The sequence below is a fragment of the Salinicola endophyticus genome, assembly GCF_040536835.1.
In the GTDB taxonomy this organism is placed as follows: Bacteria; Pseudomonadota; Gammaproteobacteria; order Pseudomonadales; family Halomonadaceae; genus Salinicola; species Salinicola endophyticus_A.
The window spans coordinates 1,703,466-1,761,136 of record NZ_CP159578.1 but is presented as its reverse complement, the minus strand read 5'-3'; the positions used below and the strand labels follow the sequence as shown (position 1 = coordinate 1,761,136).

The following is a 57,671-nucleotide window of genomic DNA, read 5'->3' as shown; positions in this document are numbered from 1 at the left end:
GCAGCCGCCCTGATGCTGGGCTGGCGCCTGCTGATCAAGGGCCGCACATCGCGCCAGGCCGCACACGGCGTTGGAAAATCGACCGCCGGGGCTTAACACCCCGGCAGAGGCTGTGCTAATAGTGACTTCAAGTCGTCATGACAGTGGCTCCAGGCCATGCAGGTGACTCTGGTCATGACAGTGGTCGTATGCCGTGACAGTAGCTATAGATGATAGATAGGTGATAGACAGACAAGGGGTAGCGAGCAGATCTTAGACAGTGGCGTGACGCGGTAACCAGCCACACGAGGCAACAGCGAGTGATATAACCACAGCGGCTGCAGGTGGTTCCGAGGCCCAAGCCGACCGATTGCCGACCAGGAGGGTAGCCATGGGAAGCCAACTTTCCCCCCGCTCCGCGCAGATCATCGATCTCGAGACCATGAGGCACCGGCTAAGGGCAAGAAAGCGGCTGGTCAGACTGTCGCCCGAGCTCGACGGGCTGGAAATGCTCTACTACCTCGCTTCCGAGCCCGATACTCTCTACGCCATGCCCCTGCTGGCCTGGGGGCTGCGTGAAGATGGCGAGGTAGTGGGACTGGTGCCGTGGATGGAGAGTCTCAGCGCCTGCCACGAACTCGATGACCCGGAGTATGGTCATTTCGTCGGCTACCGCGACCCCGAGACGCAGGAGATCTTCCACATCGCCCCGGAGCACAAGATCGCCGAACTCGAGCATGCCGCGGCCTATTTCGACTATGAAGAGACGCCGGACATCTCCTTGACCCAGCAACTGCCGGAGACCCAGGGCACCCACGCCCTGTGCATGGACAGCGATGGACGCCCCTGGCAGTTGAAGCAGATCGTCGCCTGGCATCTCTACAGCGACGGCACCGTCGATGCCATGCTGGTCGACGACGCCCGCGTCGAGTCGTTACCGGTGCTGCCGGGGGATGACTGCCTCTATCCCGGACGTAGCCGGCACGAGACGCTCTACTTTTTTCAGCGCTATATCGCCAATCGTATCCGCAACGAAGATCCGGACACGCTGGAAGCACTGGCACTGATGGTGATGCCGGGCAGTTGAGCCCGGCAGTCCACGCTCAGCCGCCGAGCCGCAGCCGATAGCGGTAGCGCCCATCCTCTTCGCTCTGCTCGATCAGTTCGTGGCCCAGAAAGCTGCAGAACTTGGGAATGTCGCGTGTCGTCGCGGGGTCGGTGGCGATCACCCGCAGAATCTGCCCCGGCTGCATATCGCGCACCTTGTTGTGCATCAGCATGATCGGTTCCGGGCAGTAGAGCCCTTGGGTGTCGAGCGTCTCTTCCTGCACTGTGTCCTGACTCTGCATGTCGCCCTCCTCCGGCGTCGTCATCCGTCGATCCGCACGTGCACGGTGACTTCTTCACGATCATGATACAGGTGGCGACAGGCGATGGTCGCGCTGACACCGTGGGTATGCAGCGTCTCTTCGAGCCGTGCCAGGCAGCGCCGCACTTCGTCCCAGCGCTTCTTCATCGGCAGCTTGAGATTGAAGATCGCTTCCCGACACCAGCGCCGCATCAGCCAGCGCTCGACCATGTCGATCACCCGCATCGGCTTGTCGACGATATCGCAGACCAGCCAGTCCAGACGATAAGGCGGCTCCCAGACGAAGCCATCCTCGCGCAGATGCTCGACCTGGCCGGTGGCCATCAGGGCCTTGTCCATGGGGCCGTTATCGATGGCATAGACGAACAGCCCCTTGCGCACCAGCTGGTAGGTCCAGCCTCCGGGCGCCGCGCCGAGATCGACCGCCTGCATCGCGGAAGAGAGCCGGGTCTCCCAACTCTCCCTCGGGATGAAGGTATGCCAGGCCTCCTCCAGCTTGAGCGTGGAGCGACTAGGGGCATCGGCGGGGTGGCGCAGACGCAGCACACCGCCGGGGTGTTCACTGCGATTGCCGGGAAAGCTGATTCCCACCTGGACGCGATCACCGGCCAGCCAGAACAGATGCAGCCTCCTACCACCGGCCTTGCGGCGCAGCCCGCCGCCGCGCTTCAGCGCGCTCTCCAACGGGCGGCTGAGTGACTTCGCCAAGCGCCCCAGCGCCTTGCCATCATTGGTATCCGGGGTCTCGTGCCAGACCGCCTCGAAGCTCCAGCCGCTCTCCTCGACCAGGCGGGCAATGGGCGAGATCCGATCTTCCCGATCCAGGGTCAGCGGCATGAAGGCCACCAGCGACTGACGCGCGAAGACCAGGGATGCCAGCGGCAGCTGGCGATGCACGGCGTTGGCCGGGCCAGACTCGGTCTGCCAGCAGACGAAGCCGCTATCGGGTTCAGCCAGGGCGATATGCCCCAGCTCACCGGCCGCCGCGGTGCGCTCGGTAATCTCCGCAGCCAGGTCGGATTCGAAACCGGCCCGACAGTAAAGCAGCCATGCGTTGGGGACTTGGCTCACACTCGCCTCTTCTTTCGGATACTCATCAATCGTGGGCGACACGATACCACGTGTCGTCAGGGAGCAGGTGCTGTCCAGGAAAGTCCGGCCTCGATACCGCCGTATCGAGGCCCAAAACGCACGAACCCCAGCCTGAGCCGAGGGTTCGTTCGATGCCTGCCGGTTTTCCGTGTGCGTTGCTGGGGTTACCGATCAATGAGTCAGGGAAAGCCCCAAAACGAGTGAACCCCAGCCTCTCTCGAGACTGGGGTTCGGTATCGATGCCTGACAGGCTCTCGTACACGCTCAGGGGGGCGCTCCGCGACTTGACTCGTCTCATCCTGAGACTCGCCCTTCGGGCCCGCTGAAGCGGTTCCCGTTCGTTCCCGACGAACGGGTCCAGGGAGAGACCCCAAAACGAATGAACCCCCGGCATGAGCCGGGGGTTCGGTATAGGTGCCTGACGATGACCTACTCTCACATGGGGAGACCCCACACTACCATCGGCGCTAAGCGGTTTCACTTCTGAGTTCGGCATGGAATCAGGTGGTTCCCACTCGCTATGGTCGTCAGGCAAAACTGACGTCGACATGAACCTGTGACACGCTTTCACGCACCGGCTTCACATCGACCAATCTGGATCATGCTGATGATACGTCTCTTGCCTATCCGGCCATTGTCGCGATGTGATCGCCCGACCCAGACCCCTTGGGGTTATATGGTCAAGCCTCACGGGGCATTAGTACACGTTAGCTCAACGCCTTGCAGCGCTTCCACACCGTGCCTATCAACCAGCTCGTCTTGCTGGACCCTTTAGGAGACTCGAAGTCTCAGGGAGATCTCATCTTGAAGGGGGCTTCCCGCTTAGATGCCTTCAGCGGTTATCCCGTCCGCACATAGCTACCCGGCAGTGCCACTGGCGTGACAACCGGAACACCAGAGGTGCGTCCACTCCGGTCCTCTCGTACTAGGAGCAGCGCTTCTCAAATCTCCAACGCCCACGGCAGATAGGGACCGAACTGTCTCACGACGTTCTAAACCCAGCTCGCGTACCACTTTAAATGGCGAACAGCCATACCCTTGGGACCGACTTCAGCCCCAGGATGTGATGAGCCGACATCGAGGTGCCAAACACCGCCGTCGATGTGAACTCTTGGGCGGTATCAGCCTGTTATCCCCGGAGTACCTTTTATCCGTTGAGCGATGGCCCTTCCATACAGAACCACCGGATCACTAGAACCTACTTTCGTACCTGCTCGACGTGTCTGTCTCGCAGTTAAGCACCCTTATGCTCTTGCACTCAATGCACGATTTCCAACCGTGCTGAGGGTACCTTCGTGCTCCTCCGTTACTCTTTCGGAGGAGACCGCCCCAGTCAAACTACCCACCACACACTGTCCTTACACCGGATCACGGTGCGAAGTTAGAACGCCAATGATGCCAGGCTGGTATTTCAAGGTTGGCTCCACCGCAACTGGCGTCACGGTTTCCAAGCCTCCCAGCTATCCTACACAAGCAACATCAGCGTCCAGTGTGAAGCTATAGTAAAGGTTCACGGGGTCTTTCCGTCTAGCCGCGGGTACACAGCATCTTCACTGCGATTTCAATTTCACTGAGTCTCGGGTGGAGACAGCGTGGCCATCATTACGCCATTCGTGCAGGTCGGAACTTACCCGACAAGGAATTTCGCTACCTTAGGACCGTTATAGTTACGGCCGCCGTTTACCGGGGCTTCGATCAGGAGCTTCGCTTGCGCTAACACCATCAATTAACCTTCCGGCACCGGGCAGGCGTCACACCCTATACGTCCGCTTACGCGTTAGCAGAGTGCTGTGTTTTTAATAAACAGTTGCAGCCACCTGGTATCTTCGACCGGTTCGCGCTAGGAGAGCGAGTCTCTTCACGCTACGCCGGCGCACCTTCTCCCGAAGTTACGGTGCCATTTTGCCTAGTTCCTTCACCCGAGTTCTCTCAAGCGCCTTGGGATTCTCACCCTGACCACCTGTGTCGGTTTGGGGTACGGTCGCATGTGATCTGAAGCTTAGAGGCTTTTCCTGGAAGCGTGGCATCGATGACTTCCGGACCGTAGTCCGTTCGTCTCGTCTCTCGGCCTTGAGAGCCCGGATTTGCCTAAGCTCTCAGCCTACTGACTTTCACCAGGACAACCAACGCCTGGCTCACCTAGCCTTCTTCGTCCCCCCATCGCAATCACATCCGGTACGGGAATATTGACCCGTTTCCCATCGACTACGCTTTTCAGCCTCGCCTTAGGGGCCGACTCACTCTGCTCCGATTGACGTAGAACAGAAACCCTTGGTCTTCCGGCGGGGGAGGTTTTCACTCCCCTTGTCGTTACTCATGTCAGCATTCGCACTCGTGATACCTCCAGCATGCTTCTCAACACACCTTCGCAGGCTTACACGACGCTCCTCTACCGCTCATCCTGAGGATGAACCCGTAGCTTCGGCATCTGGTTTGAGCCCCGTTACATCTTCCGCGCAGGCCGACTCGACTAGTGAGCTATTACGCTTTCTTTAAAGGATGGCTGCTTCTAAGCCAACCTCCTAGCTGTCTATGCCTTCCCACATCGTTTCCCACTTAACCAGAATTTGGGGGCCTTAGCTGACGGTCTGGGTTGTTTCCCTTTTCACGACGGACGTTAGCACCCGCCGTGTGTCTCCCACGCTCTACTCACCGGTATTCGGAGTTTGCCTCGGGTTGGTAACCCGGGATGGGCCCCTAGCCGAAACAGTGCTCTACCCCCGGCGGTAATACGTGAGGCGCTACCTAAATAGCTTTCGAGGAGAACCAGCTATCTCCGAGCTTGATTAGCCTTTCACTCCGATCCACAGCTCATCCGAATCTTTTTCAACAGATCCCGGTTCGGGCCTCCAGTCAGTGTTACCTGACCTTCACCCTGGCCATGGATAGATCGCCCGGTTTCGGGTCTATATCCAGCGACTGGTCGCCCAGTTAAGACTCGATTTCTCTACGCCTCCCCTATACGGTTAAGCTCGCCACTGAATATAAGTCGCTGACCCATTATACAAAAGGTACGCGGTCACAGAACGTGTCTGCTCCCACTGCTTGTACGCACACGGTTTCAGGATCTATTTCACTCCCCTCTCCGGGGTTCTTTTCGCCTTTCCCTCACGGTACTGGTTCACTATCGGTCAGCCAGGAGTATTTAGCCTTGGAGGATGGTCCCCCCATGTTCAGTCAAGGTTTCACGTGCCCCGACCTACTCGATTTCACAGGATCAGGTTTTCGACTACGGGGCTATCACCCGCTATGGCCGGACTTTCCAGACCGTTCGTCTAACCAGTCACCTGCTTAAGGGCTACTCCCCGTTCGCTCGCCGCTACTGGGGGAATCTCGGTTGATTTCTTTTCCTCGGGGTACTTAGATGTTTCAGTTCCCCCGGTTCGCTTCCCAACACCTATGGATTCAGTGTGGGATACCCAGCTTATGCTGGGTGGGTTTCCCCATTCGGACATGCCCGGGTCACAGGTTGTTTGCCACCTCACCGAGCCTTTTCGCAGGCTACAACGTCCTTCATCGCCTCTGGCTGCCAAGGCATCCACCGTGTGCGCTTAATCGCTTGACCATATAACCCGAAGGAGTCTGGTCGCGCGATCACAACGACAATTGCCGGATACGCTTGAGACGTATCACTTTTCGTTCCTCTCTTGCGAGAAGAACTGTCAGCATGATCCACATTGTTAAAGAGCGTTTAGAGCAGAAGCTCTAAGCGATCGACTCGGTCGCAGTGTTAGCGACGAAGCGGATGGCTTAGAACTTGGTGACTGTGTGGCGTGTGCCAACGGGGAAAGATTTGGTGGAGCCAAGCGGGATCGAACCGCTGACCTCCTGCGTGCAAGGCAGGCGCTCTCCCAGCTGAGCTATGGCCCCATAACAAGTACAGATTTAGGGATGACCCTTGAACCTGTTTAAATTCGATTCAGGCGAGGCGAAGAAGCGCGACGTGTAGCCTGCTACACGAGTGTTTCTTCAACGATGCATCAATCGAATTTGGTGGGTCTGGGCCGATTCGAAAAACCCCGCGACCTCACCCTCTCTTTCGACACCCCGGGGGTGCGCTCTAACCAACTGAGCTCGAGATGGTGGGTCTGGGCCGATTTGAACGGCCGACCTCACCCTTATCAGGGGTGCGCTCTAACCAACTGAGCTACAGACCCGTTGGTCACTGGGCGGCTTTCGAGAGCCTTTCCACAGTCTTTGCTCTTGGTCGATCAGGTAATTGATTGTGAGCGCTTATCTCGCGATCCGCTAATCGTTTAAGGAGGTGATCCAGCCGCAGGTTCCCCTACGGCTACCTTGTTACGACTTCACCCCAGTCATGAACCACACCGTGGTGATCGCTCCCCCGAAGGTTAAGCTAACCACTTCTGGTGCAGTCCACTCCCATGGTGTGACGGGCGGTGTGTACAAGGCCCGGGAACGTATTCACCGTGACATTCTGATTCACGATTACTAGCGATTCCGACTTCACGGAGTCGAGTTGCAGACTCCGATCCGGACTGAGGCCGGCTTTCTGGGATTCGCTCCACCTCGCGGTCTCGCAACCCTTTGTACCGGCCATTGTAGCACGTGTGTAGCCCTACCCGTAAGGGCCATGATGACTTGACGTCGTCCCCACCTTCCTCCGGTTTGTCACCGGCAGTCTCCCTAGAGTTCCCGACCGAATCGCTGGCAAATAGGGACAAGGGTTGCGCTCGTTACGGGACTTAACCCAACATTTCACAACACGAGCTGACGACAGCCATGCAGCACCTGTCTCAGAGTTCCCGAAGGCACCAAGGCATCTCTGCCAAGTTCTCTGGATGTCAAGGGTAGGTAAGGTTCTTCGCGTTGCATCGAATTAAACCACATGCTCCACCGCTTGTGCGGGCCCCCGTCAATTCATTTGAGTTTTAACCTTGCGGCCGTACTCCCCAGGCGGTCGACTTATCGCGTTAACTGCGCCACTAAGTCCTTAAAGGTCCCAACGGCTAGTCGACATCGTTTACGGCGTGGACTACCAGGGTATCTAATCCTGTTTGCTACCCACGCTTTCGCACCTCAGTGTCAGTGTCAGGCCAGAAGGCCGCCTTCGCCACTGGTATTCCTCCCGATCTCTACGCATTTCACCGCTACACCGGGAATTCTACCTTCCTCTCCTGCACTCTAGTCTGGCCGTTCCGGATGCCGTTCCCAGGTTGAGCCCGGGGCTTTCACAACCGGCGTGCCAAACCACCTACGCGCGCTTTACGCCCAGTAATTCCGATTAACGCTCGCACCCTCCGTATTACCGCGGCTGCTGGCACGGAGTTAGCCGGTGCTTCTTCTGCGAGTGATGTCCTTCTTGACGGGTATTAGCCGTCAAGCCTTCTTCCTCGCTGAAAGTGCTTTACAACCCGAGGGCCTTCTTCACACACGCGGCATGGCTGGATCAGGCTTGCGCCCATTGTCCAATATTCCCCACTGCTGCCTCCCGTAGGAGTCTGGGCCGTGTCTCAGTCCCAGTGTGGCTGATCATCCTCTCAGACCAGCTACGGATCGTCGCCTTGGTGAGCCATTACCTCACCAACCAGCTAATCCGACATAGGCTCATCCGATAGCGCAAGGTCCGAAGAGCCCCTGCTTTCTCCCGTAGGACGTATGCGGTATTAGCCTGGGTTTCCCCAGGTTATCCCCCACTACCGGGCAGATTCCTATGCATTACTCACCCGTCCGCCGCTCGCCACCAGGGAGCAAGCTCCCCGTGCTGCCGCTCGACTTGCATGTGTTAGGCCTGCCGCCAGCGTTCAATCTGAGCCATGATCAAACTCTTCAGTTAAAAGTCTGATAGTCCTTACCTCTTCTCTGCCCGAAGACAGAAGAAGCGAAGCGGACCAAACTTGGTTCAAGGTCAAACGAATCTTAGACGAGTCGCTTGCCTTGATATGCTGTGACTGGCGTCACGCAAGACAAGCGCCCACATCAATTACCTGATCGATTGTTAAAGAGCGTCCTTACTTGAAGTCTCGTCTCACGCAGAGTGTCGAGCCTTCTGCCGTGACCCGAAAGTGACTCAAGTGCTTGTCAGCGCTTGCTTTCTGGGTCGCCGTAAGGAGAGGCGTATTTTAAGGATCTTGGCGAAGATGTCAACGTCTTTCTTGTCGACCCTTGCCCGGTTCACGTTGCCGCCTGAGAACCGATCCTGGAAAAGCGAGGCGCGTATTCTGCTACCTCCGCGGCTAAGTGTCAATCGATTTTTTTCAATCTTTTCAACAGCTTAGCTAGCTTTTCCACCAACCCCGAGAACCTGTCTCGGCGTCAGCGGTGTGTACTTTACGGCGCGTGGCGTCGCGTGACAACCCCTGACGCCAAAAAATGTCGCCGGCTTCATCAAGCTGTCATCGACTCTGAGGAAACCGAGGCGCCGTTACGCCCCGGCAGATCGCGGCTTCAGATGACCCAGAGATCCATGAAGGCGGCAACCGAGGTCGATTCGAGCGCCGTCTGATCCTTGCACAGGCTGAAGATGGCATCGCAGCGTGCGGCCGGGAAGCGCGTGGCTAGGTTGCGCTGGAACTTCTTCTCGAGCAGCGGGATCCCAGCCTCGCGGCGGCGACGATGACCGATCGGATATTCGACCGCCACTTGCTCGGTGTGCGAACCATCCTTGAAGAAGACCTGGATCGCGTTGGCGATGGAGCGCTTGTCAGCCTCCAGGTACTCACGGGTGTAGCGCGGCTCTTCCTGGATCGTCATCTTCTCGCGCAGCTCGTCGATGATCGGATGCGCCCGGTGAAAATCGTCCTCGTAGTGCTCGGCGATCAGGTCACCGAACGCCAGCGGCACCGCAATCATGTACTGCAGGCAGTGATCGCGGTCGGCCGGGTTGGCCAGCTCACCCTCCTTGGAGATGATACGGATCGCCGACTCGTGGGTGGTGACGACAATACGCTCGATCTCGTCGAGACGATCACGCACTTGCGGGTGCAGCGTCACCGCGGCCTCGGCGGCGGTCTGGGCGTGGAACTCCGCGGGGAAGCTGATCTTGAATAGCACGTTCTCCATGACGTAGCTGCCGTACGCCTGGCTGACCCGGAAGCGGCGCTCCGCTTCGGGCTTGAGCGCCTGATCCTTGTTGGTCTTGCTGAAGAGGACATCATAGAAGCCCCACTGCGGCGCCGAGAGCACACCGGGGATGCCCATTTCACCACGCATCGCGATGTCGGCCAGACGTACGGCTCGCGAGGTGGCATCCCCCGCCGCCCAGCTCTTGCGTGAACCGGCATTGGGCGCATGGCGATAGGTACGCAAGCTCTGGCCATCGACGAAGGCGTGCGACAGGGCCGCCAGCAGCTGCTCGCGATCGGCACCCATCAGCTTGGCCACCACTGCGGTAGAGGCCACTTTCACCAGGACCACATGGTCGAGCCCGACACGATTGAACGAGTTCTCCAGCGCCAGCACGCCCTGAATCTCGTGCGCCATGATCATGGCTTCCAGCACGTCACGCATGGTCAGCGGCGTCTCCCCTCGTGCCAGGCGCACCTGCGAGAGCGAGTCCGTCACCGCCAGAATGCCCCCCAGATTGTCCGAGGGATGGCCCCACTCCGCTGCCAGCCAGGTGTCGTTGTAATCGAGCCAGCGGATGATGCAGCCAATATCCCAGGCCGCCTTGACCGGGTCGAGCGTCAGCCGAGTCCCGGGCACCCGCGCACCGTTGGGCACTATCGTGCCTTCGACCAGCGGCCCCAGATGTTTGGTGCATTCGGGGAAGCGCAACGCCAGCAGGCCACAACCCAGGGTATCCATCAGGCAATTGCGCGCGGTATCCAGCGCTTCACGGCTCTCTACCCGATAGTCGAGCACATAGTCCGCGATGGCCTGCAGTTCGGGATCGTAATCCGGGCGCTGGTTGAGATCGACATTGGCACTCATGCAGTGGCGTCCTCGTCTAGGAGAGAGGGGGCGACGTCGACGCGCCGCCTCGAAGATCAGTTGGCAGGCAGCGTCTCAGCGCTGCTCGAGGGGGACCCAGGCGCGCTTCTCGGGGCCGACATAATCGGCACTCGGGCGGATGATGCGGTTATTGGCACGCTGCTCGAAGACGTGCGCGCACCACCCGGTCAGCCGCGAGCAGACGAAGATCGGGGTGAACAGCTTGGTCGGGATACCCATGAAGTGGTAAGCGCTGGCGTGGTAGAAATCGGCGTTGGGGAAGAGCTTCTTCTCCCGCCACATCACCGCGTCGACCCGCTCGGACACCGCGTAGAGGTGGGTATCGCCGACATCCTCGGCGAGCTGGCGCGCCCAGGCCTGAATGATCGGGCTGCGCGGATCGGATTCACGGTAGATGGCATGGCCGAAGCCCATGATCTTGTCCTTACGCTCGAGCATGCCGAGGATCTGCCGTTCGGCTTCGTCGGGCGACGACCAGCGGCTGATCATCTCCATCGCGGCCTCGTTGGCGCCCCCATGGAGCGGACCACGCAACGAACCGATCGCGCCGGTGACGCAGCTGTGCAGATCGGAGAGCGTAGAGGCACAGACCCGCGCGGTGAAGGTCGAAGCGTTGAACTCGTGCTCGGCATAGAGAATCAGCGAGACGTTCATCACCCGCGCGTGCAGCTCGGAGGCAGGCTTGCCATGCAGCAGGTGGAGGAAGTGCCCGCCCACGGAGGTATCGTCGGTCTCAGTCTCGATCCGCTCACCGAAGTGCGAATAGCGATACCAGTAGTTGAGCATCGAGGGCATCACCGCCAGTAAACGGTCGGCGTGCGCTTGCTGCTCTTCCAGTCGCTGCTCGGTCTCGAGGTTGCCCAGCATCGAGGTGCCGGTACGCAGCACGTCCATCGGATGGGCATCGGAAGGTATCTGCTCCAGCACCTTCTTCAGCGCCTCGGGAAGCCCACGCGACCGCTGCAGGCGCGAGATGTAGTCGTCCAGTTCCTGGCGTGTCGGCAGTTCGCCCTTGAGCAGCAGATAGGCGACCTCCTCGAAGCGCGCCTTCTCCGCCAGCTCCTGGATGTCATAGCCGCGATAGGTCAGGCCCGAACCACTCTTGCCCACCGTGCAGATTTCCGTATTGCCGGCGCTCTGCCCGCGCAGTCCAGTACTCTTGATCGTTTCCGCCATGAAAGTCTCCCGCCGCTCGGCCGCGGCCTTCGTCTTGCGTGCGTTGGGGAACGCTGTCTCCATAGCCGCGCGGACACGGCGCGCCCATCGAGCTATTCGGCATTCCCTTTGTCGAACAGGGCATCGAGCTTGCGCTCATAAGTGTGGTAATCGAGGAAGCCGTAAAGTTCCTCGCGGGTCTGCATCATGTCGACCACGTCACGCTGATGCCCCTTGGCGTGGATATCCTGATAGACCTTGAGCGCCGCGGCATTCATGGCGCGGAACGCCGACAGCGGATAGAGCACCAGGCGACACCCCACCTCGCCCAGCTCCTGCTGGGTGAACAGTGGGGTGGCACCGAATTCGGTGATATTGGCCAGGATCGGCGCATCGACGCCCTCACAGAAAGCACGGTAGTCATCCAGCGTATGCACCGCTTCGGCGAAGATCGCATCCGCCCCTGCCTCGACGCAGGCATTGGCACGCTCGATCGCAGCCGCCAGCCCCTCCTTCTGAAAGGCGTCGGTGCGCGCGATGAGATAGAAAGCCGCATCCTGACGCGCATCTACCGCCGACTTGATACGATCGACCATCTCACTCTGGGAGACGATCTCCTTGTTGGGGCGATGCCCGCAGCGCTTCTGCGCCACCTGATCCTCGAGATGCACCGCGGCTACGCCGGCCCGCTCCATCTCCTTGATGGTCCGGGCAATGTTGAAAGCCCCACCCCAGCCGGTATCGATATCCACCAGCAGCGGCAGGTCGCTGGCGCCGGTGATGCGCCGGGCGTCCTCGGCGACGTCATTGAGCGTCGTCATGCCCAGATCGGGCAGTCCGAACGAGGCATTGGCGACGCCACCACCGGACAGATAGATGGCCTGATGTCCCACGGCCTGGGCCATCATGGCACTGTAAGCGTTGATCGTTCCCACCACCGCGAGCGGGCGGTGGGCATCGAGGGCGGCGCGAAAACGGGCGCCGGGCGTCGACTGTGACATCTCGCTCTCCTTCGTCATTGGCTTCTCTACCGATCCGTTTACCCGCTGCTCGTCGCACCCGGACTGCGAATCACCACACCCGAACCGCTACCCAAGGTTGCTATCAACGGTCGGACTGCTCATCGGACGTTGCCCCGGCCTCAGCGGGAGTCACCTTCTCCTCGCCCAGCGTCAGCGCATAGCTCGCCGCCACGTTCTCGCGGGAGGCGCTGACATGGCGCCGCATCAGCAGCTCGGAGAGTTCGGCATCCCCCGCCTCGATCGCATCGACGATACGGTGATGCTCGACGAAGGCGCGCTGTGGACGCTTGCCACTGGCGCTGAACTGGGTGCGATAGAGCCGCACCAGGTAGTAGAGGTCGTCACACAGAATCGTCATCAGCATACGGTTATGGCTGCCTTGCACGATCCGGTAATGAAAATCGAGGTCCCCTTCACGCTGATAGTAGGCCTCACCGCTGGCCAGGTCGCCCTGCCGCTCGTGGACCGCCAGCACCTCGCGCAACCCCGCGATCTCTTCGGCTGTCATATGCTGGGCAGCAAGCCTCGCCGCCATGCTCTCGAGCGCTTCGCGCACGTCGAACAGCTCCAGCAGCTCATCCATCGACAGCTTGACCACCCGCGCCCCGACATGCGGCACGCGCTCGATCAGGCGATAGGTTTCGAGGCGACGCATCGCCTCACGCAGGGGGCCGCGTGAAATGCCATAGCGCGACGACAGCTCGGGCTCGGTGATACGTGTTCCCGGGGGAAGCTCCCCGCGCACGATCGCCCGCTGCAGCTGATGAAACACCCTCTCGGCCAGCGTCCTGACTTCAGGCAGGTCGGTATCGCCCTGAGGTGTTGATGGAAGATCGTCAGTCATCTTGATTGTTAACAATTACCTGGAATAAGGGTCATGGTAGGAAGAATTTCTGGCAAGGGCAATCAAAAACGCCCCATAGAAACACCACTTTAGTCGCAAGGCGATGTGTCGCTCAAGAACCATTGTCTACAATCATTTGCACAATCGCCCTCTCCTCGCGGCTTCCCCGCCACTGCCAACGCTGCCGCCATAGCACGTCCTCCTACGACACTGTCGGCAGCGCTCTCACGACCATGTCCAGGGTCGCCAGGGGACAACGCAGCGGGCGCTTCGGGTCTCGCTCATCCGCGCCGCGCCCGATACACTCGCGCCAAACCATCCTTTTATCCGGGCCCGCGTCGCTCTCGCGAAGCACGCGAGTCCCCGTGCACCGAGTACCCCAGGCATGCCAGAGGCGCGACTTCAACTCGCTATCACCGAGCTCCCCTACGCCAGCGATCCTGCCCACCACTTCACCGCGCTGCGCCAGCGGCCGGGCGCCGTGCTGCTCGATAGTGGCCGCCCGGCCGCGCCGGGGGGACGTTTCGACATACTCACCAGCGACCCGCTCTATACCCTGAGCGTGGACGAAGCCGGCGTGCACTGCGATAACGGCGTGCCACCTCTTCCCTCGGCGCCGTTCGCAGCACAGCGCGAGCTGCTTGCCCATGCCCTGAAGCATGACCTGCCCCAGATACCGGCAGCCCTCGCCGGCACCCTCGACGAGCTACCATTCATCGGCGGGCTGCTCGGCTACTGGAGCTACACCTTGGCGCGCGACCATCGACCAGAGGGCAATCCACCCGAGTCGCGCCCTGGCCCCGATCTGCCTTACGCCCGCCTGGGCCTCTACGACTGGGCCTTGATCCAGGACCATCAGGTCCAGCAGACCTGGCTGGTGGCCAGCCCGGAGCGTCGCCGCCAGGTCGAGCGCTGGCTGGCCATGCCACCGCCACAGGAGGAGGACATCGTACTGACGCAGCCCTTCGTCAGTGATATCGATCGCGCCGGTTACGGCGAGCGCTTCCGCCGCGTGATCGACTATCTCCATGCTGGCGACTGCTATCAGGTCAATCTCGCCCAGCGCTTTACCGCCCGCTTCCGCGGCGATACCTGGCACGCCTACCGCCGCCTGCGCCAGGCAACGCCCACGCCCTACGGCGGCTATCTACGCTGGGATGACAAGGCGATCGCCTCGCTCTCCCCGGAGCGCTTCGTCAGGGTCGCTGACGGACAGGTGGAGACGCGCCCGATCAAGGGGACGCGGGCACGCGGGGAGACGACTCAGGCCGATGCGGCGCTGGCCCAGGCACTGCAGGAGAGCCCCAAGGATCGCGCCGAGAATGTGATGATCGTCGACCTGCTACGCAACGATCTGGGACGAGTATGCCGCTTCGGCAGCGTGCACGTGCCACGACTGTGCGCCCTGGAAAGCTACGCCAACGTCCATCATCTGGTCAGCGTGGTCCGCGGCGAGCTGAGCCCGGAAGCCAGCGCGCTGGATCTGCTCGCAGCCGCCTTCCCCGGCGGCTCGATCACCGGCGCCCCCAAGCGGCGGGCCATGCAGATCATCGACGAGCTGGAATCCAGCCAGCGCAGCGTCTACTGCGGCAGCCTCGGCTATGTCGACCGCCGCGGACATCTGGATACCTCGATCGCCATCCGCACCCTGGTGGCGGATGGCGACACCCTGCACTTGTGGGGCGGCGGCGGCGTGGTGGCCGACTCAGACGAAGAGGAGGAGTACCGCGAGACACTGGCCAAGATCGGACGCCTGATGACAGCCCTGGGCTCTGCAAACGACGGGGACGCAGCGACCTCGTCGACTGCGGCCGAGGGTTCAGCGTTCAATAACCAAAACATCTAGATGAACATGCACATGTGGCAAAAACGTTATATATCGTTCTAACCAAACGGTATTGGTCAACGCAAAACCCACGTTGCTAGAGTGCCAGCATCCGTTTCACCTCTTTCATTATCCCGTGTGCGACCGGTCAAGCGACCGGCCCGCCGGCCCAGGAGCTTGCCATGGCATTGGATCTCGACGCCCTCAACCGCGATATCGGCCACGACCCGCTGGCGATCACCGAATTCGCGCTGGGGCTGGATCAGACCGCGATCTGCACCACCAACTTTCGCCCCTTCGAGGCGGTCATCCTGCATCTGGTCACCCGGGTGCGTCCCGATATCCCGGTGGTATGGATGGACAGCGGCTACAACACTCCAGCGACTTATCGCTTCGCCGAAGAGCTGACCCGCCTGCTCGATCTCAACCTGAGCATCTATCATCCGCGCCGCTCCCGCGCCCACCGCGAGTCGCTCGAAGGGCCGATGCCGACCATCGACGATCCCGGCCATGCCGCCTTCACCGAAGAGGTCAAGCTCGAACCCTTCCGCCGCGCGCTGGCAGAAGCCGCGCCCGACGTCTGGTTCACCGCCCTGCGCGCCGAAGACACCCCGGAGCGTTCGCGCATGCAGCCGCTGTCGCGTAACGCCGATGGCCTGCTCAAGGTAGCCCCGGTGCTGCACTGGAACGCCAAGCAGATGTACCAATATCTGCAGGCACACGACCTGCCCAACAACTTCGATTACTTCGACCCGACCAAGGTGGAAGACAAGCGTGAGTGCGGGCTGCACCTGCAGCATTGAGTGCCGGCGCCGTCCGTCGCCCCCCCTACCCCGAACGACAAAGCCCGCCGAATGGCGGGCTTGTGCTATATACGCTCTCAGTCGTGGGTACGCTGTCAGTCTTGGCCCTTTGGGCGCCTAGAGCACTGGCAGCTCCACATCCCTGAACAGTTCCCCCTCATGTCGCGGCCCCGCCGCCAGCGCCGCCTCGACGGTGTCCCGGTCGAGATGCGGTGCCAAACGCTTGACGAAGTCGTACATATAACTGCGCATGAAGGTGCCGCGGCGAATGCCGATCTTGGTGGTCGAACTCTCGAACAGATGCGAAGCATCCACCGCGACCAGATCGGCATCGGCCACCGGATCGACCGCCATATGGGCGACGATACCGACCCCCAGCCCCAGCCGCACATAGGTCTTGATCACATCCGAGTCGGCGGCCGTGAGCACCACGTTGGGCGTCAGCCCCCGCGACTTGAAGGCATCGTCGAGCTGGGAGCGCCCGGTAAAGCCGAACACATAGGTGACCAGCGGGTGCTCTGCTACACGCTCCAGGGTCAGCTCGCCACTCGCCAGCGGATGCCCCTTGGGCATCAGCACGCAGCGGTTCCAGCGATAGCAGGGCAGCAGTACCAGATCGTTGAACAGCTCGAGGGACTCGGTGCAGATCGCGAAGTCCGCCGTCCCCTCGCTGACCATCTGCGCGATCTGCTTGGGCGTGCCCTGCTGCATGTGCAGCGCCACGTCAGGATACTGCTGGCGAAATTCACCGATCACCCCGGGCAGCACGTAGCGCGCCTGGGTGTGGGTCGTGGCGATGGCCAGACTGCCGCGGCGTTCGTCGCTGTGCTCCTGGGCCACGTGCTTGATATCGTCGACCGTGCGCAGCACCTTGCCGGCGAGCTCGACGATCGCCTCCCCCGCTGGCGTCACCCGGGTCAGGTGCTTACCGCTGCGCGCAAAGATCTCGACACCGAGCTCATCCTCCAGCAGCCGGATCTGTTTGGAGATCCCGGGTTGCGAGGTGAACAGGCTCTGCGCCGTAGCCGACACATTGAGCTGGTGGCGCGTCACTTCCCAGATGTAGCGCAGTTGCTGGAGCTTCATGAGCGACCTCGTGACGATGCGTAACGCACAATGGCATAAGAAAATGACTTGCGATTACTTTACGCTATAAGTGACGAGCGGTGAAGCGTCGATCTCACCGGTTTTTCGGGCATGAGAAACTGCTGTTTTAATAACCTGGCGCTATCGTTGTCATAACCACGGCGATTTGCCAGCACCCTGGCCAAGGGCTAACATCGCACCCATACGCTCTCTTCGCGAGCGCAAATGTCTACAGGAGTTACCGCATGTCCAACAACGTCGATGTCACCACCGCGAATTTCGAGCAGGAAGTACTCAAGTCCGACAAGCCGGTGCTGCTGAAGTTCTGGGCGCCGTGGTGCGGTCCGTGCAAGATGATGGCTCCGGTCGTCGATGAGGTGGCCGATGAGAAGGCCGACGACATCAAGGTCGTCAGCGTCAATGTCGACGACGCCCCGGAGATCGCCTCCGAACACGGCGTGCGCGGCGTGCCCACCGTCATGCTGTTCAAGTCCGGCGCCAAGGTCGCTTCGCTGGTCGGTGCGCAGTCCAAGTCACAGCTGACCCAGTTCATCGAGCAGAACGGCTGATCCCCAGTCAGTGGCGCTCGACAAGAGCAGCAGCGCTCGATAAAAAGCCGCCCTTTCGGGGCGGCTTTTTTGTTGCCCGCATCTTGAGTCTGGCCTCACGAGTCGAGCTCGTCCTCGAGCTCATCCAGCGCCCGCTGGGTCTTGCGCAGCCGCCGCTGGCGACGCTCCGAGGGTCCCAGCATCTTGGCGATCCAGCGTGTCTCGGGATGACTGTCCAGGGCGATCTTCAGCGTCATCGTCAGCGGCACCGAGAGCAGCATGCCCACCGGCCCTAGAATCCAACCCCACACCACCAGCGAGAGAAAGGCCACCAGCGTCGATAGCCCCATGGTTCGCCCCATGACCCGCGGTTCGACCAGGTTGCCGATCACGAAGTTGATCGCCAGATAGGCACCCGAGAGCGTGAGCGCCTTGACCATGCCACCGTCCGGCATCGACAGGGTCAGCAGTACCGGCGGCACCGCCGCGATCACCGAGCCGATGTTGGGGATGTAGTTGAGAATGAAGGCCAGCGCGCCCCACAGCAGGGCAAACTCGACCCCCACCAGCCAAGCTGCCAGTGTCACCAGGGCACCAGTGATCAGGCTGACCACCGTCTTGACCGCCATATAGCGCTTGAGGTTGTAACTGAACTCGGTGAAGCGCTCCAGGCTGGGCCCCGGATTGGCCAGGGCACGCGCTACCTTCTGGCGGAAATCGAGGGTCTCGAACAGCATGAAGTTGACCATCAACAGGATCACCAGACTCTGCGACAGCACCACCCCCAGCCCGCTCAGGAAGGCCGAGATCCAGCCCTGATCCTGGGAGTCGTCGATCATGCTGGAGAGCTCTCGCGGCGAGACCGACATCCCCTGGTGCGCCAGCCACTCGAGCAGACTCAGATAGTGCCCCTGCAGCTCCTGCTGCATCTGGGGCCAGCGCTCCATGAACATGGCGACACTATTGCCCAGCAGGGTGCCGAACAGCGCCAGCAACCCGCCCAGAATCAGCAGCGTGATCAGCACCGCTGCATAGGAGTTCATGCCACGGCGATAGAGCCAGTGCACCGGCGAGGCGCAGATCACGGCAATGAAGATCGACAGCAGGATCGGAATGATCAGCGCCTCGGCCGCCCGCAGGCCCGACACGATGATCGTCAGCGATGCCAGTGTCAGCATCAGATGAAAGGGTATGTTGCGAAACGCCGGTTCCTGCCCTGGCGACATGGTCAGCCCATCCTTGTGGCACGTCCTGTGTCGCCAGACACTACCACGAACCGGTAGGGCGTTCGCTGACCCAGGTCAACTCTCGCGTTAGACCTCGCGGTCGGTCCCGAATATCGCTGCCACGCATCGGTGGGCACGGCGAACTGCCGATCCAGAAACGGCAGCGCCCCGGTCACAGGTGACCGGGGCGCCAGGCCATGACCGCGAGGTTCAGCCGTAGCGGCCGGTGATGTAGTCCTCGGTGCGGCTCTCCTTGGGCTGGGTGAAGATCTTGGTGGTATCGTCGCATTCGATCAGGCTGCCCAGATACATGAAAGCGGTAATGTCGGAAATCCGCGCCGCCTGCTGCATGTTGTGGGTCACGATGACGATCGTGTAGTCCTTCTTGAGCTCGTTGATCAGATCCTCGATGTAGCCGGTGGAGATCGGGTCGAGGGCCGAGGTGGGCTCATCGAGCAGGATCACTTCCGGCTTCACCGCAATGGTGCGAGCAATGCACAGACGCTGCTGCTGACCGCCGGAGAGCGCCTGGCCGCTCTGCTTGAGCTTGTCCTTGACCTCCTCCCACAGGGCGGCCTTGCGCAGCGCCCACTCGACCCTCTCCTCCAGCTCGCGCTGGGAGAGCTTCTCGTAGAGTCGAATCCCGAAGGCGACGTTGTCGAACACCGTCATCGGGAACGGCGTCGGCTTCTGGAATACCATGCCGATGCGCGCACGCAGCAGGTTCAGGTCGACCCCGGAGCCGTAGATATCGTGGCTGTCGAGCAGAATCTGCCCTTCGGTACGAATCCCCTCGTAGAGATCATGGATGCGGTTAAAGCAGCGGATCAGGGTCGACTTGCCACAGCCGGAGGGCCCGATGAACGCCGTCACCTGGCGCTCGGGGATCTCCATGGTGATGTCCTTGAGCGCCTGAAACTGGCCGTAGTAGAGGTTCAGGTCCTTGACGCGAAGCTTGGACGCGGCCCGTGCCTGGGGCGCGCTCGACGCCTCGGCAGCGTTCGGGTTGGCGTTGAGATTGAAATCGACGGTCATGGCAGTCTCTTGGCGAAAGTCAGGTGCGTTGACGCGAGAAGTAACGCGCCGCGATGTTGAGGATCAGAATGGCGGCCGTCAGGATCAGCGCCCCACCCCACGCCAGCGACACCAGGTCGGGGATGAAAGCGTTGATCGTCATGTTCTGGTAGATGGTCATCGGCAGGTTGGCCATCTCGCTGTCGAGATTGAAGAAGTTCCACTGATTGGAGTTCAGCGAGGTGAACAGCAGTGGTGCCGTCTCGCCACTGATACGGGCGAACCCGAGCAGGATACCGGTCAGAATGCCGGCACGCGCACCGCTGTAGCAGACACGCACGATGATCCACCAGCGGTGGGCACCCAGCGCCGCCGCCGCCTCGCGCAGCGAGTTGGGAATCAGACGCAGCATGTCTTCGGTGGAACGGATCACCACCGGCACGATGATCACCGTGAGCGACAGCACCCCGGCCCAGGCGGAGAAGCTGCCCATGGGCACCACCACCACCGCGTAGATGAACAGACCGATGATGATCGAGGGTGCCGACAGCAGGATATCGTTGATGAAGCGGATCACCTTGGGCAGCAGGCCCTTGTTGCCGTACTCCGCCAGCCAAGTACCCGCGGCCACGCCGATCACGGTGCCCAGGATGGTGGCCAGCGAGGTCATCACGAAGGTCCCCCAGATCGCATTGCCCAGGCCACCACCGTTCATGCGCGTACGCTCGATGAAGATCGAGGGCGAGATCGCGCTGAGGCCCTTGGTCACGAGCGTCAGAAGAATCGCGAACAGGAATACGAATCCGATCAGGGTGGCACCGATACAGGCGGCCATGACCAGTCGATTGAGCAGCTTGCGCCGGCGATAGAGCGGCGTCGTGTGAGTCTGCATGGTCTCTCTCCTCTCGGCTCAGGCGTGGCGACCGGTGCTGTTGCGCAGCAGGTAGCGCGCAAACGCCAGCACGGCGAAGGTGATCAAGAACAGAATCAGGCCGAGTGCCAGCAGCGCCGAGCGCTGAGTGCCGTCCGACTCGGAGAACTGGTTGGCGATCAGGGCCGCGATCGAGGTGCCCTGCCCGGTGAGCGTGGTGTTCAGGAACAGGTTGTTGCCGATCACGAAGGTCACCGCCATGGTCTCGCCCAGGGCCCGCCCCAGTCCGAGTACCACGCCACCCACCAGGCCGCCCTTGACCGAAGGCAGGATGACCCGGCGTGCGACTTCCCAGGTGGTGCAACCAAGGCCATAGGCGGATTCACGCATCACCGCCGGTACCGTATTGATGACGTCGCGGCTCACCGCGGTGATGAACGGAATGATCATCACCGCCAGAATGATGCCGGCCGTGGCCAGGCCGGTGCCGGCGGGAAATACCGAAGGAAACCAGGTACGCAGCAGCGGGGCCAGCACTTCCATGCCCCACATGCCGTAGATGATCGAAGGAATACCGGCCAGCAGCTCGATCAGTGTGCTGAGAGGCTGGCGCAGAACGTTCGGACAGCGCTCGGTCAGGAAGATGGCGATGCCGAAGGAGATGGGAACCGCAATGACGATCGCAATCAAGGAGGTCAGCAGGGTTCCGTAGATGGCGGGCAAGGCGCCGAACACTTCGACGTTGGCCGCCCAGCGATTCTCGGTGAAGAACTCCAGGCCGTAGCGCTCGAGCGCCGGCCAGCTGGAAGCGATCAGCGAGGCGATGATCGCCCCGAGTAGCAGCAGCACCGCGAAGGCGAAGGCAAACAGCGTGCGCTCGAACCACACGTCGATGCGTGCCTTGCGCTGAAGCCGCCTGCGGGTGGCCTCGCTCAGTCCGCCCAGACCGCCGCCGGTTTGAATCGCTTGGGGGGTGGCCATGTCAGTTCCTCGTCGGCTTGCCACGCTGCCGCCGGAGGTAGCGGCAGTACTGTGTCGTTGCATACGCGCTCGTTACTCACGCGCTTATGGCAGATTCGATCGTTCGATACACGATCGCGACGGGAGCGGTGAAGCACTCGCCGTCGCGATCGGGACTCAAGGGATTACTGCTTCCAGACGGCTTCGCCGTTCGGACCCTTGATCTCGCTCCAGCTCTCACGAACCATGTCGGCCACGTTCTTCGGCATCGGCACGTAGTCGAGCTCCTTGGCCATCGCGTCGCCGTTGCTGTAGGCCCAGTCGAAGAACTCGAGCGCCTGGCGTGCGGCATCCACATCCTGCACTTTCTTGTGCATCAGGATGAAAGAGGCACCGGTGATCGGCCAGCTGTTGTCACCCGGCTGGTTGGTCAGCACCAGGTACATGCCCGGGGCGTTCTTCCAGTCGGCATTGGCGGCAGCGGCCATGAACGAATCCATGTCCGGTGCCACGGTCTTGCCGGCCTTGTTCTTCAGGTGCACCAGGTGCAGGTCGTTCTGGGCGGCGTAGGCGAACTCGACGTAGCCGATGGCGCCATTGGTGTTGGCGATCTGGCTGGCGACGCCTGCGTTGGCCTTGGCACCGACACCCGCCGGCCATGCCACCGACTTGCCCTCACCCACGGTGTTGGCGAAGTCCTTGCTGACCTGCGACAGGTAGTGGGTGAACAGGAAGTTGGTACCCGACCCCTCGGCGCGATAGACCGGGGTGATCTTGGTGTCGGGCAGCTTCATGTCCGGATTCAGCTTGGCGATGGCTTCATCGTTCCAGCTGGTGATCTTGCCCTGGTAGATATCGGCCAGCGTCTTGCCGTCCAGATTGATCGCGCCGTCGATGCCGTCGACGTGGAATGCCGCGACTACACCGCCCATGACCATCGGCCACTGCAGCAGACCGTTCTTGTCCAGCTCTTCCTTGGTCATCGGCGCATCGCTGGCACCGAAGGTCACGGTCTTGGCGGTGATCTGCTGGATACCGCCGCCGGAACCGATGGCCTGATAGTTGAGGCCAACGCCGGACTTGTCCTGATAGGCATCCGCCCACTGGGAGTAGACCGGATACGGGAAGGTCGCACCGGCGCCGGTGATGGCTTCCTGGGCCTGGGCAGCAGCGGCGCCCAGGATCAGGGACCCGGAAACGAGCGTAGCGAAGACATGTTTGAGCATAGCGATATCCTGTTTCCACCTTGGATGGATGCGTGTGCGATAACGACGTTGCGAAGGTTGCCAGCACTCTCAGGACGCCACGTTACGTCAGACGCGTGACACTTTTATGACAGCCTTGTCATCGTCATGAAATGTGACATTCGACGAAACTGATGCGTCAGGAGTGCGAAAGAGCCACCGCGCGACCGCAGCCCGCTGGCGATCGCCGATGGTCTCGAGAGCGGTCTCGGCTACCGGCCGCAACCGTCGCGGCACCCACACTGCCAAGCCAAGATGACAACAGGATGACAAGGGTCAAGGCGCGTAACCGCTTGCACGTATTGAGTAAACAGCATCCAAGGTGGGTAAGATCGGCTGCGAGAGCGCAGCCGAACGCACCGGAGGCAGGCGTGGAGAAGGATGATGAAGGCTTCGGCGCGAGTGCATATGGTGGCAGGTGCTGCGCTGCCTGACTGTCAGGCGGCGGGCGACGAGGTGCGCTTGAGTGCCGGGCCCGACAGCACGCGGACACCGATATTACCCAGCAGGGTCGCCCCCAGCATGGTCAACACCGTGGGCCAGGCGCTGGCCAGTTCGAAGGCACCGACCAGCGCCCCCGCGACCGCCCCGCAGGTGAACTGCAGACAGCCCTGCAGCGCCGTCGCGGTGGCACTCATGCGCGGAAAGTGATCGAGCATCGATGACATCGCGTTGGGGCTGATCAACCCCTGCATGCCGACGAAGACCACCATCAGCGGCGCCACGCTGTAGATCGAGTCCAGCCCCGAGGCGACCAGCGCGACCAGGCCGATACCCGCACTCAGCTGCACGCCGAGCCCCAGCAGCAGGTTCTGCTGCGGCGTGCGGCGCTTGAGCAAGCGAATATTGAGCCGGCTGGAGGAGGCCATGATCAGGATGTTGGCACCGAACACGAAAGGATAGAGCGTGGTCGAGAGGCCATAGTGCTCCATGTAGAGATAGGGCGAACCGGTGATGAAGGCGAACATGCCGGCGAACGACATCGACACCGCCCCGATGTAGCCCATCGCCTCGCGATGACGCAGCACGCTGCGGTAATTGCCCAGGATCTGCCCCATCGAGGGCGCGTCGGGATCACGCCCATGGGTTTCGGGCAGAAAGCGTCCCAGCAGCCACAGCACGAAGGCCGCGTAGAGCGCCAGAAACAGAAAGATCAGCCACCAGTCGGCCAGGTGCAACAGCGCACTGCCCAGGGCGGGCGCCACCAGCGGCGCCATCATCAGGATCATCACCATGGTCGACATCACCTTGGCCGCCTCGCGCCCGCTGAAGCGGTCGCGCACGATCGCCGCGGAGTTGACCACACAGGCACCCCCGCCGAGCGCCTGGACGAAGCGCCAGCCCCACAGCGTGACCAGTGAGCCGACCTGGGTCAGCGCCAGACTCGCGAGCAGGAAGACGGTCAGCCCCGCCATCAGCACCGGCTTGCGCCCGAACCGATCGGATAGCGGCCCGCACACCAGTTGTCCCAGGGCAAAACCGAGCAGGAACACGCTCAGCGACAGCTCGGTATGATGCACGCTGGCACCGATGGAGGCCGCCAGCGCCGGCATGGCGGGTAGATAGGCATCGATCGCCAGCGGCGCCAATGCGGTATTGGCGGCCACCAGCAGCGCCAGACGACGCGCGCTCAGCGGCGTCACGCTAGACTCCTCGACAACACGATTTCCTCCTCGCTGCGAGCGGATGAGACACACACGGCCAGCAGCCAGCGGTGCCGTTGACACGGATGATGACGATACAAGAAGGCGGCGCGGTCAGCGCCAGGCCCCGGCCGGGACGACAGGGCCGATGATCGCACGCGCGACGACAGCGTCGCGGACGCGCAGAGAGACAGACATGGGTGGCGTCCCCTGTCGGACCAGTGACACCGGCCCTGGCGCACGCGACGGACACGGCCCCGATCGCGGGCTCATCGGGTCAGTGCGGGGACACCTTGGCGTGCTGGGACTCGAGCAGCTCGATCAGCGGCTGGAACTCGTGCCGGTTGTGCTCGCTCATATGCATGAGAATACGATGAGCCTCGAGGATGCGCTGCTGAATCGCTTTCTCGTCGGCCTCGACGTGGGGCAGCTCAGCGAGCTCGGCTGGCTCGGTGAGTGGCGCCTCCACCAGGGTGAAGTAGCGCGCGAACCCCATCACGTCCAGCATGCGCCGCACGTCGGGATGCTCGGCCACGATCGTCGGCGGCTGCTCCAGCCGCCCACGTACCGCCAGCGCCACCTTGGCCAAAAAGCCCAGCGCCGTGGAGTCGACGTTGGTCGCCTCGCGCAGATCGACCATGACCGCACGCAGGCCCGGCAGATCCGCCAGCCGCTGCGCCTCGGCATCGAGCGTCGCGCACAGCGTCAGGCGGACATCGCCGCAGAGCTTGAGCACGAATACGCCCGAGTCGAAGGCCGCCTTGATTCGCCCTTCAATCATGCTCGAAACCACTCAGTGTCATCATGCTGAGATCATCCGGCAGTTGATCTCCCAGCGCCAATCCATCCTTCAGATCGTCGACGCGGGTACAACGTGTCACGCGACGCTCGAGTTCCTTGAGCCGCGCATCCAGTGAAGCCGCCGGCAGGCATTCGAGCACGCCGTCGGAACAGAACCAGAGCTGGAATCGCTCGGGTAATGGACAGCCATAGATGGGGTACTCGACATCCGGAAACAACCCCACCGGTGGCCCTTCTCCGCCCAGGTAGCTCGCCCCCTCCTCGCTGGCGAGGATCGGCATGGGCAGCTGAGCGCCGAGCGCATAGTGCAGAAAATGGCGCTCATGGTCCAGTACCCCGGCAAAGATCGTAGCGTGCTTGCCGATACCGGTCTCCAGCAGCTCGCGATTGAGCTCGCCCAGCCAGCGCGAGGGAAACGCTTCCGGCAGCAGCGTGCGCCACTGCGACAGCCAGCGGTTGCAGAGATACTTCAGCAGTACGGTGACGAACGCCGAGGAGGCACCGTGGCCGGCGACGTCGGCGAAGTAGAAGAAGCTGTAGCGCTCGTCGCAGCGCTGGAAATCGAGAAAATCTCCGGAGAGATAGAGCGAGGGCGCAAACCAGTAATCACAGCGCACGCCGCGATGGGTCATCCCCGGCGGCGGCAGCAGCTTGCGCTGCACGTGCCCGCCGGCGCGCTGATCCTCGCGCAGGATCTCCAGGTGTCGCTCGAGACGGTCGTTGAGCGACTGAAGCTCCGCGCGGCTCTCGTCGTGGGCGCGGGCCAGGCGGTCGAGATCGAGCGCGCGACACACCAGCCGACGCAGGATGTCGGCATGCGCCAGCGGCTCGACCAGATAGTCGATCAACCCGGCATCCATCGCCTTGTGCAGATCGCCGTCGCGGCGGCTTTCGCTGACCACGATGGTCGGCTGCCCCCGGCTCAGGGTCTGCCAGCCGTCGTGCGAGACCGCGCGCACGTGCGCCACGATCAGATCGCAGGCAACCGGCAGCGCCGCCAGGGAGTGCGCCGCCACCACGCGCGCATCCAGGCGGGCGATCTCGCCCACCAGCATCTCGCGCTCCCGCCCCGGCAGGTCGATCACGCCGATCACGGGCTCATCGCTCAGCGTTTTGGACACGGGGTCACTCGGCGAAGTCGTCTTCGCTGTAGTGGAAATCGTTGCCGAAGTCGCCGCTGGCGAAGGGGTCCTTGCCCGCCTTGCCGTTACTGATCAGGAATTGACGACGCTGCAGATAGGCATCGCGGATGAAGCTGTAGCGATCACCCTGGATCAGCGACTCCTGATCGAGCAGACTCGCGCGCAGATCGACGTAGCGCAGGAAGGTCAGACCGTAGCGTGTCTTGTCATCTTCGACATAGGTCACCGGATAGGTGTAGATATCGAGCGGCAGACCGCTGGTATCACGCACCGTGCTCGGGCCGAGTACGGGCAGCACCAGGTAGGGGCCGGAATCGACACCCCACACCGCCAGCGTCTGACCGAAGTCCTCCTCGTTCTCGTCGAGCCCCATGCGCGTGGCCGGGTCGAGCAGGCCACCGACCCCCAGGATGGTGTTGATGACGAAGCGGCCGGAGGCCGTCCCGGCATTGCCCCACTCCCACTGCAGCACGCTGTTGAAAGCGGTGCGGATCTCGCCGAGGTTGGAGAAGAAGTTGCCGACACTGTCACGCACGGGTTCGGGGGTGACCGCCTTGTAACCCTGGGCGACCGGCTTGAGCGCATAGCGATCGAGCGTGTCGTTGAACTGATAGACGCCACGGTTGAACCCTTCCCACGGATCCTGTGGGTTGCTGTTCTCACCGCTGGAGGCACAGCCCCCCAGCGCCAAAGCGACGGCGGCGCCGCTCAGCCAATGAATCGATTTCATCAACACGCATTCCCTTTACGCAGTATGACACTGCCCGCACTGTAGCCCGCGCCGAACGAACACACCACCCCCACATCGCCCTCCTCGAGGTCGTCGCGATGCAGATGCAGGGCGATGATCGACCCGGCCGAGCTGGTATTGGCGTAGCGGTCGAGGATGATCGGGGCCTCGCGCTCGCTCGCCTCGCGCCCCAGCACGCGCCGCGCGATCAGATCGTTCATGTGGCGATTGGCCTGGTGCAGCCACAGCCGAGTGACCGACTCGCCGGTCAGCGACTGACTCTCCAGATGCTCCAGGATAAGCTCCGCCACCAGCGGGCACACCTCCTTGAACACCTTGCGCCCCTCCTGCACGAACAGCTTGTCATCGGCGCTGCTGTCGGCTAGGCGGTTGAGGAAGCCGAAGTTATTGCGGATGGCGTTGGAGAAGCGCGTGGTCAGCCGCGTGCCGAGCACGGTGAAGTGCTCGCGCTCGCGGGCCAGATGATCCGCCTCCAGCAGCACTGCGGTGCAGGCGTCACCGAAGATGAAGTGGCTATCGCGATCGCGGAAATCGAGATGCGCCGAGCAGATCTCGGGGTTGACCACCAGCACCCGCTCGAGACTGCCGGCACGAATGGCGTTGGTCGCCATGTCGATGGCGAAGGTGGCACTGGAGCAGGCCACGTTCATGTCGAAGGCGTAGCCGCCGGCCCCCAGTGCCGCCTGCAGCTCGACCGCCACCGCCGGATACGGGCGCTGCAGGTTGGAGCAGGCGACGATGATCAGATCGAGCTGGTCGGCGCGAATGGCGGCCTGCTCGAGCGCCTGGCGTGCCGCCGCCAGACCCATCTCGGCCTGCAGCGAGAGCGCCGCGTTGTCACGCTCTTCGATCCGCGGACGCATCCGCGCGGGGTCGAGGATACCGCTCGCCTCCATGACGTAGCGGCTCTCGATGCCCGACGCCTTGAGGATGAACGCCTCGCTGGAGTGGGCCAGCGGATCGCGCTCACCGCGGGCGATGGCCTCGGCGTGGCGGGCGTTCTCGGTGTCCACCCAGGTATTGAAACTGGCGACCAGCGCCGCGTTGTCGATCGCCTCCGGCGGCGTGAACAGGCCCGTCGCCGTGATGACGGCTTGCGTCATGACTCACTCCTTATGCGGCGAAGGCCGCAGTCCCTCTCGATAGTGCGGCGAGCGCCGCGGTCCCTTCTCGATGGCGCGGCGAATGCCGCGCTCGCTCGGGATGACGCGGCAAGAACCACGCTCCCTGCCGATGTCGTGCGGCCAGCGCCGCTATCCATGTCGCTGTGACGACGAGCGCCGTCTGGCCCCTGCGCGCAGCGCCAATCTCTGCCACGCATGATACGCCGGGGGCGGGCACCGGGATGCAACGGCGTCATGGCGCCTGCCCGGTGATCTCGCGCCAGCGCCGCGCCAGGCGCTTCTCCGAGACACTCTCGAGTGTCCCCAGCTGCTGGGCGAACAGCGACACCCGAAACTCCTGCAGCCACCAGCCGAACTCGATCAGCTCGGCGGGTACGACGCCCTCGCGCTCGGCGGCCTGACGGCGGGCATCGAGTCGGCTCTCCCACTCCTGCACCTGCTGCATCGCGAGCTGATCACGACGGCGATCGCGTGGCGCCTTCTCGAGCCGAATCTCGGCGGCCTGCATGTAGCGCGGATAGTGTTCGAGCCAGGGACCGGCATCGCGCACGAAGCCCGGATAAACCAGGCGCTGCATCTGCGCCTTGAGGTCACTGTAGCTCAGGGCCAGGGCAAAACTGACGTTACCCTTGAGCTGCTTGGTCACTGCCAGATGCCCCTCCAGCGCCTTGTGCAGGTCGTCGAGCAGCCGCTCGGCGTAACCCACCAGGTCGCCCCGCCACTGCTCGATACGCGCATCGAAAGCCTCACTCGAGCGCGGCAGCGGGTCGGCAGCGACGGTTTGCGCCAGCACCGCATCGATCACGTCCTGGGTCAGCTGCTCACGGGTTCCCACCTTGGTGAACAGCAGCGCGCACGCCTTGAGCTGCGGCAGTTCCCGCTGCAGGTAGCGCAAAAGCTCCGGCAGGCGGCGGCGCGCCAGCGCCACCACGCCATCCCGGTGCGCTACGGCAGCGCGCTCGGCGTGGTCGAACCAGGCGATCTGGAGCGCATCGCCGACCGGCACCAGGGCCGGGTAGACCTCGACCTGGATACCCGCCTGGCGGCTGGTGCTGGAGTCGGGCAGCGGGGTCTGCGGCAGCGCCTCCAGGGTCTCGCTGGGGGCCGCCTGCTGCTGCGCCATGGCACGGGCACCGGCTGCCGCGGCGTCGCCGAAGCGCTCGCGCAGAGCGGCCAGGTCGCGCCCCTCGCCCAGCACCTGGCCCTCGTGATCGACCACCCGCAGATTCATCACCAGATGCGGTTCGAGCTGATCGAGCCGCCACGCCGAGGGCTCCAGACGGACCCCGGTCTTGACCCGCAGGAACTCGCCCAGGGCGGCCTCCACCGGACGCGCATCGGGCGTCAGCGTCTGCAGCGCCGCATCGACCCAGTCGGGGATCGGCACCACCTGACGCCGCAGCGTCTTGGGCAGCGCCTTGAGCAGCGCGATGCACTTGTCGCGCAAGAGCCCCGGCACCAGCCACGACAGCCGCCCCTCCGGCAGCTGGGCCAGCATGACCGCCGGCACGGTAAGGGTCACACCGTCGTCGCTCGCCCCCGGCGCAAAGTGATAGCTGAGCGGATAGCGTACGCCGTTGAAGACCAGCTCGTCGGGGTACTGCTCGACGCTGACATCGTCGGCCTCGCGCGCCATCAGCGCGGCCTTGTCGAGCTTCAGCAGCTCGGGTGTCTCGCGCTCGGCGCGCTTGCGCCAGGCTTCGAAGTCGCGCCCGCTGGCGACTTCGGCGGGGATCCGCTCGTCGTAGAATGCGAACAGCGTCTCCTCGTCGACCAGAATGTCACGCTTGCGCGCGCGATCCTCCAGCTCCTCGACCTCCGCCACCATCGCGCGGTTGTGGGCAAAGAATGCCGCGCGGGTTTCGTAGTCGCCCTCGACCAGCGCGCGCCGGATGAACAGCTCGCGCGCCTCCGCCGGCGCCACCTTGGCATAGTCGACGCGCCGGCCGCTGACGATCGGCAGCCCGAACAGGGTGACCTGCTCCAGCGCCACCACCTGGGCGCGCTTGCGCTCCCAGTGCGGGTCACTGTAGGCGCGCTTGACCAGATGCCCCGCCTGGGGCTCGATCCACTCCGGCTTGATGCGCGCGCAGTCACGGGCGAACAGCCGACTGGTCTCGACCAGCTCGCCGGCCATCACCCACTTGGGCGGCTTCTTGGCCAACCCCGAGGCGGGATGGAGCATGAACTTGCGATTGCGCGCGCCGAGGAATTCACGGCTCTCCGGCTGCAGCTGGCCGAGATGCGACAGCAGCCCGGCGAGCAGCGCCTGATGCAGGCGCGTTGCATCCACCCTAGGTGCGGCCTCCTCGCCCTCACCCGGCTGCATGGCACTGCTCGGTTCGAGCTTCATCTCGCGCACCAGCTGGCGCAGCTGGCGGTAGGTATCGTGCCACTCGCGCAGGCGCAGATAGCTCAGGTACTGGTCCCGGCACCAGCGTCGCAGCTGGCTGCCGGAAAGCTCGTCGCGGGCCGCCTCGAAGCCCTGCCACAGATTGAGCCAGGCCACGAAATCGGAATCGGGATCATCCCACTGACGATGCTTCTGGTCGGCGGCCTGGCGCTTCTCGGCCGGGCGCTCGCGCGGGTCCTGGGTGGCCAGCGCGCTGACCACGATCAGCGCCTCGCGCAGACAGCCGAACTGCTCGCCGGCCAGCACCATACGCCCCAGCCGCGGGTCGATCGGCAGCCGCGACAGGCGTCGCCCGATGTCGCTCAGGCGCTCGCCCGCGTCCACCGCGCCGAGTTCGAACAGCAGGCGGTAGCCATCCTTGACCACCCGCGGATCGGGGGCGTCGACGAAGGGGAAATCGAGCACCTCGCCGAGCTTGAGCGAGAGCATCGACAGGATCACCGCCGCCAGATTGGTGCGCTGGATCTCGGGCTCGGTGAACTCGGGCCGGGAGAGAAAATCCTCCTCGCTGTAGAGACGGATGCATACGCCCTCGGCGACGCGCCCGCAGCGTCCCTTGCGCTGATTGGCGCTGGCCTGGCTCACCGGCTCGATCGGCAGCCGCTGCACCTTGGCCCGGAAACTGTAACGGCTCATGCGCACCAGCCCCGGATCGATCACATAGCGGATGCCCGGCACCGTCAACGAGGTCTCGGCAACGTTGGTGGAGAGCACGATGCGACGCCCGGCGTGGCTCTGGAACACGCGGTTCTGCTCGGCGTTGGAGAGCCGCGCGTAGAGCGGCAGGATCTCGGTGCTCTTGAGTTCGAGCCGGCGCAGCAGGTCGGCGGTCTCGCGAATCTCGCGCTCCCCGGGCAGAAAGATCAGGATATCGCGTGGCCCCGAGTACCAGCGCTTGTCGCGCTCGATCTGCTCGATCTCCTCGACCGCCGCCACGATCCCCTCCTGCAGCGTCAGATCCTCCTCGTCGCGGGCCTCGCGCACCAGCGGACGGTAGTGCACCTCGACCGGGTAGGCACGCCCGGAGACCTCGACCACCGGCGCCGGGCGCGTCTCGCCATCGATCTCGCGGGCGAAGTGGCGCGACAGTCGGTCGACGTCGATAGTGGCGGAAGTAATGATGATCTTGAGATCGGGCCGGCGCGCACTGAGCCGCTTGAGATAGCCGAGCAGGAAGTCGATGTTGAGGCTGCGCTCGTGGGCCTCGTCGATGATGATCGCGTCGTAGCGCAGCAGGTCCGGGTCGTGCTGGGTCTCGGCCAGCAGAATGCCGTCGGTCATCAGCTTGACCAGGGTGGCGTCACCGCTCTGGTCGGTGAAGCGCACCTGATAGCCGACCTGCTCCCCCAACGGTACCTCGAGCTCCTCCGCCAGCCGGGTCGCCACCGAGCGCGCCGCCAGACGTCGCGGCTGGGTATGCCCGATCATGCCGCGCCGACCCAGGCCCAGCTCGAGACACAGCTTGGGTAACTGGGTGGTCTTGCCCGAACCGGTCTCGCCGGCCACCACCACTACCTGATGCTCACGCAGCGCCTCGAGGATCGTCTCGCGCCGCGCCGCCACCGGCAGCGACTCGGGATAATCAAGGGTGACGCGCTCTCGACGGCGGCGCTCGGCCTGCGCCTGGGAGGCGTCGATGCGGGCCTCGATCTCGCCCAGCGAGCGGTCGATCGGCTTGCCTTCGCGGGCGCGCCGCTCGAGCCGCGCCAGGCGCCCGCGCAGGGCGTGGGCATCGCGCAGCAAGCAGGCGTCTAGCCGCGCCTGCAGTTGGGTGAGAGCTTGGGAAGCGTTGGCAGCGGTGGCGCTCAAGAGATCCTCGACATCGACAGTCCGGTGGAGTTCGCCGAGAGACCACGGCGAACCCACCATTGTAGCGCCGAAACCGCACTAACTCACGTCGAGGACTTGCTACCCGAGACGGCGCCATCCGCGGCCTTGTCTCCGTCACGCAGCTCGCGCCGCAGCACCTTGCCGACATTGCTCTTGGGCAGCTCGTCGCGCAGCTCGACGAACTTGGGCACCTTGTAGCCGGTCAGCTCCTTCTTGCACCACTGGCGCAGCGCCTGGGGGTCGAGCCCCTCGTTTCGCGCCACCACGAACAGCTTGATCGCCTCGCCGCTATCTTCATCGGGCACGCCCACCGCAGCGGCTTCGAGCACGTCCGGGTGCCCCACGACCACCTCCTCGATCTCATTGGGATAGACGTTGAACCCCGAGACCAGAATCATGTCCTTCTTGCGGTCGACGATCTTGACGTAGCCATCCTCCTGCACCACCGCCATGTCACCGGTGCGCAGCCAGCCATCGTCACTGAGCGTCTTGGCGGTATCCTCCGGGCGATTCCAGTAGCCCTTCATCACCTGCGGCCCCTTGATGCACAGCTCGCCACTCTCCCCTGGTGGCAGCGCGCGCCCTTCGTCATCGACCACCCGCACTTCGGTGCCCGCTACGGGGCGGCCGATAGTGCCGATCTGCGCCGCATCGGGCGGATTGACCAGAGCGATCGGCGAGGTCTCGGTCAAGCCGTAGCCTTCGACGATGCCGTTGCCGGTCACCTCCTGCCAGCGCTTGGCGGCGGCCTGGGTCAACGCCATGCCGCCGGAGATGGTGAACTTGAGTCGCGAGAAGTCGATCGCCTTGAAGTCGTCGCGCTGGCACAGGGCGTTGAACAGCGTGTTGAGACCGACGAAGACGCTGAACGGTGTCTGGGAGAGCGTCTTGACGAAGCCGGCGATGTCCCTCGGGTTGGGAATCAGCACATTGTGCTGGCCGGTGGTCATCGCATACAGGCAGTTCACCGTGAAGGTGTAGATGTGGTAGCAAGGCAGCGGCGCGATGATCGTCTCGCAGCCGTTCTCCAGGGTATCGCCGAGCAGTTGCTGGGTCTGCAGCATGTTGGCAATCAGATTGCGGTGCGTCAGCATCGCGCCCTTGGCCACCCCGGTGGTGCCGCCGGTGTACTGCAGCACGGCGATCTCGTCGTCCTTCCCCGACGCAACCGTGGCCGTACGCTCGCCAGCGGCCAGGGTGCGGCGAAAATCGACCGCCTGAGGCAACGCATAGGCTGGCACCATCTTCTTGACCCGGCGCACCACGAAGTTGATCAGCGGACGTTTGGGCCAGTCGTGGAGGTCGCCCATCTCGGTCACCACCACGTGGCGAATCTCGGTCTGAGCGAGCACGTTCTCGAGCTTCTGGGCCATGTTGGCCAGCACTACGATCGCCTTGGCCCCGGCATCACGGAACTGGTGGCGCATCTCGCGCTCGGTGTAGAGCGGGTTGGTGTTGACGATCACCAGCCCGGCGCGCAGCGCGCCGAACACCGCCACCGGGAACTGCAGCACGTTGGGCAACTGGATGGCGATACGATCGCCGGGTTCGAGATCGGTATGGGCTTGCAGCCAGGCGGCGAAGCGATCGGCAAGGCGATCGACATCGGCATAGCTCAGCGTCTTGCCCATACAGGTGAACGCCGGTTTGTCGGCGTAGCGACGACACGCATCGGCGATGATGTCGTTGATCGAATGAAAAGCCTCGAGACCCGTCAGGGGCACTCCGGACTCGACGTAAGCGTTCGCGCTGTCACCCATGGGATCTCCTTGATTAGGCTTGAATAACTCCCCTTATATCAGGTTCCCTGCGCCCCGGCGCTGCCACCAAGGTGGTAATCGCAACTTCACCTTTACAGAGAAGGCTCCGAGCGCCGCGCCCGGCGCCTCCGGCTGGCGGCGCGGCGCCAGCGTTCGAGCAGCAGCAACAACACCAGCAGCGCGATCACGATCCAGGTGACCGGCCGCTGGGCATAGCGCTCGACATAAGGACGCGCGACCTGCCAGCCCTCGCGCGCCTTGGCCACGGCGGCATCGGCCATCTGCGACGCCGACAGCCCGTCGGTGAAGCTGTCGTCGCTGCCACTGCCGAGGCTATCGTCCTGCTCACGCTGCTGGCTCTTGACCGCACGCGACAGATCCGCGCCGGTCAGCCCCACCCCGGCCTCGGGGTTCAGGCGCACGATGGGCAGATCGAAGTGCCAGGTGCGACCGTCGAGATCGGCCTCGGCGGAGATGGTCACCGGCAGCGAGGCGTTGGGGTCGGTGCGCGGCACCTCGATCGCCCAGGTGCGCGCATCGAGGCGCTGGACCGCCAGCGGGCTACCGGTGAGTTCGGCGCTGAGCCGGGTGTTATCGGCGTTGAGGTCGGGATGATTGGCGCGGATCACGATCCGCGAGCCGTCCTGGCTGAGCTCGGCGCTCAGGGCTGCGACCACGTTGACCGTCTGCACCCGCTGGCGAATCAGGCGCTCGCTGCGCGCGGTGATCACCAGGCGCGCATTGCCCAACTGCTCCGCACCGGGCAGCTCACCGCGGAAATGCCCCGCCTGGGGCGAGAGCGTGGTCTGCGCCAGCAGATTGCCGTCGAGGTCGCGCAGTTCGGCGCGTACCGCGAGCCCGGCAGGCAGCGCATCCCCCTCCAGACGCTGGCCCTGGGCTTCCAGCCACACGTCCAGCGGCGTGGCAAAGCCGCGGTAGAGTGTTGCCGGCAGCGCGGTGCTGCGCAGCGCGATATCGGCCTGGATACCGACCCGGCTGTCGTCGCCGATGGCGCCCTCGATGCGCCACTCGCCGGGCATCGGATCGGGTACCTTGATCAGATCGTAGCGATCGCTGCTCTGCCACTCGACCCGCCCGGGGTGATCGTCGCGTGAGTAGCGCTGGCCGTCGGGGCCGATCAGTACCGGCGAGCCGGCATCCGGGGCGTGGAACAGCAGCGCGTTGAAGGCCTGGATATCGTCATCGATGGTGAAGCGCTGTTGCGCGTCGATGGGTACCTGGTCACCCGGCAGGATGCGGTCGAGCACGTCGAGGAAAGCGCGCAGCAGCTGATCCGGAGTGTCGGCCACCGCCGCCAGCCCGCCGGTGGTCTGCGCCACCTGCTCGAGCAGCGGCAGGTCGACGTTGCGCGAGAGCGCGATCAGATGGACGGTCACGCCCTCGGCGGCCAGCTCGGGAGCAAGCTGGGTAATGACCCGCTGTCGCGAGGCCGCGTCCTGCGCACGCTTGTCGCCGCCAGTGGCGGGCAGATCGATCATGCCATCGGTGAGCAGGATCAGATGGCGGTTGGGCCCCTGCGGCGGTGCCGCGGCGGCGCGAGTCAGGGCACGCTCGATATCGGTGAACTGCTGATAGTCGGTGAGCTGCGGCATCAACCGGCTCACCCGCTGACGCCAGGCGTCATCGACCCCGGCATCGGGAACCGGGTTGGCCACGGTGGTACCGAAGGTCCAGATGGAGCCGCGTGCCTCCTGCGGCAGCAGGATCGCGGCAAGATCCAGCGCGTTGGCGCGCAGGTTGCTGGGATCGTTCTGCTTCATGCTGCCGGAGACATCGACCACGATCCTGACGTCCGGCGCCGTCTGCGCCAGCACCCAGCCCGGCAGCAGACCGAGCAGACACACCAGCCATACTCTCAACGCACGCATGCCGCGCTTCCTTCTTGCCGCCCGGCTCCGGCGCTCGAGTGCGCGCGAAGCCCTGTCCAAAAAAACTTCCGGCGCCACGCTGCCCCGGCCGCTCACTCAAGAAGCCCCGCGGGCGCGGGCCAGCTCAGCCGACCACCGGTTCGCGGCGGCCATTCCCCTTGCCGCGCTCACCCGCTCCTGTAGCGGCGTCACCACGGGTCCTGGCGCTGGCACCCTCACGCGATCTGCCACCGCGGCCGCCGGAGCGGTCGTCGTCACCGCCGCGACGGCGCAGCTTGCGCCACGCCAGCACGCCGACACCGGCACCGAGTGCCGATCCCAGCAGCAACAACGGCAGCGCGCCGAAGACCTGGCTGCCGTCGTGTTGCAGCACGCCCACCGCCATCACCACGATGGCCGGAGCCAGACCGGAGTATGTCTCACCCGGCTGCAGCAGCGGCAGCGTGAAGGGGGCGACCATCCACAGCGCACCGGCGACCACGCCGACCAGTACCAGACGCGGCAACAAAGGCAACAGCCGCACCCCCAGATAGCCGGTGACCAGGACCACACAGGAGAGGGCGGCGTAGCTCAGCCACAGCTGCGGCAGGGAATCGGAAAACAGCATGATGACGACTCTCGATTCGAACGGTTTGGGACATGGTACACTTCCCGCCTGGAAAGCACAGCCGCCCGGGGTCCGTGCCAGAGGGTCGGGTCGCGGCGGCGTTCTCGCCATGCGACTTACCCATCCGAGCAGCCCGTAGCCTATGCCCCGTGCCCAGACCCCCGAGCCGTCCCCTGTCAGCCACTTCCGCCGTGACGACGATCCCGCCTGGCACTGGCTGGAGTCGCGTGACGACCCTCAGGTGAAGGCCTTCCTGCGCGCTGCCAATCGCCAGAGCGATCGCTTCTTCACGCCATTGAAGCCACTCGAAGATGCGCTCTACGACGGCCATCTGGCACGCCGCGAACTCGCCGTCACAGGGCTGCCGACCACGCTGGACCACTACCGCTACTGGAGCGAGACGGCCGCCGACGCCGACTACCCGCGCTGGTGGCGCCAGGCATGCCAGGGTGACACCGCCCCCGAACTGATCCTCGATCTGCAGGCGCGGGCTGCCGACCACGACTTCCTCGAGCTCGGCGACATGGCGCTCTCTCCCGACGAGGGTTGGCTGGCCTGGACCGAGGACGTCAGCGGCAATGAATTCTTCGATCTCTATCTCAAGCAGCTGCCGGATGGCGAGCCGCGCCGACTGCGTCGGCGTCTGGGCCCGGAACTGCTGTGGGCGGAGGACAATCGCACCCTGCTCTTCACCCGCTACGACGCTACCCAGCGCCCCGCCAGCGTGTGGCGGCTGTGCGTGGAGAGCGACCGCTGCGCCAAGCTGTTCGAGGAGCCGGACGTCGAGTTCTGGGTCGGCGTGGGCAAGACCCGCTCACGCCAGTGGCTAGTGATCGAGACCGCCTCCAAGGATACCGCCGAGTGCCATCTGATCCCTGCCGCCGAGCCCGAGCGCGCGCCGCGCTGCGTGCGCCCGCGCGCGAGCGGCATCGAGTACGGTATCGACCACCGCGGCGACACCTTCTATGTGCTGCACAACCGCGATGCCGCCCACTTCCGCCTCGATACCGCCCCGGTGACCGCGCCCGACCAGTGGCAGCCGCTGGTCGAGCACCGCGAGGATGTCACCCTCGAGGGCGTCGACGCCTTCGCCTGGGGGCTGATACTCACCGAGCGCGATCACCACGAGGCGCAGGTCTATCTGCGCGCGATCGAGCTGGCGCCGGACGCTGATAGCGGCGATGCCGCGGGCGTACCCGGCTATCGTCTGCCACTGCCGGAGGCGCCGTGCAGCCTGGCGCTGGGCGACACGCCGGACTTTCACGCCCGCCGCCTGCGCCTGCGCGAGGAGTCGTTCACCCTCCCCGTGCGCTGGGTCGAGCACGATCTCGACAGCGGCGAGCAGCACCTGCTCAAGAGCCAGACGCTGCATGGCGACCTGCAGCCGGCGCAGCTGACCTGCCGTCGCCTGTGGGCAAAGGGTCACGACGGCGAGCGCATCCCGGTCTCGTTGGTCGCCCGCGCCGACCTGCTGGGGCAGGCCCCGATGCCGACCCTGCTCTACGGCTACGGCGCCTACGGCGAAGTGCTCGACCCCTGGTTCTCGGTGGCTCGGCTCGAGCTGCTGGCACGCGGCGTCGCCTTCGCCGTGGCTCACGTGCGCGGCGGCGGCGACCGCGGCGAGCCGTGGTACCTGGCCGGCAAGCTGGAGCACAAGGAGAACAGCTTCCGCGACTTCCTCGCCGCACGCCACGCCCTGGTCGATTCAGGCCTTGCCGCCCCCGACCGCATCGCCGCCTACGGTGCCAGCGCCGGCGGTCTGCTGGTCGGCGCCAGTCTCAACCTGGAGCCGACCGCGTTCTGCGCCGCGGTGCTCGACGTGCCCTTCGTCGATGTGCTGCGCACCATGGAGAACCCTGACCTGCCGCTGACCACGGCGGAGTACACCGAGTGGGGCAACCCCGACGAGCCCGCGGCGCGCCGGCGCATTCGCGACTACTCGCCGCTGGACAACCTGACCCCGCAGCCCTACCCCAGCGTTCTGCTGCAAGGCAGCTGGCATGACTCGCGAGTGCCCTACTGGGAACCGGCCAAGCTCTATGCGCGCATGACCGAACTCGACAGCGCCCGCGGCCCGGTACTGTTGCGAACCGATATGGCGGCCGGCCACGGCGGTGCCTCCGGGCGTTTCAAGGCGTGGCGCGACAACGCGCGCCAGGACGCCTTCCTGCTGTGGGCACTGGGCGTCGCCGAGCCGCAGGCGACAATGCGCGAGGCACAGCAGAAAAGCGAGTGAGACGTGTGCGGCCGGCGACCTGGGCCGGCCGCAGCGAGCGTCAGTCGGTGGCCACGATGACCGGTCCGCTGACGAGCAGGCGGGCAAAAAAGATGGGGGTCAGTCGCGCAGCGGCAGGATATCGATGATATGCGCTTCGTAGTCCACCTCGTCGACCTCGCGCTCACTGACCGCGAAGTGGCGTACGCTCATGCCGCGATCGTGCATGCGCCGATCGCTGCCGCTGCGCAGCGGATGCCAGCTGGCCAGCTTGCGTCCTTCGGACAGGCGGCGATAAGCGCAGCTGTGCGGCAGCCAGTGAAACTCGTCGAGATTGGCCAGACTGAGCTGAGTGCACTCCGGCACCCGCTCGAAGCGGTGGGCGTAGTCGCCGCAGCGGCAGCTGTCGATATCGAGCAGGCGACAGGCGACATTGAGCGTGGCCACGTCGCCACTCTCCGGGTGCTCCATCTTGACCAGACAGCACTTGCCGCAGCCGTCGCACAGTGCCTCCCACTCCTGCGGGGTCAGCTCCTCGAGCGTGAACCGCTCCCAGAATCGCTCACGCATGGGGCGTCTCGTCGGTGTCGCGCGGGGTGAACAGATCGAGCAGATAGCCCTCCTTGGCCGGCGGCATCTGCAGATAGAAACCCTGGGCGCGGATCGCCGCCATCACCTGATGCACATCGACCCTGGCCAGCGGCCGCTCGGCACGTAGTAATAGCGTCATCACCGGAATCGGACGGCCGAAGCGCTCGCGCAGCGCCTCCGGCACCGCCGCCATGCCCCGCGCCTTGTCGAGATAGAGATACATCTCATCGAGACGCGGGCTCTTGACCACTTCGCACAGCAGGCGCTGCTCGCTGCCGCTCATGCCGTCCCCTCCAGCGCGTCGAGGGCGGCGCGCCAGGACGCCGCCAGGCACTCGCCGCGCCAGCCACCGGGCAGCGGCAGCGCCTGCCCGCCGAGGTGCGCCGCCGCGATCGTCTCCATCTCGGCGCGGCTGGAGAGCCGCTCCGGCGCCAGCCCCAGCGCCGCGGCACGCTCGCCGACCACCTGCTTGAGCGCTTTCATGCGCCGCTTGAAGGCCGGTGCAGTGGGCACCGGCGGCGGTGTCGGCAGCGCGGCCTCGTCGGCGTGCTGCGCCTGCTTGATCAGGTCCAGCAGCGTATCTCCTTCGCGCTTGACCAGCGCCGGCGTCACGCCGTCGACCGCCGCCAGCTCAAATCGGTTGGCGGGCATCGACTCGGCGATCGCCAGCAGCAACCCATCCTTGGCCAGCCAGCCGCGCGGGGAGTCGCGACGCCGCACCTCGGCCTCGCGCCAGCGGGTCAGCAGGCGGTAGGCCTCGACCTGACGCGGCGTCAACCGCCACAGCTGACGCTGGCGCAGATACCAGCGCTCGCCGGCATTGACGTCGCGTCCGGCGCCGAGCGCGGCACACTCCTCGTACAGCCACGCAAGCCGCCCCTGCGCTTCCAGTGCCTGGCGCTGCTGGGCCCAGATCTCGGGCAGGAAGTAGACGTCGAGCGCCGCGTAATCGAGCTGCGCCGCACTCAGCGGACGCTCGAGCCAGTTGGAGCGGGTCTCCTCCTTGGGCAGATCGACCCCACAGCGCGCCTGTACCAGCCCGCGATAACCGATCGCCGCCGACTCGCCCAGCAGCGACTCGGCGACCTGGGTGTCGATGAGCGGTGCGATCTCGACTCCGGCCCACAGCGCGAGCACCTCGAGATCCTCGCTGCAAGCGTGGATCAGTTTGGGCGCACCGCCGGCGAGCAGCGCGCGCAACGCAGCGTCCGCCGCCACCGCCTGGGGGTCGATGAGATAGATACGCTCGCCGGCGCTGAGCTGCACCAGCGCCGGCACCGGGTAGAAGCTGGTCTCACGGAAGAACTCCGTGTCCAGCGCCAGCACCTCGGCGTCGGCCAGGGCGGCACAGGCGGCAGCGAGGCCCGCCGGCGTATCGATCCATTCAATGGGCGTGTCGACAGTCATTCGAACTCTTTCATGGTTGAGCGCGTCACGGCCATGGCCGCGTCACGTTGGAAAACGCTTGATGGTGCAAGGTGCGGCGTGAGGCGAAACCCCGCCACCATCATGGCAGCAACGGCAGACGGGTCGCGCAGGATGCGAGTCACTCGCGGGCGAAGGGCTGGCGCCCGAGGAAGGCGCGACTCAGCGTGCCGCCATCGACATACTCGAGCTCTCCCCCCATGGGTACACCGTAAGCCAGGCGCGAGAGCTTGGCCGCCTGACCGACCAGATGTTCGGCGATATAGTGCGCGGTTGCCTCACCCTCGACCGTAGGGTTGGTGGCGAGGATCACCTCGTCGACCGTCTCTGCCGCCAGCCGCGCTTCCAGCTGATCGAGTCCGATATCGTCGGGACCGATGCCGTCGAGCGGCGAGAGATGGCCATGCAGCACGAAGTACTGGCCGCGATAGCCGCCGGCCTGTTCGATCGCCAGCATATCGGCCGGCGATTCGACCACGCACAGCAGCCGCGCGTCGCGTCGTGCGTCCTGGCACACGCCGCACAGCGTCTCCTCGGTCAGGGTACGGCAGCGCTCGCAGTAGCCGACCGACTCCACGGCTTCCACCAGGGCTTCGGCCAGCCGACGGCCGCCCTCACGGTCGCGTTCGAGCAGATGCAGCGCCATGCGCTGGGCAGTCTTGGGCCCGACGCCAGGCAGCACGCGCAGGCTCTCCAGCAGCTGTTCGACCAGCGGCGAAAAGCTCATCAGAACGGCAGCTTCATGCCCGGCGGCAGATTGAGGCCGGAAGAGACCTCTTCCATGCGCGACTTGGATTGGCTCTCCACCTTGCGCGAGGCGTCATTGACCGCGGCGGCGAGCAGGTCCTCGAGCAGCTCCTTGTCCTCCTGCATCAGCGAGGGGTCGATCTCGACCCGGCTGACGTCATGCCGACCATTCATGGTGACCTTGATCATGCCGGCGCCAGCTTCGCCCGAGACTTCCATCTGAGCGATCTCTTCCTGCACCTTCTGCATCTTTTCCTGCATTTCCTGGGCCTGCTTCATCAGGTTGCCCATGCCACCTTTGAACATCTCGCACTCCTTGGAACGACGATTGAATCGATTGAAACGGAAAATGTCGGGCTTCACCGGCAACTACGCCCGCGACCGTGGTCGGTCAAGAGGTCAGGCGCGGTCGCTGGTCACGCTCTCTTCCAGCAGACGGGCACCGAAGCGCGACTCCAGCTCCTGAACGTGCGGGTCACCGCGCAGCGCTTCAACGGCCTGCGCGTGACGCTCACGCGCTTCACGGTCGCGCTTGTCACGGGCGGTCTCCAGGCGACCGTCGAGCGGGCCCACCTCGATCGCCACGCGCCGCGAGAAACCCTGCGCCGCGAGCGCCTTGGTGATGCGCTCGACGTGCATCTCGGAAAGGATCGCCGACTGCCCGGGATCGAGCGTCAGCGCCAGGGTCTGGCCATCGTCCTGGGTCACCACGCAGTGGGCGGCGAGATTACGCGTCAGACCGCCGATCTCCAGCGCATCGAATCGCTCGAGCCAGGCCGCGTGGGTCAGATGCTCACCCGCCGCCGCAGGTGCCATGGGCGCCGCGGCGCTGGCCGACAGGCTCTCGTCGTCGACCTCTTGCGCCGCCGGTGCAGCGGGTGCCGCCGCGGACTGCCAGTCGGCATAGGCCGCTTCGGCGGCGGCCTGGTCCTGGGCCAGATCGGCATCGTCGAAGCCGGGATCGGCGTCCCAGGCGCCATCTAGGGATTCGGCCGCTGCGGCAACTGGCGCTTCGGGCTCGTGCGCGGCCGGCGGCATCGGCTGCTGCCCCCCAGCGGTCGGGGTCGGGGCCGCCGAAGCGTCGGCCGCTACCGGGGCCGCTGAATCGACGGCGGATGGCGCAGCGGATGGCGCTGAGTCGACCGCCCAGGGCGGTGTATCCGCCGCCGGCGCTTGCTGAGGCGCCGCCGCGGCGGGCTCGGCAGTCGGCGCTGCCTGCATGCCAGACGCAGCGCCCGAGGGCGGCGACACGGATGTCTCGGGCGCTGACTCCACGCCCGGCGTCGGGGGCGAGGAGTCTACGCCCGACGGCGCAGCAGCCGGCGTGGATTCGACCGCCCAAGGCGGCGTGTCCGTCACCGGAGCCTGCTGGGGCGCCGCGGCGGGCTCGGCAGAAGCCGGCGCCTGCGCCGGGTGCGCAGCGGTCGGTGCTGATGCTTCCCCCCAGGGCGGCGCGTCCGCTACCGGAGCCTGCTGGGGCGCCGCGGCGGCGGTCTCGGCGGCTGCCGGCGTCTGCGCCTGGGGGGCGGGAGCCGCTGACACGACGCTCTGAGCTGGACCGGCTGAATCGGCGCTCGACGCCGAGGGTACCGCAGCCGGCTGCGCATCAGCGGGCGCGCTCGATGCCCGTGTCGGCTGCTCGCCGCGCAGCGGCAGATCAGTCTGCGGCGGCGTCGGCACCCCCTGGGGGCGGAAGGCCAGCATGCGCAGCAGGGTCATCTCCAGGGCGGTGCGAGTATCCGGTGCGCTATCGATATCGCCGCGCCCCTGCAGTGCGATCTGGTAATAGAGCTGGACGTCTTCGGCGGTGAAGCGCGAGGCCAGTGCCAGCAGCTGATCACGATCACCGTGGCCGTTGTCGAGGGCGCTGGGCACCATCTGGGCGATGGCGAGGCGGTGCATCAACCCGGCGATCTCGTCGAGAATCCCGGCGAAGTCGGGCCCCTGCTCGGCCAGCGCGGCGACTTCGGCCAAGAGCCGCTCGGCGTCCACCTCGGCCAGCGCTTCGGCCAGCGCCAGCAGATGCGCGTGATCGAGCGTCCCCAGCATCGCCGCGACGTCGTCGCGCCGGATCTCGCCCTGGCCGAAGGCGATCGCCTGATCGGTAAGACTCATGGCATCGCGCATCGAACCGTCGGCGGCTTTACCCAGCAGCCACAGCGCCGGCGGCTCGAACGCTACCCGCTCCGCCTCGAGCACCCGGGTCAGATGCTCGACCACTCGCTCCGGCGGCATGTTCTTGAGCGTGAACTGCAGACAGCGCGACAGCACCGTGACCGGCAGCTTCTGCGGATCGGTGGTGGCGAGCAGAAACTTCACATGCGGCGGTGGCTCTTCCAGCGTTTTCAACAGGGCGTTGAAACTGTGGGTAGAGAGCATGTGCACTTCGTCGATCAGGTAGACCTTGAAGCGCCCCTGGGTCGGCGCGTACTGGACGTTGTCGAGCAGCTCGCGGGTATCCTCGACCTTGGTCCGCGAAGCGGCATCGACCTCGATCAGATCGACGAAGCGGCCATCGTCGATATCGCGACAGGTCTGGCAGACGCCGCAGGGCTTCGACCCCACGCCCTGCTCGCAGTTGAGACACTTGGCGAGAATCCGCGCCAGGGTCGTCTTGCCGACCCCGCGTGTCCCGGTGAATAGATAGGCGTGGTGCAGCCGCCCCTGGTCGAGTGCGTTGACCAGAGCCCGACTGACATGTTCCTGCCCGACCAGCTCGTGGAAGGTGCGAGGACGCCATTTACGGGCCAATACCTGATAACTCATGCGACGCGGAATTCCTTGGGGCTGGGCGACACCCTCTCCCGGGTGGCCCGGCCACGCCGGACAGTGGCGCGGCCAGCTTCGGGGAGCGGCGATGATCGCGCCATTCTAGCAGGATCGAACGAAGGGTGACGAGGCAACCGCTGCCCCAACGAGCATCGGCTCACCGGCCAGACGCCGCACCGGCGCGACCGCCCCATAGACACCAATGGTCGAACGACAGGCGCGCAGAACACACATACGGTTAGCGAGCGGCTTGGCAGAAACGATGCGGAGAGAACAGAGGCTAAAACGGTAGGAGCGAGAAGACGCGGGCCAGCAGGACGCAGGCCGGATAGCACAAAGCCTAGACAGGCCGGATAGCACAAAGCCTAGAAATGGAGGCGGCCCCGACCAGCCACATCCCGGCACACGCGGCCACCACTACCGTTGCTCCCTTCCGGGCCTGGCGGGGTTTGCGGTTTAGCGTTGCGGGAGGACCGGCAAGGGCCACCATAAACGCGATGCTCGGCGCTGTTTCGACATCGATCATATCGCGATCGAATTGTCTCATCACCAATCATCGTTGCAGACGATTGCCAATCGACTCTTACGGCTTGCAGTGCTTGGCTCTCGTCTTGCCGCTGACCAACAACCTTAAGTACATCAAGATGTTGTCGAGCGGCGCAAACTATACCAGCGTCTCGAGCCGGCGGCAACCAATGCGCGTGAATCCCTTTTTCTGCACGCGCTTGAACGACAACGCCCCGGTGACCGGCACCGGGGCGTGATAGAGGCACCACCAACGGCGTCAGTCGCCGATCTTGGCCTTGGCCGCCTGCATGCGCTTGCGCAGGATCGGCCCGACGATCACCGGCATCAGCAGCCCGATGATCGCCACCAGCCACAGCCCGATCGACAGCCCGCTACTCCACAGGATCGACCAGTCGCCGTCGGAGATCTGCATCGCATGACGCAGGTTCTTCTCCATCTCCGGCCCCAGCAGCAGCCCCAGGATCACCGGTACCAGCGGAATCTCCAGCTTGCGCAGGATATAGCCGGCGACGCCGAAGGCAATCATGAAGTAGAGATCGAAGGTCGAGTGGCTGATCGAGTAGATGCCGACGAACGCGACCATGGTCACGATCGGCAGCAAATACATCGGCGGCACCGAGAGGATCTTCACGAACACCCCGACCAGCGGAATGTTGAGCAGCAGCAGCATGAAGTTGCCCACCAGCAGCGCAGCGATGACACCCCACACCAGGTCAGCATTCTGGGTGAACATCAGTGGCCCGGGGGTGATGTTGAGCGACACCAGCATCGCCAGCAGCACCGCGGTGGTGCCACTACCCGGCACGCCCAGAGTCAGCATGGGCACCAGCGCACCGCTGGAAGCGCCATTGTTGCCCGCCTCGGGCGCCGCCACGCCGCGCGGATCGCCCTCGCCGAAGTAGCCCTTCTTGCCCAGGATCTTCTTCTCCAGGGTGTAGGTGATGAAGCTGCCCAGCGATGCCCCGGCGCCCGGCAGCACCCCGGCGATGAAGCCCAGCACCCCGCCGCGCACGGTGGTCGGGAAGATCGAAGTGATATCGCGCCAGTTGAGCTTGAGCGGATTGATCTTGATCATCTCGCGCCCCTTGCCGGCCTTCTCCTCGATGAAGAACAGCAACTCGGAGACCGCGAACAGACCCACGATGGCGATGATGAAGTCGACCCCTTCGTAGAGCTCCAGCACGTTGAAGGTGTAGCGCTGAGTGCCGGTGGAGAGATCGATCCCCACGGTGGCGATGATCAACCCGATGGCCGCAGCCATCAGCGTCTTCATCGGGTTCTTGCCGGTGATACCGCCCAGGGTGGCGAAGGCCAGCACGAACAGAGCGAAGTACTCCGCCGGGCCGAAGGTCAGCGCAAAGCGTGCCAGCAGCGGCGCCAGCAAGATCAGGCCAACGGTGGCGATCAGACTGCCCATGAAAGAGGCAATGGCGGAGATCGCCAGGGCCTCGGCAGCCTTGCCCTTGCGCGCCATCGGATAACCGTCGAGACAGGTCATCATCGCCGGCTCGTCGCCGGGAATGTTGAGCAGGATCGACGAGATGCGCCCGCCGTACATCGCCCCAGCATAGACCGCGGTGAGCATGATCAGCGCGGTCTCGGGCTTGAGCCCCAGTGTGAAGGCGAGCGGGATCAGAATCGCCACGCCGTTGGCCGGGCCGAGCCCGGGCAGCGCGCCGATCAGGGTGCCGATGAAGCAGCCCATCAGCGCGAACATCAAATTCTCTGGCTGCAGCGCGACGCCGAAGCCGAGCGACAGGTAGTGCAGCGTATCCATCAGTTCAGCTCCAGCAGGCCCAGCGGCAGCGGCAGTTCGAGGCCGTAGGTGAACAGCACGAAGACCACGGCGCCGCTGATCAACCCGGTGAGATAGGCCTTGAGCGGCTTGGCGCCCATGCGCCAGCACAGCGTGCCGACCGCCAGCATGGTGGCGAGGATGAAGCCGAGCGGCTCCAGCAGCAGCGCGTAGAGGACGAGCACCACCACCGCGATGCCCAGCTCGGCGAAGGTACGCAGCGCCGGCCAGTGGTTATCGGAGTCGGGCTTGACGATCATATAGAGACTGCAGATCGCCAGCACCACCCCCAGGATCTTGGGAAACGTCTCGGGCCCGACGGCTTCCGATCCCCCGAAGGGGACCGGAAACTGGGTAGCGCCGTAGAAATAGGCCACGGCGATGACCAGCATGACCAGGCCGAAGACGCGGTCATTGAGCTTGCTCATTGAATCAGCCCGATTTCCTTGGACAGCGCCTGGATGTCCTGGATCTGCTGCTTGACGAAGGCCTGGAACTCATCCGACTTGGGGTGGAACGGCATCAGACCGTTGCTGGCCATGACTTTCTTCCACTGGTCGCTGGCGTAGAGCTTGTCCATGGCGTCGACCCAGTACTGCTTGGCGTCGTCGTCGATGCCCGCCGGCATGTAGAAACCGCGCCAGTTGGGGCCGACCGCGTCGATGCCCTGCTCCTTGGCGGTGGGAATGCTGGAGAGATCACCCGGCAGGCGTTCATCGGAGAGCACCGCCAGCACGCGCAGGTCGCCGGACTTCAGGAAACCCTGGGTCTCGGTGACATCACCGGTGAAGGCGTCGACGTGGCCGCCGATGACCTGGGTCATCGCTTCGCCGCCGTTGTTGTAGGAGAGATAGGGGATGCGCGGCAGGTTCTCGACCCCAGCCGCCTTGGCCGCGATCAGTACCTTGAGATGGTCCCAGCCGCCGTTGGCGCTACCGCCGGCGAACTTGACCGCCCGCGGGTCCTTCTTCATCGCGTCCATCAGCTCGTTGAGGTTGTGGTAAGGCGAGTCCTTGGAGACCGCGATCACCCCGTAGTCGGCGCCCACGGCCCCGATCCAGTTGACCATGTCGGCGTTCATGCCCGGGAACTGACCCTGGGCGAGACGCGTGGTGGTGGCGGTGGAGGCGGCCACCAGCAGCTGGTCGTCACCCTTGCGCTTGCTCACGGTGTGGGCAAACGCCACGCCGCCGCCGGCACCGGCCATGTTGATGGTCTGGACGCTGGCCGGCACCAGCTTGAGCTCCTCGAGGACGTTGCCCACGCTGCGGCAAGTGAAGTCCCAGCCGCCACCCGGATCGGAGGGCGCGATACATTCGACCTTGCCCGAGGGCTGAAACGCCATGGCGCTGGAGGCGACAAGCGTCAGGGCAGCGGCCGCGACCCATTTCAAGGATTTGGAGGAAATCATGGCTTCTCCTTTGTTGTCATGAAACCTGTGTTGTCATGAAACCTGTGTTGTCATGAAGCAGACATCGTCATGCAACGGGTCGCGCTGCCGTGGAGCAGCACGCCCAGCGTGACGCGAGCGAAGCGGAGCGAGCCAACCTTACAATTCTGTAAGGCAGAACCCTGTTCCCGTAGGCGGAATTTAGGCGCCGCGCTTTTACGCGGTCAACGGCCCAGCGGCAAATGCCAACTAAAGTTGAATGCGCCTCCTCCACGATCGTTTACAATCGCGCCACCGCCCGGAGACTCACCGCCGCCGCCCGCAGGAGCCGCTGCCATGCCGCCGACACTGCTACTGGTCGAGGACGACCCGCTGCTGGCCGATACTCTCGTCGCGACCTTGGCCACGCCTGCACAGCAGGTCGAACACATCGCCGATGGCGGGGTCGCTGCGGCACGCCTTTGCGAACCCCACGCCTATGCGCTGGTGCTGCTCGACCTCAACCTGCCCACGCGCAGTGGCCTGGAGGTACTGGCCACGCTGCGTACCGTGGATCGGCACACCCCGGTTCTGATCCTCACCGCACGTGCGGCGATCGAGGACCGGGTCAAGGGGCTCGACCTGGGTGCCGACGACTACCTGGCCAAGCCGTTCGCCCTCGACGAGCTGGAGGCGCGCGTGCGTGCACTGCTGCGCCGGCGCAGCGCCGCTGCGGACGACGCACCGAGCCTGGGCGCGCTGCGCCTCGATTCGCAGCGTCAGCGCTTCAGCCTGGGCGACACGCCACTGCCCCTTCCGCCACGCGAGCACCGCCTGCTCGCCTGCCTGCTGCGCCACGCCGGTGAGCCGGTCGACAAGGCGCGCCTGATCGACGAGGCATTCGCCGGCGAGGCGGTGGGCGACAATGCCATCGAGGTCTACGTGCACCGCTTGCGTCGGCGTCTGGGCGACTCGGGCATCGGCCTGCGCACGGTGCGCGGCATCGGCTATCTGCTGGAGGCACAGTGACGGCCGGCGCCCCCTTTCGCCTGACGCATCTGAGCCTTTACCACCGCCTGACGGTATGGCTGCTCTGCCCGCTGGCCCTGGTCACTGCGCTGATTCTGGGGCAGAGCTGGTTCGCCTCCCGCGCCGCCGCCGACCGCGCCTTCGATCGGCTGCTCGATGCCGCCTCGCTGTCGATCGCCGAGCAGGTACGCTGGCAGCAGAGCCGGCTATGGATGGACCTGCCCCCGTCGGCACTGGAGATGCTGGCGACAGATGCCGAAGAGCGGGTCTTCTACGCCCTTTATGACGCCCAGGGGCGCTTCGTTACCGGCAATCGTGCCCTGCCGGCACTGCCCGCCTCGCCCGGCGGCCAGATGAGCTACGCCGACACCCGCGTCGACGGCCTGGCTCTGCGTCTGGGCGTACGCCGCTCGCGCCTGGAGGGCTGGGATCGCAGCGACCGCTTCGAGGTGCGCGTGGCACACTCCCAGGAGGGACGCACGGCGCTGGCCAACCGCCTGTTCCTGGCGAGCCTGCTCAACGTGGCGCTGATCGCCCTGCTGGCGATGGTGGTGGTCCTGCTCTCGGCGCGCTTTGCCCTGGAACCGCTGACGCGACTGCGCCGGGCGATCCGCCAGCGCGACCCCCGCACCCTGGCACCGCTGGCACTGGAGTTACCGCGTGAGCTCGACGAACTGCGTCAGACGCTGAACGAGCTGCTGGCCCGCATGCGCCGGGTGCGGGCCAACCAGGAGCGCTTCATCGGCGACGCCTCGCATCAGCTGCGCACGCCGCTGGCAGGCCTGTCGGCCCGCGCCGAACTGGCGCTGCGCCAGACCGATCCGGCACAGTGGCGCGCCGCGCTCGACAGCATGCACGGCACCGCCGCCCAGACCGCCCGCCTAGCCGGTCAGCTACTATCACTGACCCGACTCAACAACCCCGAGGCCGCCCCAGCACATACCCCGGTCGACCTCTGCGCGCTGGCCCAACGCGCGGTGCGCAGCGGCTTTGCCAGCTTCGACCGCCGCGGTGTCGATCTCGGCGTGGAGACACCGGCGCAGGCCGTGGTGGTCGCCGCTACTGCCTGGCAGCTCGAAGAGGCACTCACCAACCTGCTCGAGAACGCCGCCCTCTATGGCGCTGAGCGCGTCACCGTCAGCGTCCTCGCCGACCCACCGCGGCTGTGCGTCGAGGACGATGGCCCCGGGGTGCCTGAGTCACAGCGCCTGCTGGTGCTGCGCCCTTTCCATCGTGGCCGCGAGGGAGGCAGCGGCACCGGCCTGGGGCTGGCCATCGTCGACAGCATCGCCCGCGCCCACGGCTGCCGCCTCACCCTCGCGGACAGTAACCCCGCTCGTTCGGAACGCCCCGGCCTATGCATCACCCTGATCTTTTCCGACGCCGCCTGACCGGCGCACTGCTGGGTCTGGCGGGTGCCGCCGCGCTGGGCGCGCCGGCATTTGCCGGCACCCTGGAGTTCGCCGCCAGCACCACGCCGGCAGCGCCGCTGACGATCTATGGCGTGCTCGACCCGCCCCAGGCGCGTCCGCTGCTCGCGGCGTTCACACGGCAACACCCGGAGATCGAGCTCGTCTATCACCATATGGATACCCTGGCGCTGCACCAGCGGGTGCTCGCCGAGCAGCACGCGCCCCAGGCCGACGTAATCATGTCGCCGGCCATGCCGTGGCAGTACCAGCTGGCCAACGCCGGGCTCTCCAGCCCCATCGACTCGCCTGTCACAGCCGCCTGGCCACGCTGGGCGCGCTGGCGTCACGAGCTGTTCGGCTTCACCTTCGAGCCGATCGTGATGGTCTATCGGCGCGATCTCGCCAAACACATGCCAGCGCCCGAGAGCCACGCCGAACTGCTGGCACGCCTCGATGCCCATACCGAACTGCTCGCGGGCCGCGTGGTCACCTATGACCCGCGGCTGAGCGGCGCCGGCTACACCTACGCCATCGAGGATGCGCGCATCTCGGCGCGCTACTGGGACCTGGTGGCGGCCCTCGGCCGCAGCCACACAGCGCTCGAAACGACCACCTCGGCCATGCTCGAGGGGCTCAGCGCCGGCCGCTACTGGATCGGCTACAACCTGATCGGCTCCTACGCCCAGGCGTACGTGGCCAATCACCCGGAGCTCGAGATGGTGATCCCGCGAGACTACGCCCTGGTGCTGCAGCGCCTGGTCATGCGCCAGCGCGGTGCGCCGCATCCGGACGCTGCCGCGCGCTTCATCGATTTTCTGCTCGGGCGCTCCGCACAGACGCTACTGGCCACGCGCACCACGCTCGGTGCGGTGGACCCCGGGGTCAGCGGCCCCGGCACCGCCGGGGCCCTGCGCGAGCGCCTGGGTGACGCCATTCGCCCGGTCCAGATCGGCCCCGGCCTGCTCGCCACCCTGGACACGCTCAAACGCCAGACCCTGCTCGAACAGTGGCAGCAGGCGTTCGCCAACCGCACGACCTTTTCCGACGGGCCGCTGGCCGACCCCGCACCACTGCCCGCCACCATCAAGGAATCATCCTCGCCATGAAACGTCTCGACCAACTGGTGGCCGCCCAGCTGCGGTCGCGCACCCGCGCCCAGCGGCTGATTCGTCAGGGCTATGTTAGCATCGACGATGGCCGCGGCTGGCGCGTCGCCGACAAGCCCGGCGAGAAGCTCCCCGAAGAGACCGCACTCAAGATCGAGACCGCTCCCGAGGAGCGCTATGTCTCGCGCGCCGGGCTCAAGCTGGAAGCGCTGCTGAAAGCCCTCGAACGCCGCCTCGATGGTCTGTGTGTGCTCGACATCGGCCAGTCCACCGGCGGTTTCAGCGACTGTGCGCTGCGCTTCGGCGCCGCCCGGGTGATCGGTATCGAGGTGGGTCACGGCCAGCTCGACGCCAGCCTGCGCGAGGATCCACGGGTCACCTGCCTGGAGGGGGTCAACGCCCGCGCCCTGCCCCACGCCGCGCTTGCCGAGCTGGCGCCGGGCGGCATCGATGCGGTGGTCATGGATGTCTCGTTCATCTCGCAGAAGCTGATCCTGCCGCAGATCGCTCAAGTCCTGGCGCCGGGCGGCGAGCTCTTCTCGCTGGTCAAGCCGCAGTTCGAGGTCGGCCCGGGGCGTGTCGACGACCGCGGCATCGTGCGCGATACAGCACTTTTCGAGCAGGTCGCCGAGACGCTGCAGACCCACTGCCGCAGCGTCGGGCTGGCGCTGACCCACTGGCGTGAAAGCCCGATCCAGGGCGGCGACGGCAACCGCGAGTTCCTGCTCCACGCCCGCCGCACCTGAGCGCCTCGGACGCTCGCCTCAGCGCCCGCCGTCCGCGCCGCCGTCACCGCCATCCGGGCCGGCACCGCCCACGTCACTGTCGCCCAGATGACCATCGTCGCCACTACGCGCCTGGCGTCGCTTAGGCTCGCCCAGCGCCACCGTCTCGTCCGGGCGGCGGCTCTGGACCTTGGCCGTCTGGCCGTTGTCGCCGTGCAGCCATACGTCCATCTGGTTGAAGGCGACACGAATGCCGTGCTCGCGGAACAGCCGGTCGAGCTCGCGGTTGATCTCGTCGCTGGCGTAGAGCCGGTCGAGCAGATCATTGACGAAGATACGCAGCTCGAAGTTGAACGCGGTCGGCCCGTAGCTGATGCAGAACACCTGCGGCTCGGGGTCCTTGAGCACCCGGCGGTTGCCTTCGGCGGCCTGACGCAGCAGCCGATGCACCGCATCCAGGTCCGAACCGTGAGCGACCCCGTAGGTCAGCACCACCCGGGTGACGTTGTCCGACAGCGACCAGTTGATCAGCTGATCGGTGACGAAGGTCTTGTTGGGGATGATGATCTCCTTGCGGTCGAAGTCGGTCACCGTGGTGGCGCGGATACGGATCCGGCTGACCGAGCCGTGCAGCTGACCCAGAGTGATGGTGTCGCCGATCCGCATCGGGCGTTCGAACAGGATGATCAGGCCGGAGATGAAGTTGGCGAAGATCTCCTGCAGACCGAAGCCGAGACCCACACCGAGTGCCGCCACCAGCCACTGCAGCTTGTCCCAGGACACCCCGAGGGTCCCCAGCGCCGCGACCACCCCGGAGCCGACGATGGTGTAGGAGAGCAACGACGAGATGGCATAGGCGCTGCCCTGCTTGAGGCTCAGGCGCGACAGCACCATCACCTCGAGCAGGCCCGGCAGGTTGCGCGCCATCATCATCGTCAGCGCCAGGGTGATCAGGGCGATGACGACATCGGCGAAGGTGATCGGATCGACCGTCATCGCCTCGCCCTGGCCGTGCTGGATCTCCCACACCCGCACGTGGTCGAGATAGGAGAACACCTCGAGCAGATCCGACCAGATCAGGTAGAAGGCGAAGGTGAAGCCGATGAACAGGATCAACTTGGAGAGTCGCAGCGACTGCTGATTGACCTGCTCCATGTCCAGCGGCGGCTCCTCGACCACCTCGAGCCCGCCCTCGGCGCCCTCCTGAATCTGCGCCCGCCGCCGCGCCACCGCACGCCGATAGGCCAACCGCCGCTGCGCCACCGCCAGCCCACGCACCACCGTCGCCTCGACCAGAATCCACAGCCCGAAGAGGTAGAGCGAGTTGATGAAGCGCCCGATCAGGCGCAGCGCTGCATACTCGTAGCCGAGCGCGATCATCCCGGCCAGGATCAGCGGCACCAGCGCCAGGCCCAGCCCCAGCAGCAGGCGGAACAGCTTGAGCCCGAAATAGGGCACGTGGGCCAGGATCAGGCGCACCAGAATGGCGCTCATCGCCAGCAGCCCGGCGAGCAGCAACAACAGCGACAGCGGCCGGCTCGATAGCTCGGCCTGGCTCCCCGGCGAAATGCCGCTGATCAGGATCACCGGGATCAGCGAGAACCCCAGCCACAGCAGCAGCCCGCGCAGCCGCGCCACATAGCCGGAAGACCAGTGGAAATGGCGCGTGGCGACACCATCGGCGACCAGCAGCCGGCGCGCCCAGCCGAGCACGCCCCAGGCCAGCGCCAGCTGCAGCAGCGTGCTCCCCAGGCGTTCGGCGAAATCGTCCCCGCCGAGACGCAGCAGACCGCCCACCGCCGCCAGCAACAGCGGACCGTGGGCCGCCAGCAGAGCGTTGTAGAAGATCGCCCGCGGGGTGTGCATCTGGGTGTCGCGCTTGAGCCGCCCGATCTGCTCATGGAGGTTGAGCAGGCGTACCTTGATGCGCCGGCGCAGCAGCAGCAGCACGCCAGTGATCAGTACCACCGGGATCACCCCCAGGGCGCGCAGATCGGGCACCTGCCACAGACTCATCAAGGCCTGCTGCCACTCGCCCCGGCTCACCTGGCGCGCCATGTCGACGGGCATCTCGCGCCACCAGGAGAGCGTCAGCGGACGCGCGCTGGCGACCCAGAACAGCTGCTCCTCGATGATCCCGCGCAGCGAGGTAGTGATGCTCGCCAGCTGCTCCTGGTTGAGCTGCAGGTCGATCGCCACGGTGAGCAGGTTGCCGTACTCGGCATCGAGCTGCTCGAGGATCTCGCTGCGCGAACGGAACAGCTTGACCAGCGCCTCGACCAGCGACGGCGTCACCGTGATACCGGCATCCTCGAGGCTCTTCTTGGCCAGCACTTCCGGCTGACGCAGGGCGTCGCGCTGGTCGACGAGGTCGAACTGGCTGAGCCGTGTCTGCGCGATCTCTTCCTGCAGCCCGCCCAGGGTATCCAGCTCGGGCAGTGCGTGGCGCTGCTCGTTGAGGATGCGCGAGAGCAAGGGGCTACCGCGAATCGCCTCGATCTGCTCGTTGAGGGTGCGCCGTACCTGACGCACGCGGTCGAGCTGCGAGCGCACGTCGATCGCCCGCCGAATCAACTGGTTGGTGCGGTCGGTCACCGTCAGCAGACGATCGCTGAGATCGCGGTTGGCCGCCTGGATCTCGCTCAGCACCGGGTGTTCGGCGATGGTGCTTGCATCCTCCTCGCTGACATCCGCCACCGCCTGCTCCGACTGCGCCCGGCGGGCGCGATCGAGCGCCGCCTGCAGCGCGTCGAGACGTGCCTCCTGCACTGCCACCTGGCGTGCCAGCAGGTCGCGGCGCAGCACGTCGAGCTCACGCAGCTGGGTGTTGTTGGCCAGTTCGCGACGGTGGTACTCGGTCTGCAGTTCGGCCAGCGCCAGTGCCAGCCGGTAGCGCGCCTGGGTGGGATCGAAGGCGGCGTCCTGGTCGTCATTGCGGGTCTGCACCTTACCCCGCGCCTGCTCGGCCCGATCCATCGCCTCGGCCATCGCCGACTGCGCCCGCTCCGGCAGCGTCTCGGCACTGATCAGGCGAGCATTCACCGTGGCCAGCTGGTTCTGCAGCGTCTCGAGCTGGTCGAGCGCATCGGTGGTGCGCTCGGCCAGCGACTCCACCGAGAGCTTGTCGAGCGCATCGGCATCCGGCGGCCGGTCCTCGCTCAACGCCGAGAGTTGCCGCTGGAGCTCTCGCCGCTGCTGCGGCGCCTGACGCACGTTGCGCTCCAGCGTTTCGAGATCCTTGCGCGTCGCTTCGAGACCGTCGAGTGCCTGCAACGCCGCACGCAGCTGTTCCAGATCGGCCTTCTGCTGTTCACTCGGCGCCTCGATCTGCTTGAGCTTGTCGAGCTCGGTCTCGAGTTGCTTCCGCGACGGTAGATCCGCTGACTGCTGCGCCAGCGCGACCACGCTGACCAGCAATAAGCACACTACCAACAGCGTGCGCATGATAAGCTGCGCGGCACCGGGGGCCGCACGCCCGGCGAGTGACCCGAGCGGATGATCCGACATGCCAACTCCTTGTAAACACCGTCCCCCGGGGAAACGTCCCTGGAGTCGTCGGGGCGATTTTCCAGGGTTTCAGGGCCGATCGCCAGCGCCGCTCGCCACGCCGCCCCGCTTGGCTCTATCATCAGCGCCGGCGGGGCGCCTCCGACGCGTGCGCTCATCGCACCGGCTCGCCACCGATGGCACCCCCGGGGCCGCCGGATATCGCGACGCCCCCACGAAGCGCCTCGGCACTCGCCATGGCCGACCTTCGCGACCAGGACTCTATCGACAGGACAGTCTCATGACGCCAATCCGCTCACTCTCCTCCTCAAGCCTCGTGGTCATGGGCACGCTGATGGCACCGCTGGCGCTGGCCCAGACCGTGGAGGCCACGCCCGACCCGGTCCAGCAGGCGAGCGAGAAGGCCGAGGTTCGCCGGGATCTGGAAGCGGAGACGGCCGAAAACCCGCTGGCCATTACCGCCTATCGGCGTAACTACGTCATGCCGTGGACCTACAACACCAACCCGGACGAGGCTGACTTCCGCGAGATCTCCACCGACGGCGACGTCGATCACTCCGAGGTGAAGTTCCAGCTCAGCTTCAAGGTCAAGCTGCTCGACGACATACTCGGCCGCAATGGCGACCTCTACTTCGCCTATACCCAGCGCAGCTGGTGGCAGGCCTACAACTCCGAGGCCTCTTCGCCGTTCCGCGAGACCAATTACGAGCCGGAAGCCTTCATGAGCTTCGACAACAGCTGGACCGTGCTCGGCTGGACCAACACCATCAATCGGGTCGGTTTCGCCCACCAATCCAACGGCCGCTCCGACCCGCTGTCACGCAGCTGGAACCGCCTCTACGCGGAGACGATCTTCCAGCGCGGCGACTGGGCGTTCAGCGTGGCGCCCCACTGGCGCATTCCCGAGAAGGATCGCGACGATGACAACCCGGATCTCGAGGACTACATCGGCTATGGCGATCTCACCCTGGTGCGCGCGATCGGCGATCAGGAAGTGTCGCTGATGCTGCGCGGCAACCCGGGCCAGGCCCACTACGGCGGCCAGCTCGACTACTCCTTCCCGCTGTTCGGCAAGGTCCGCGGCTATGTGCAGTACTATCGTGGCTACGGCGAGAGTCTGATCGACTATAACCATGACGTGCAGCGTTTCGGGCTGGGCTTCAGCATCAACACCTTCCTCGCCGGGATTCCCGGCACGCGTTGATGCCTGCCGCCGGGCTGACTATGCTGACTGCTGTTCGTCATCACCCTGCCAATCGACTGTCAAAGGAAGACACCCATGACCATGCAACCCACCGGCGGCCAGCACCCGGAACGCGAGCGCGAAGCCTCCACCGCACAGCTCAAGGAAGACCTGCGTCATCTGTCGCAGACGGTCGAGGAGCTGATCCACGCCACCGCCGATGACTCGCGCAGCAATATTGCCGAACTGCGCGAGCGCGCCCAGCAGCGCCTGCAGGATACGCGCGAGCGGCTCGAGGCGCGCGGTGAAGCCCTTTACGACAGCGCCCGGGAGCAGATCGACGCCACCGACCGCTACG

General features: G+C 64.9%; 43 protein-coding genes, 2 tRNA genes, 3 rRNA genes and 1 other RNA gene (2 of these 49 cut by a window edge). 12 read left to right on the top strand and 37 right to left on the bottom strand.

Annotated elements, in window-relative coordinates; genetic code table 11:
- Together ABV408_RS08040 and ABV408_RS08035 are read left to right on the top strand one after the other, a co-directional pair.
- A protein-coding gene (locus tag ABV408_RS08040) for an MATE family efflux transporter (RefSeq protein WP_353981897.1) crosses the window boundary here: on the top strand, positions 1-96 show its 3' portion. Its footprint begins 1,353 nt before the window's first position; the window shows 96 of its 1,449 coding nt (coding positions 1,354-1,449); its start codon lies beyond the left edge, outside the window; its stop codon occupies positions 94-96.
- 274 nt (positions 97-370) lie between these two features.
- Positions 371-1,066, top strand: a complete 696-nt coding sequence (locus tag ABV408_RS08035) for a hypothetical protein (RefSeq protein WP_353981896.1) — start codon at positions 371-373, stop codon at positions 1,064-1,066.
- Between the two features lie 16 nt (positions 1,067-1,082).
- Here the strand turns inward: ABV408_RS08035 and tusA are convergent, their stop codons facing one another.
- The 11 genes from tusA to ABV408_RS07980 form a co-directional block, all read right to left on the bottom strand.
- A complete protein-coding gene (gene tusA, locus ABV408_RS08030) occupies positions 1,083-1,328 on the bottom strand; it encodes a sulfurtransferase TusA (RefSeq protein WP_353981895.1) in 246 nt (81 codons plus the stop codon).
- A gap of 20 nt (positions 1,329-1,348) precedes the next feature.
- Complete coding sequence (gene rlmM, locus ABV408_RS08025; RefSeq protein WP_353981894.1) at positions 1,349-2,419, bottom strand: 23S rRNA (cytidine(2498)-2'-O)-methyltransferase RlmM; 1,071 nt, start codon at positions 2,417-2,419, stop codon at positions 1,349-1,351.
- A 437-nt stretch (positions 2,420-2,856) separates the two neighbouring features.
- A 5S ribosomal RNA gene (gene rrf / locus ABV408_RS08020) occupies positions 2,857-2,972 on the bottom strand.
- A 144-nt stretch (positions 2,973-3,116) separates the two neighbouring features.
- Positions 3,117-6,005 (bottom strand): 23S ribosomal RNA (locus tag ABV408_RS08015).
- Positions 6,006-6,234: 229 nt separating this feature from the next.
- Positions 6,235-6,310 (bottom strand) — tRNA-Ala (locus tag ABV408_RS08010).
- A 210-nt stretch (positions 6,311-6,520) separates the two neighbouring features.
- Positions 6,521-6,597: transfer RNA gene (locus tag ABV408_RS08005), tRNA-Ile, on the bottom strand.
- Positions 6,598-6,697: 100 nt separating this feature from the next.
- Positions 6,698-8,237 (bottom strand): 16S ribosomal RNA (locus tag ABV408_RS08000).
- The 16S, 23S and 5S rRNA genes sit together here with 2 tRNA genes alongside, the layout of an rRNA operon.
- Before the next feature lie 611 nt (positions 8,238-8,848).
- Positions 8,849-10,333 (bottom strand): 2-methylcitrate dehydratase, encoded by a 1,485-nt coding sequence (prpD, locus tag ABV408_RS07995; RefSeq protein ID WP_353981893.1) that lies wholly within the window; start codon positions 10,331-10,333, stop codon positions 8,849-8,851.
- Between the two features lie 75 nt (positions 10,334-10,408).
- On the bottom strand, positions 10,409-11,530 hold the full coding sequence (gene prpC, locus ABV408_RS07990; RefSeq protein ID WP_353981892.1) for a 2-methylcitrate synthase: 1,122 nt from the start codon (positions 11,528-11,530) through the stop codon (positions 10,409-10,411).
- A gap of 92 nt (positions 11,531-11,622) precedes the next feature.
- Positions 11,623-12,510 carry a methylisocitrate lyase gene (gene prpB / locus ABV408_RS07985; RefSeq protein WP_353981891.1) on the bottom strand — a complete coding sequence of 296 codons (888 nt, stop codon included), beginning with the start codon at positions 12,508-12,510 and terminating at the stop codon, positions 11,623-11,625.
- A 103-nt stretch (positions 12,511-12,613) separates the two neighbouring features.
- Positions 12,614-13,375 (bottom strand): GntR family transcriptional regulator, encoded by a 762-nt coding sequence (locus ABV408_RS07980; protein ID WP_353981890.1) that lies wholly within the window; start codon positions 13,373-13,375, stop codon positions 12,614-12,616.
- Between the two features lie 385 nt (positions 13,376-13,760).
- Here ABV408_RS07980 and pabB point away from each other — a divergent pair, with 385 nt between their 5' ends.
- Together pabB and ABV408_RS07970 are read left to right on the top strand one after the other, a co-directional pair.
- A complete protein-coding gene (gene pabB, locus ABV408_RS07975; protein WP_353981889.1) occupies positions 13,761-15,221 on the top strand; it encodes an aminodeoxychorismate synthase component I in 1,461 nt (486 codons plus the stop codon).
- 161 nt (positions 15,222-15,382) lie between these two features.
- Positions 15,383-16,003: a phosphoadenosine phosphosulfate reductase family protein gene (locus ABV408_RS07970; RefSeq protein ID WP_353981888.1), complete on the top strand. Its 621-nt coding sequence runs from the start codon at positions 15,383-15,385 to the stop codon at positions 16,001-16,003.
- A 117-nt stretch (positions 16,004-16,120) separates the two neighbouring features.
- Here ABV408_RS07970 and cysB read toward each other — a convergent pair whose 3' ends face one another.
- Positions 16,121-17,089, bottom strand: a complete 969-nt coding sequence (gene cysB, locus ABV408_RS07965; RefSeq protein ID WP_353981887.1) for an HTH-type transcriptional regulator CysB — start codon at positions 17,087-17,089, stop codon at positions 16,121-16,123.
- A 245-nt stretch (positions 17,090-17,334) separates the two neighbouring features.
- Here cysB and trxA point away from each other — a divergent pair, with 245 nt between their 5' ends.
- Complete coding sequence (gene trxA / locus ABV408_RS07960) at positions 17,335-17,658, top strand: thioredoxin (protein WP_353981886.1); 324 nt, start codon at positions 17,335-17,337, stop codon at positions 17,656-17,658.
- Positions 17,659-17,753: 95 nt separating this feature from the next.
- Here trxA and ABV408_RS07955 read toward each other — a convergent pair whose 3' ends face one another.
- From ABV408_RS07955 to ABV408_RS07890, 14 genes are all read right to left on the bottom strand, one after another.
- Complete coding sequence (locus tag ABV408_RS07955; protein ID WP_353981885.1) at positions 17,754-18,863, bottom strand: AI-2E family transporter; 1,110 nt, start codon at positions 18,861-18,863, stop codon at positions 17,754-17,756.
- 210 nt (positions 18,864-19,073) lie between these two features.
- Complete coding sequence (pstB, locus tag ABV408_RS07950; RefSeq protein WP_353981884.1) at positions 19,074-19,898, bottom strand: phosphate ABC transporter ATP-binding protein PstB; 825 nt, start codon at positions 19,896-19,898, stop codon at positions 19,074-19,076.
- 19 nt (positions 19,899-19,917) lie between these two features.
- Positions 19,918-20,769 (bottom strand): phosphate ABC transporter permease PstA, encoded by an 852-nt coding sequence (gene pstA, locus ABV408_RS07945; protein WP_353981883.1) that lies wholly within the window; start codon positions 20,767-20,769, stop codon positions 19,918-19,920.
- 18 nt (positions 20,770-20,787) lie between these two features.
- Complete coding sequence (gene pstC, locus ABV408_RS07940; protein WP_081919684.1) at positions 20,788-21,729, bottom strand: phosphate ABC transporter permease subunit PstC; 942 nt, start codon at positions 21,727-21,729, stop codon at positions 20,788-20,790.
- Positions 21,730-21,893: 164 nt separating this feature from the next.
- Positions 21,894-22,934: a phosphate ABC transporter substrate-binding protein PstS gene (gene pstS, locus ABV408_RS07935; RefSeq protein WP_353981882.1), complete on the bottom strand. Its 1,041-nt coding sequence runs from the start codon at positions 22,932-22,934 to the stop codon at positions 21,894-21,896.
- 455 nt (positions 22,935-23,389) lie between these two features.
- On the bottom strand, positions 23,390-24,595 hold the full coding sequence (locus ABV408_RS07930; protein ID WP_353981881.1) for a Bcr/CflA family multidrug efflux MFS transporter: 1,206 nt from the start codon (positions 24,593-24,595) through the stop codon (positions 23,390-23,392).
- Between the two features lie 277 nt (positions 24,596-24,872).
- Entirely contained in the window at positions 24,873-25,376 is a 504-nt protein-coding gene (locus tag ABV408_RS07925) for an STAS domain-containing protein (RefSeq protein ID WP_353981880.1), read from the bottom strand.
- Entirely contained in the window at positions 25,369-26,451 is a 1,083-nt protein-coding gene (locus ABV408_RS07920; RefSeq protein WP_353982210.1) for a SpoIIE family protein phosphatase, read from the bottom strand. Before ABV408_RS07920 ends, ABV408_RS07925 begins: the two co-directional genes overlap by 8 nt.
- Before the next feature lie 70 nt (positions 26,452-26,521).
- Complete coding sequence (locus ABV408_RS07915) at positions 26,522-27,268, bottom strand: VacJ family lipoprotein (protein ID WP_353981879.1); 747 nt, start codon at positions 27,266-27,268, stop codon at positions 26,522-26,524.
- On the bottom strand, positions 27,268-28,392 hold the full coding sequence (locus ABV408_RS07910; protein ID WP_353981878.1) for a beta-ketoacyl-ACP synthase III: 1,125 nt from the start codon (positions 28,390-28,392) through the stop codon (positions 27,268-27,270). The genes ABV408_RS07915 and ABV408_RS07910 overlap by 1 nt, the downstream gene beginning before the upstream one ends.
- Before the next feature lie 253 nt (positions 28,393-28,645).
- The gene (gene hrpA, locus ABV408_RS07905) at positions 28,646-32,695 is read right to left on the bottom strand and encodes an ATP-dependent RNA helicase HrpA (protein ID WP_405049930.1); all 4,050 of its coding nucleotides are present in this window, start codon (positions 32,693-32,695) and stop codon (positions 28,646-28,648) included.
- Positions 32,696-32,718: 23 nt separating this feature from the next.
- A complete protein-coding gene (locus ABV408_RS07900) occupies positions 32,719-34,416 on the bottom strand; it encodes an AMP-binding protein (RefSeq protein ID WP_353981876.1) in 1,698 nt (565 codons plus the stop codon).
- Between the two features lie 92 nt (positions 34,417-34,508).
- Complete coding sequence (locus tag ABV408_RS07895; RefSeq protein WP_353981875.1) at positions 34,509-36,305, bottom strand: vWA domain-containing protein; 1,797 nt, start codon at positions 36,303-36,305, stop codon at positions 34,509-34,511.
- A 124-nt stretch (positions 36,306-36,429) separates the two neighbouring features.
- Positions 36,430-36,912 carry a hypothetical protein gene (locus tag ABV408_RS07890; RefSeq protein WP_353981874.1) on the bottom strand — a complete coding sequence of 161 codons (483 nt, stop codon included), beginning with the start codon at positions 36,910-36,912 and terminating at the stop codon, positions 36,430-36,432.
- Between the two features lie 142 nt (positions 36,913-37,054).
- Here ABV408_RS07890 and ABV408_RS07885 point away from each other — a divergent pair, with 142 nt between their 5' ends.
- Positions 37,055-39,148, top strand: coding sequence for a prolyl oligopeptidase family serine peptidase (locus ABV408_RS07885; protein WP_353981873.1), 2,094 nt, complete (start codon positions 37,055-37,057; stop codon positions 39,146-39,148).
- A 99-nt stretch (positions 39,149-39,247) separates the two neighbouring features.
- Here ABV408_RS07885 and ABV408_RS07880 read toward each other — a convergent pair whose 3' ends face one another.
- The 10 genes from ABV408_RS07880 to ABV408_RS07835 all read right to left on the bottom strand — a co-directional run bounded on the left by ABV408_RS07880 (position 39,248) and on the right by ABV408_RS07835 (position 48,393).
- Positions 39,248-39,697, bottom strand: coding sequence for a YcgN family cysteine cluster protein (locus ABV408_RS07880; protein WP_353981872.1), 450 nt, complete (start codon positions 39,695-39,697; stop codon positions 39,248-39,250).
- A complete protein-coding gene (locus tag ABV408_RS07875; RefSeq protein ID WP_353981871.1) occupies positions 39,690-40,001 on the bottom strand; it encodes a YcgL domain-containing protein in 312 nt (103 codons plus the stop codon). The genes ABV408_RS07880 and ABV408_RS07875 overlap by 8 nt, the downstream gene beginning before the upstream one ends.
- A complete protein-coding gene (locus tag ABV408_RS07870) occupies positions 39,998-41,125 on the bottom strand; it encodes an HRDC domain-containing protein (protein WP_353981870.1) in 1,128 nt (375 codons plus the stop codon). Before ABV408_RS07870 ends, ABV408_RS07875 begins: the two co-directional genes overlap by 4 nt.
- 139 nt (positions 41,126-41,264) lie before the next feature.
- Positions 41,265-41,870 (bottom strand): recombination mediator RecR, encoded by a 606-nt coding sequence (gene recR / locus ABV408_RS07865; protein ID WP_353981869.1) that lies wholly within the window; start codon positions 41,868-41,870, stop codon positions 41,265-41,267.
- Positions 41,870-42,196, bottom strand: a complete 327-nt coding sequence (locus ABV408_RS07860; RefSeq protein WP_207037390.1) for a YbaB/EbfC family nucleoid-associated protein — start codon at positions 42,194-42,196, stop codon at positions 41,870-41,872. The genes recR and ABV408_RS07860 overlap by 1 nt, the downstream gene beginning before the upstream one ends.
- 93 nt (positions 42,197-42,289) lie before the next feature.
- On the bottom strand, positions 42,290-44,656 hold the full coding sequence (gene dnaX / locus ABV408_RS07855) for a DNA polymerase III subunit gamma/tau (RefSeq protein WP_353981868.1): 2,367 nt from the start codon (positions 44,654-44,656) through the stop codon (positions 42,290-42,292).
- A gap of 385 nt (positions 44,657-45,041) precedes the next feature.
- Positions 45,042-45,138: signal recognition particle sRNA small type (ffs, locus tag ABV408_RS07850), an RNA gene on the bottom strand.
- 305 nt (positions 45,139-45,443) lie between these two features.
- Positions 45,444-46,964, bottom strand: coding sequence for a tripartite tricarboxylate transporter permease (locus ABV408_RS07845; protein ID WP_353981867.1), 1,521 nt, complete (start codon positions 46,962-46,964; stop codon positions 45,444-45,446).
- Entirely contained in the window at positions 46,964-47,410 is a 447-nt protein-coding gene (locus ABV408_RS07840) for a tripartite tricarboxylate transporter TctB family protein (protein ID WP_353981866.1), read from the bottom strand. Before ABV408_RS07840 ends, ABV408_RS07845 begins: the two co-directional genes overlap by 1 nt.
- On the bottom strand, positions 47,407-48,393 hold the full coding sequence (locus ABV408_RS07835) for a tripartite tricarboxylate transporter substrate-binding protein (RefSeq protein ID WP_353981865.1): 987 nt from the start codon (positions 48,391-48,393) through the stop codon (positions 47,407-47,409). Before ABV408_RS07835 ends, ABV408_RS07840 begins: the two co-directional genes overlap by 4 nt.
- A gap of 315 nt (positions 48,394-48,708) precedes the next feature.
- Between ABV408_RS07835 and ABV408_RS07830 the strand changes: the two genes are divergently transcribed.
- From ABV408_RS07830 to ABV408_RS07815, 4 genes are read left to right on the top strand one after another with little or no spacing between them, the layout of a single operon-like run.
- Complete coding sequence (locus ABV408_RS07830) at positions 48,709-49,380, top strand: response regulator transcription factor (protein ID WP_353981864.1); 672 nt, start codon at positions 48,709-48,711, stop codon at positions 49,378-49,380.
- Entirely contained in the window at positions 49,377-50,771 is a 1,395-nt protein-coding gene (locus ABV408_RS07825; protein ID WP_353981863.1) for a sensor histidine kinase, read from the top strand. The genes ABV408_RS07830 and ABV408_RS07825 overlap by 4 nt, the downstream gene beginning before the upstream one ends.
- Complete coding sequence (locus tag ABV408_RS07820) at positions 50,738-51,898, top strand: extracellular solute-binding protein (protein ID WP_353981862.1); 1,161 nt, start codon at positions 50,738-50,740, stop codon at positions 51,896-51,898. Before ABV408_RS07825 ends, ABV408_RS07820 begins: the two co-directional genes overlap by 34 nt.
- Positions 51,895-52,644 (top strand): TlyA family RNA methyltransferase, encoded by a 750-nt coding sequence (locus ABV408_RS07815; RefSeq protein ID WP_353981861.1) that lies wholly within the window; start codon positions 51,895-51,897, stop codon positions 52,642-52,644. Before ABV408_RS07820 ends, ABV408_RS07815 begins: the two co-directional genes overlap by 4 nt.
- An 18-nt stretch (positions 52,645-52,662) precedes the next feature.
- Here ABV408_RS07815 and mscK read toward each other — a convergent pair whose 3' ends face one another.
- Positions 52,663-56,130, bottom strand: a complete 3,468-nt coding sequence (mscK, locus tag ABV408_RS07810; RefSeq protein ID WP_353981860.1) for a mechanosensitive channel MscK — start codon at positions 56,128-56,130, stop codon at positions 52,663-52,665.
- Positions 56,131-56,410: 280 nt separating this feature from the next.
- On the opposite strand from mscK, the gene ABV408_RS07805 reads away from it, so the two are divergent.
- Complete coding sequence (locus ABV408_RS07805) at positions 56,411-57,334, top strand: phospholipase A (RefSeq protein ID WP_353981859.1); 924 nt, start codon at positions 56,411-56,413, stop codon at positions 57,332-57,334.
- A 75-nt stretch (positions 57,335-57,409) separates the two neighbouring features.
- Positions 57,410-57,671: the 5' portion of a YqjD family protein gene (locus ABV408_RS07800; protein WP_035473675.1), read on the top strand. The gene runs 80 nt beyond the window's last position; the window shows 262 of its 342 coding nt (coding positions 1-262); the start codon lies at positions 57,410-57,412; its stop codon lies off the right edge, out of view.

Excerpts from the sequence above, each read along its gene's own strand:
- ABV408_RS08035 (WP_353981896.1), top strand. The coding sequence starts at position 371 with ATGGGAAGCCAACTTTCCCCCCGCTCCGCGCAGATCATCGATCTCGAG.
- tusA (WP_353981895.1), bottom strand. The coding sequence starts at position 1,328 with ATGCAGAGTCAGGACACAGTGCAGGAAGAGACGCTCGACACCCAAGGG.
- prpD (WP_353981893.1), bottom strand. The coding sequence starts at position 10,333 with ATGAGTGCCAATGTCGATCTCAACCAGCGCCCGGATTACGATCCCGAA.
- prpC (WP_353981892.1), bottom strand. The coding sequence starts at position 11,530 with ATGGCGGAAACGATCAAGAGTACTGGACTGCGCGGGCAGAGCGCCGGC.
- prpB (WP_353981891.1), bottom strand. The coding sequence starts at position 12,510 with ATGTCACAGTCGACGCCCGGCGCCCGTTTTCGCGCCGCCCTCGATGCC.
- ABV408_RS07980 (WP_353981890.1), bottom strand. The coding sequence starts at position 13,375 with ATGACTGACGATCTTCCATCAACACCTCAGGGCGATACCGACCTGCCT.
- pabB (WP_353981889.1), top strand. The coding sequence starts at position 13,761 with ATGCCAGAGGCGCGACTTCAACTCGCTATCACCGAGCTCCCCTACGCC.
- ABV408_RS07970 (WP_353981888.1), top strand. The coding sequence starts at position 15,383 with ATGGCATTGGATCTCGACGCCCTCAACCGCGATATCGGCCACGACCCG.
- cysB (WP_353981887.1), bottom strand. The coding sequence starts at position 17,089 with ATGAAGCTCCAGCAACTGCGCTACATCTGGGAAGTGACGCGCCACCAG.
- trxA (WP_353981886.1), top strand. The coding sequence starts at position 17,335 with ATGTCCAACAACGTCGATGTCACCACCGCGAATTTCGAGCAGGAAGTA.
- ABV408_RS07955 (WP_353981885.1), bottom strand. The coding sequence starts at position 18,863 with ATGTCGCCAGGGCAGGAACCGGCGTTTCGCAACATACCCTTTCATCTG.
- pstB (WP_353981884.1), bottom strand. The coding sequence starts at position 19,898 with ATGACCGTCGATTTCAATCTCAACGCCAACCCGAACGCTGCCGAGGCG.
- pstA (WP_353981883.1), bottom strand. The coding sequence starts at position 20,769 with ATGCAGACTCACACGACGCCGCTCTATCGCCGGCGCAAGCTGCTCAAT.
- pstC (WP_081919684.1), bottom strand. The coding sequence starts at position 21,729 with ATGGCCACCCCCCAAGCGATTCAAACCGGCGGCGGTCTGGGCGGACTG.
- pstS (WP_353981882.1), bottom strand. The coding sequence starts at position 22,934 with ATGCTCAAACATGTCTTCGCTACGCTCGTTTCCGGGTCCCTGATCCTG.
- ABV408_RS07925 (WP_353981880.1), bottom strand. The coding sequence starts at position 25,376 with ATGATTGAAGGGCGAATCAAGGCGGCCTTCGACTCGGGCGTATTCGTG.
- ABV408_RS07920 (WP_353982210.1), bottom strand. The coding sequence starts at position 26,451 with ATGCTGGTGGGCGAGATCGCCCGCCTGGATGCGCGCGTGGTGGCGGCG.
- ABV408_RS07915 (WP_353981879.1), bottom strand. The coding sequence starts at position 27,268 with ATGAAATCGATTCATTGGCTGAGCGGCGCCGCCGTCGCTTTGGCGCTG.
- ABV408_RS07910 (WP_353981878.1), bottom strand. The coding sequence starts at position 28,392 with ATGACGCAAGCCGTCATCACGGCGACGGGCCTGTTCACGCCGCCGGAG.
- hrpA (WP_405049930.1), bottom strand. The coding sequence starts at position 32,695 with ATGGTGGGTTCGCCGTGGTCTCTCGGCGAACTCCACCGGACTGTCGAT.
- ABV408_RS07900 (WP_353981876.1), bottom strand. The coding sequence starts at position 34,416 with ATGGGTGACAGCGCGAACGCTTACGTCGAGTCCGGAGTGCCCCTGACG.
- ABV408_RS07895 (WP_353981875.1), bottom strand. The coding sequence starts at position 36,305 with ATGCGTGCGTTGAGAGTATGGCTGGTGTGTCTGCTCGGTCTGCTGCCG.
- ABV408_RS07890 (WP_353981874.1), bottom strand. The coding sequence starts at position 36,912 with ATGCTGTTTTCCGATTCCCTGCCGCAGCTGTGGCTGAGCTACGCCGCC.
- ABV408_RS07885 (WP_353981873.1), top strand. The coding sequence starts at position 37,055 with ATGCCCCGTGCCCAGACCCCCGAGCCGTCCCCTGTCAGCCACTTCCGC.
- ABV408_RS07880 (WP_353981872.1), bottom strand. The coding sequence starts at position 39,697 with ATGCGTGAGCGATTCTGGGAGCGGTTCACGCTCGAGGAGCTGACCCCG.
- ABV408_RS07875 (WP_353981871.1), bottom strand. The coding sequence starts at position 40,001 with ATGAGCGGCAGCGAGCAGCGCCTGCTGTGCGAAGTGGTCAAGAGCCCG.
- ABV408_RS07870 (WP_353981870.1), bottom strand. The coding sequence starts at position 41,125 with ATGACTGTCGACACGCCCATTGAATGGATCGATACGCCGGCGGGCCTC.
- recR (WP_353981869.1), bottom strand. The coding sequence starts at position 41,870 with ATGAGCTTTTCGCCGCTGGTCGAACAGCTGCTGGAGAGCCTGCGCGTG.
- ABV408_RS07860 (WP_207037390.1), bottom strand. The coding sequence starts at position 42,196 with ATGTTCAAAGGTGGCATGGGCAACCTGATGAAGCAGGCCCAGGAAATG.
- dnaX (WP_353981868.1), bottom strand. The coding sequence starts at position 44,656 with ATGAGTTATCAGGTATTGGCCCGTAAATGGCGTCCTCGCACCTTCCAC.
- ABV408_RS07845 (WP_353981867.1), bottom strand. The coding sequence starts at position 46,964 with ATGGATACGCTGCACTACCTGTCGCTCGGCTTCGGCGTCGCGCTGCAG.
- ABV408_RS07840 (WP_353981866.1), bottom strand. The coding sequence starts at position 47,410 with ATGAGCAAGCTCAATGACCGCGTCTTCGGCCTGGTCATGCTGGTCATC.
- ABV408_RS07835 (WP_353981865.1), bottom strand. The coding sequence starts at position 48,393 with ATGATTTCCTCCAAATCCTTGAAATGGGTCGCGGCCGCTGCCCTGACG.
- ABV408_RS07830 (WP_353981864.1), top strand. The coding sequence starts at position 48,709 with ATGCCGCCGACACTGCTACTGGTCGAGGACGACCCGCTGCTGGCCGAT.
- ABV408_RS07820 (WP_353981862.1), top strand. The coding sequence starts at position 50,738 with ATGCATCACCCTGATCTTTTCCGACGCCGCCTGACCGGCGCACTGCTG.
- ABV408_RS07815 (WP_353981861.1), top strand. The coding sequence starts at position 51,895 with ATGAAACGTCTCGACCAACTGGTGGCCGCCCAGCTGCGGTCGCGCACC.
- mscK (WP_353981860.1), bottom strand. The coding sequence starts at position 56,130 with ATGTCGGATCATCCGCTCGGGTCACTCGCCGGGCGTGCGGCCCCCGGT.
- ABV408_RS07805 (WP_353981859.1), top strand. The coding sequence starts at position 56,411 with ATGACGCCAATCCGCTCACTCTCCTCCTCAAGCCTCGTGGTCATGGGC.